52 protein-coding genes (1 of these 52 cut by a window edge) are annotated in these 57,175 nt (G+C 71.1%); 36 read left to right on the top strand and 16 right to left on the bottom strand.

Annotated features, from left to right (window positions below; translation table 11 throughout):
- The 24 genes from QSK45_RS36820 to QSK45_RS36935 all read left to right on the top strand — a co-directional run.
- On the top strand, window positions 1-313 hold a 313-nt coding region (locus QSK45_RS36820), incomplete at its 5' end, for a DALR anticodon-binding domain-containing protein (RefSeq protein WP_285563314.1).
- 56 nt (window positions 314-369) lie between these two features.
- Complete coding sequence (gene lysA / locus QSK45_RS36825) at window positions 370-1,761, top strand: diaminopimelate decarboxylase (RefSeq protein ID WP_285563315.1); 1,392 nt, start codon at window positions 370-372, stop codon at window positions 1,759-1,761.
- A gap of 149 nt (window positions 1,762-1,910) precedes the next feature.
- Window positions 1,911-3,200, top strand: coding sequence for a homoserine dehydrogenase (locus QSK45_RS36830; RefSeq protein WP_285563390.1), 1,290 nt, complete (start codon window positions 1,911-1,913; stop codon window positions 3,198-3,200).
- Between the two features lie 6 nt (window positions 3,201-3,206).
- Window positions 3,207-4,265 carry a threonine synthase gene (gene thrC / locus QSK45_RS36835; protein ID WP_285563316.1) on the top strand — a complete coding sequence of 353 codons (1,059 nt, stop codon included), beginning with the start codon at window positions 3,207-3,209 and terminating at the stop codon, window positions 4,263-4,265.
- A gap of 262 nt (window positions 4,266-4,527) precedes the next feature.
- Window positions 4,528-5,445, top strand: a complete 918-nt coding sequence (gene thrB / locus QSK45_RS36840; protein ID WP_285563317.1) for a homoserine kinase — start codon at window positions 4,528-4,530, stop codon at window positions 5,443-5,445.
- A 405-nt stretch (window positions 5,446-5,850) separates the two neighbouring features.
- Window positions 5,851-7,881 (top strand): transcription termination factor Rho, encoded by a 2,031-nt coding sequence (gene rho / locus QSK45_RS36845; protein ID WP_285563318.1) that lies wholly within the window; start codon window positions 5,851-5,853, stop codon window positions 7,879-7,881.
- Window positions 7,882-8,200: 319 nt separating this feature from the next.
- Window positions 8,201-9,334 carry an LCP family protein gene (locus QSK45_RS36850; RefSeq protein ID WP_285563319.1) on the top strand — a complete coding sequence of 378 codons (1,134 nt, stop codon included), beginning with the start codon at window positions 8,201-8,203 and terminating at the stop codon, window positions 9,332-9,334.
- Between the two features lie 185 nt (window positions 9,335-9,519).
- Window positions 9,520-9,744 (top strand): 50S ribosomal protein L31, encoded by a 225-nt coding sequence (rpmE, locus tag QSK45_RS36855; protein ID WP_019326867.1) that lies wholly within the window; start codon window positions 9,520-9,522, stop codon window positions 9,742-9,744.
- Between the two features lie 109 nt (window positions 9,745-9,853).
- Window positions 9,854-10,921, top strand: coding sequence for a peptide chain release factor 1 (gene prfA / locus QSK45_RS36860; RefSeq protein WP_285563320.1), 1,068 nt, complete (start codon window positions 9,854-9,856; stop codon window positions 10,919-10,921).
- A 54-nt stretch (window positions 10,922-10,975) separates the two neighbouring features.
- Entirely contained in the window at window positions 10,976-11,821 is an 846-nt protein-coding gene (gene prmC / locus QSK45_RS36865; RefSeq protein ID WP_182776718.1) for a peptide chain release factor N(5)-glutamine methyltransferase, read from the top strand.
- A gap of 50 nt (window positions 11,822-11,871) precedes the next feature.
- Window positions 11,872-12,519 (top strand): L-threonylcarbamoyladenylate synthase, encoded by a 648-nt coding sequence (locus QSK45_RS36870; protein ID WP_285563321.1) that lies wholly within the window; start codon window positions 11,872-11,874, stop codon window positions 12,517-12,519.
- Entirely contained in the window at window positions 12,516-13,193 is a 678-nt protein-coding gene (locus tag QSK45_RS36875) for an arsenate reductase/protein-tyrosine-phosphatase family protein (RefSeq protein ID WP_285563322.1), read from the top strand. The genes QSK45_RS36870 and QSK45_RS36875 overlap by 4 nt, the downstream gene beginning before the upstream one ends.
- 90 nt (window positions 13,194-13,283) lie before the next feature.
- On the top strand, window positions 13,284-14,522 hold the full coding sequence (gene glyA, locus QSK45_RS36880) for a serine hydroxymethyltransferase (protein WP_285563323.1): 1,239 nt from the start codon (window positions 13,284-13,286) through the stop codon (window positions 14,520-14,522).
- A gap of 131 nt (window positions 14,523-14,653) precedes the next feature.
- The gene (locus QSK45_RS36885) at window positions 14,654-15,988 is read left to right on the top strand and encodes an MraY family glycosyltransferase (protein ID WP_285563324.1); all 1,335 of its coding nucleotides are present in this window, start codon (window positions 14,654-14,656) and stop codon (window positions 15,986-15,988) included.
- 301 nt (window positions 15,989-16,289) lie between these two features.
- Entirely contained in the window at window positions 16,290-16,730 is a 441-nt protein-coding gene (locus QSK45_RS36890; protein ID WP_285563325.1) for a Cg1360 family ATP-synthase-associated protein, read from the top strand.
- 210 nt (window positions 16,731-16,940) lie between these two features.
- A complete protein-coding gene (gene atpB / locus QSK45_RS36895; protein WP_285563326.1) occupies window positions 16,941-17,780 on the top strand; it encodes a F0F1 ATP synthase subunit A in 840 nt (279 codons plus the stop codon).
- Window positions 17,781-17,854: 74 nt separating this feature from the next.
- Window positions 17,855-18,082, top strand: a complete 228-nt coding sequence (gene atpE / locus QSK45_RS36900; RefSeq protein ID WP_285563327.1) for an ATP synthase F0 subunit C — start codon at window positions 17,855-17,857, stop codon at window positions 18,080-18,082.
- A 42-nt stretch (window positions 18,083-18,124) separates the two neighbouring features.
- Window positions 18,125-18,670 carry a F0F1 ATP synthase subunit B gene (locus QSK45_RS36905; RefSeq protein ID WP_285563328.1) on the top strand — a complete coding sequence of 182 codons (546 nt, stop codon included), beginning with the start codon at window positions 18,125-18,127 and terminating at the stop codon, window positions 18,668-18,670.
- On the top strand, window positions 18,667-19,482 hold the full coding sequence (locus QSK45_RS36910) for a F0F1 ATP synthase subunit delta (RefSeq protein WP_285563329.1): 816 nt from the start codon (window positions 18,667-18,669) through the stop codon (window positions 19,480-19,482). Before QSK45_RS36905 ends, QSK45_RS36910 begins: the two co-directional genes overlap by 4 nt.
- Window positions 19,483-19,642: 160 nt before the next feature.
- Window positions 19,643-21,235 carry a F0F1 ATP synthase subunit alpha gene (atpA, locus tag QSK45_RS36915; protein WP_285563330.1) on the top strand — a complete coding sequence of 531 codons (1,593 nt, stop codon included), beginning with the start codon at window positions 19,643-19,645 and terminating at the stop codon, window positions 21,233-21,235.
- Between the two features lie 21 nt (window positions 21,236-21,256).
- Complete coding sequence (locus QSK45_RS36920; protein ID WP_285563331.1) at window positions 21,257-22,174, top strand: F0F1 ATP synthase subunit gamma; 918 nt, start codon at window positions 21,257-21,259, stop codon at window positions 22,172-22,174.
- Window positions 22,174-23,610 carry a F0F1 ATP synthase subunit beta gene (gene atpD, locus QSK45_RS36925; RefSeq protein WP_285563332.1) on the top strand — a complete coding sequence of 479 codons (1,437 nt, stop codon included), beginning with the start codon at window positions 22,174-22,176 and terminating at the stop codon, window positions 23,608-23,610. The genes QSK45_RS36920 and atpD overlap by 1 nt, the downstream gene beginning before the upstream one ends.
- Before the next feature lie 110 nt (window positions 23,611-23,720).
- Window positions 23,721-24,095 (top strand): F0F1 ATP synthase subunit epsilon, encoded by a 375-nt coding sequence (locus QSK45_RS36930; protein ID WP_046421578.1) that lies wholly within the window; start codon window positions 23,721-23,723, stop codon window positions 24,093-24,095.
- Window positions 24,096-24,247: 152 nt separating this feature from the next.
- Window positions 24,248-24,694, top strand: a complete 447-nt coding sequence (locus QSK45_RS36935; protein ID WP_285563333.1) for a DUF2550 domain-containing protein — start codon at window positions 24,248-24,250, stop codon at window positions 24,692-24,694.
- A gap of 63 nt (window positions 24,695-24,757) precedes the next feature.
- Here the strand turns inward: QSK45_RS36935 and QSK45_RS36940 are convergent, their stop codons facing one another.
- Entirely contained in the window at window positions 24,758-26,593 is a 1,836-nt protein-coding gene (locus QSK45_RS36940) for a glycoside hydrolase family 18 chitinase (protein ID WP_285563334.1), read from the bottom strand.
- A 258-nt stretch (window positions 26,594-26,851) separates the two neighbouring features.
- On the opposite strand from QSK45_RS36940, the gene QSK45_RS36945 reads away from it, so the two are divergent.
- Window positions 26,852-27,556 (top strand): DUF4097 family beta strand repeat-containing protein, encoded by a 705-nt coding sequence (locus tag QSK45_RS36945; protein ID WP_285563335.1) that lies wholly within the window; start codon window positions 26,852-26,854, stop codon window positions 27,554-27,556.
- 128 nt (window positions 27,557-27,684) lie between these two features.
- Window positions 27,685-28,149: a GNAT family N-acetyltransferase gene (locus tag QSK45_RS36950; RefSeq protein WP_285563336.1), complete on the top strand. Its 465-nt coding sequence runs from the start codon at window positions 27,685-27,687 to the stop codon at window positions 28,147-28,149.
- On the opposite strand, the gene QSK45_RS38695 is transcribed toward QSK45_RS36950, so the two are convergent.
- From QSK45_RS38695 to QSK45_RS36965, 4 genes are read right to left on the bottom strand one after another with little or no spacing between them, the layout of a single operon-like run.
- Window positions 28,104-28,835 (bottom strand): MFS transporter, encoded by a 732-nt coding sequence (locus QSK45_RS38695; RefSeq protein WP_490993669.1) that lies wholly within the window; start codon window positions 28,833-28,835, stop codon window positions 28,104-28,106. The genes QSK45_RS36950 and QSK45_RS38695 overlap by 46 nt on opposite strands.
- A gap of 15 nt (window positions 28,836-28,850) precedes the next feature.
- Complete coding sequence (locus QSK45_RS36955) at window positions 28,851-29,423, bottom strand: cob(I)yrinic acid a,c-diamide adenosyltransferase (protein ID WP_285563337.1); 573 nt, start codon at window positions 29,421-29,423, stop codon at window positions 28,851-28,853.
- 13 nt (window positions 29,424-29,436) lie between these two features.
- On the bottom strand, window positions 29,437-30,186 hold the full coding sequence (locus tag QSK45_RS36960; protein WP_285563338.1) for an ABC transporter permease: 750 nt from the start codon (window positions 30,184-30,186) through the stop codon (window positions 29,437-29,439).
- A gap of 18 nt (window positions 30,187-30,204) precedes the next feature.
- Complete coding sequence (locus tag QSK45_RS36965) at window positions 30,205-30,990, bottom strand: ABC transporter ATP-binding protein (RefSeq protein WP_285563339.1); 786 nt, start codon at window positions 30,988-30,990, stop codon at window positions 30,205-30,207.
- A 79-nt stretch (window positions 30,991-31,069) separates the two neighbouring features.
- Between QSK45_RS36965 and QSK45_RS36970 the strand changes: the two genes are divergently transcribed.
- Window positions 31,070-31,711 (top strand): TetR/AcrR family transcriptional regulator, encoded by a 642-nt coding sequence (locus tag QSK45_RS36970; RefSeq protein WP_285563340.1) that lies wholly within the window; start codon window positions 31,070-31,072, stop codon window positions 31,709-31,711.
- Between the two features lie 80 nt (window positions 31,712-31,791).
- On the opposite strand, the gene QSK45_RS36975 is transcribed toward QSK45_RS36970, so the two are convergent.
- Window positions 31,792-32,004 (bottom strand): DUF397 domain-containing protein, encoded by a 213-nt coding sequence (locus tag QSK45_RS36975; protein ID WP_285563341.1) that lies wholly within the window; start codon window positions 32,002-32,004, stop codon window positions 31,792-31,794.
- Window positions 31,980-32,828 carry a helix-turn-helix domain-containing protein gene (locus tag QSK45_RS36980; RefSeq protein WP_285563391.1) on the bottom strand — a complete coding sequence of 283 codons (849 nt, stop codon included), beginning with the start codon at window positions 32,826-32,828 and terminating at the stop codon, window positions 31,980-31,982. Before QSK45_RS36980 ends, QSK45_RS36975 begins: the two co-directional genes overlap by 25 nt.
- A 219-nt stretch (window positions 32,829-33,047) precedes the next feature.
- Between QSK45_RS36980 and QSK45_RS36985 the strand changes: the two genes are divergently transcribed.
- The 3 genes from QSK45_RS36985 to QSK45_RS36995 all read left to right on the top strand — a co-directional run bounded on the left by QSK45_RS36985 (window position 33,048) and on the right by QSK45_RS36995 (window position 37,026).
- Window positions 33,048-33,896 (top strand): 3-hydroxyacyl-CoA dehydrogenase family protein, encoded by an 849-nt coding sequence (locus QSK45_RS36985; protein WP_285563342.1) that lies wholly within the window; start codon window positions 33,048-33,050, stop codon window positions 33,894-33,896.
- 171 nt (window positions 33,897-34,067) lie between these two features.
- Window positions 34,068-34,391 carry an STAS domain-containing protein gene (locus QSK45_RS36990; protein WP_285563343.1) on the top strand — a complete coding sequence of 108 codons (324 nt, stop codon included), beginning with the start codon at window positions 34,068-34,070 and terminating at the stop codon, window positions 34,389-34,391.
- Between the two features lie 244 nt (window positions 34,392-34,635).
- The gene (locus QSK45_RS36995) at window positions 34,636-37,026 is read left to right on the top strand and encodes an ATP-binding protein (RefSeq protein ID WP_285563344.1); all 2,391 of its coding nucleotides are present in this window, start codon (window positions 34,636-34,638) and stop codon (window positions 37,024-37,026) included.
- A gap of 61 nt (window positions 37,027-37,087) precedes the next feature.
- Here the strand turns inward: QSK45_RS36995 and nucS are convergent, their stop codons facing one another.
- A complete protein-coding gene (gene nucS, locus QSK45_RS37000; RefSeq protein WP_285563345.1) occupies window positions 37,088-37,759 on the bottom strand; it encodes an endonuclease NucS in 672 nt (223 codons plus the stop codon).
- Window positions 37,760-38,048: 289 nt separating this feature from the next.
- Between nucS and QSK45_RS37005 the strand changes: the two genes are divergently transcribed.
- Complete coding sequence (locus QSK45_RS37005; RefSeq protein WP_285563346.1) at window positions 38,049-38,441, top strand: SCO5389 family protein; 393 nt, start codon at window positions 38,049-38,051, stop codon at window positions 38,439-38,441.
- 128 nt (window positions 38,442-38,569) lie between these two features.
- On the opposite strand, the gene QSK45_RS37010 is transcribed toward QSK45_RS37005, so the two are convergent.
- Window positions 38,570-39,598, bottom strand: a complete 1,029-nt coding sequence (locus QSK45_RS37010; protein WP_285563347.1) for an LLM class flavin-dependent oxidoreductase — start codon at window positions 39,596-39,598, stop codon at window positions 38,570-38,572.
- Between the two features lie 223 nt (window positions 39,599-39,821).
- Between QSK45_RS37010 and QSK45_RS37015 the strand changes: the two genes are divergently transcribed.
- A complete protein-coding gene (locus QSK45_RS37015; protein WP_285563348.1) occupies window positions 39,822-40,154 on the top strand; it encodes an Rv1322 family protein in 333 nt (110 codons plus the stop codon).
- 16 nt (window positions 40,155-40,170) lie between these two features.
- Here QSK45_RS37015 and QSK45_RS37020 read toward each other — a convergent pair whose 3' ends face one another.
- The 7 genes from QSK45_RS37020 to mce all read right to left on the bottom strand — a co-directional run bounded on the left by QSK45_RS37020 (window position 40,171) and on the right by mce (window position 50,048).
- Window positions 40,171-41,055, bottom strand: a complete 885-nt coding sequence (locus QSK45_RS37020; RefSeq protein ID WP_285563349.1) for an ABC transporter permease — start codon at window positions 41,053-41,055, stop codon at window positions 40,171-40,173.
- A complete protein-coding gene (locus QSK45_RS37025; RefSeq protein WP_285563350.1) occupies window positions 41,052-42,335 on the bottom strand; it encodes an ABC transporter ATP-binding protein in 1,284 nt (427 codons plus the stop codon). Before QSK45_RS37025 ends, QSK45_RS37020 begins: the two co-directional genes overlap by 4 nt.
- A gap of 130 nt (window positions 42,336-42,465) precedes the next feature.
- The gene (locus tag QSK45_RS37030) at window positions 42,466-43,281 is read right to left on the bottom strand and encodes an ABC-2 transporter permease (RefSeq protein WP_285563352.1); all 816 of its coding nucleotides are present in this window, start codon (window positions 43,279-43,281) and stop codon (window positions 42,466-42,468) included.
- Window positions 43,278-44,231: an ABC transporter ATP-binding protein gene (locus tag QSK45_RS37035; RefSeq protein WP_285563353.1), complete on the bottom strand. Its 954-nt coding sequence runs from the start codon at window positions 44,229-44,231 to the stop codon at window positions 43,278-43,280. Before QSK45_RS37035 ends, QSK45_RS37030 begins: the two co-directional genes overlap by 4 nt.
- Window positions 44,232-44,298: 67 nt before the next feature.
- Window positions 44,299-45,234, bottom strand: coding sequence for a coiled-coil domain-containing protein (locus QSK45_RS37040; RefSeq protein ID WP_046424324.1), 936 nt, complete (start codon window positions 45,232-45,234; stop codon window positions 44,299-44,301).
- A 183-nt stretch (window positions 45,235-45,417) separates the two neighbouring features.
- Window positions 45,418-49,398 carry a polarized growth protein Scy gene (gene scy / locus QSK45_RS37045; RefSeq protein ID WP_285563354.1) on the bottom strand — a complete coding sequence of 1,327 codons (3,981 nt, stop codon included), beginning with the start codon at window positions 49,396-49,398 and terminating at the stop codon, window positions 45,418-45,420.
- Window positions 49,399-49,607: 209 nt separating this feature from the next.
- Window positions 49,608-50,048 carry a methylmalonyl-CoA epimerase gene (gene mce / locus QSK45_RS37050; protein WP_285563355.1) on the bottom strand — a complete coding sequence of 147 codons (441 nt, stop codon included), beginning with the start codon at window positions 50,046-50,048 and terminating at the stop codon, window positions 49,608-49,610.
- 149 nt (window positions 50,049-50,197) lie between these two features.
- On the opposite strand from mce, the gene QSK45_RS37055 reads away from it, so the two are divergent.
- The 4 genes from QSK45_RS37055 to QSK45_RS37070 form a co-directional block, all read left to right on the top strand.
- Window positions 50,198-51,397: an acetyl-CoA C-acetyltransferase gene (locus QSK45_RS37055; RefSeq protein WP_285563356.1), complete on the top strand. Its 1,200-nt coding sequence runs from the start codon at window positions 50,198-50,200 to the stop codon at window positions 51,395-51,397.
- A 39-nt stretch (window positions 51,398-51,436) separates the two neighbouring features.
- Complete coding sequence (gene meaB, locus QSK45_RS37060) at window positions 51,437-52,393, top strand: methylmalonyl Co-A mutase-associated GTPase MeaB (RefSeq protein WP_285563357.1); 957 nt, start codon at window positions 51,437-51,439, stop codon at window positions 52,391-52,393.
- Window positions 52,394-53,720: 1,327 nt separating this feature from the next.
- Entirely contained in the window at window positions 53,721-54,920 is a 1,200-nt protein-coding gene (locus QSK45_RS37065; protein WP_285563358.1) for an MFS transporter, read from the top strand.
- 308 nt (window positions 54,921-55,228) lie between these two features.
- Window positions 55,229-57,175: the 5' portion of a YncE family protein gene (locus tag QSK45_RS37070; RefSeq protein ID WP_285563359.1), read on the top strand. Its footprint extends 18 nt past the window's final position; only the first 1,947 of its 1,965 coding nucleotides appear in the window; it begins with the start codon at window positions 55,229-55,231; the stop codon falls past the right edge of the window.

Consider the following 57,175-nt stretch of genomic DNA (forward strand, 5'->3'; position numbering starts at 1 on the left):
TCCGCCCTGTGCTTCTCCTCCCCACACCCCCCAAGACCGGCCCGGAGCCCACGCCCACCCCCTCCAAGCCCCCCTGGCCGACTACCCCCGCATCCTCGCCGCGGCCGCCACCCATCGCGCCCCGGACCGGCTTGCCCGGCATCTCGTCACCGTCGCGGATGCCGTGCTGCCCTTTCTGACCTGTGTGCTTCCGATCGGCGAGGAGAAACCCTCGGCCGCCCACCGGGCCCGGCTCGCGCTTGCCGAAGCGGCCGGGACGGTGCTGGCCGGCGGCCTGTCCCTGCTCGGCATCGACGCACCCGAACATCTCTGAGGGACCCGAGAGCAGATGTCCCCCGGAGAGAGACAGAGAGTCTGAGAGCCACCGTCATGAGCCGTTCCGCCCATCCCGCCGGGCCCCGTCACGCCGACGTCCTGCCCGAGGGGCACTACTCCGCGCCGCCCACCGACCTCAACGTGCTCGACCACAAGGTCTGGGCGCAGACCGTCGGCCGCGGTGAGGACGGGGTCGTCACCGTCGGCGGGGTCCCCGTGACCCGGCTCGCCGAGGAGTTCGGCACGCCCGCGTACGTCATGGACGAGGCCGACTTCCGGGCGCGGGCGCGCGCCTGGCGCACCGCCTTCGGTCCGGACGCCGACGTGTTCTACGCCGGGAAGGCCTTCCTCTCGCGTGCCGTCGTGCGGTGGCTGGAGGAAGAGGGTCTGAATCTCGACGTCTGCTCCGGCGGCGAGCTGGCCACCGCGCTTTCCGCCGGGATGGACCCCGCGCGCATCGCCTTCCACGGGAACAACAAGTCCGTCGCGGAGATCACCCGCGCCGTGGAGGCCGGCGTCGGGCGGATCGTGCTCGACTCCTTCCAGGAGATCGTGCGGGTCGCCCACATCGCGCAGTCGCTGGGCAAGCGGCAGAAGGCGCAGATCCGCATCACCGTGGGGGTCGAGGCCCACACGCACGAGTTCATCGCGACCGCCCACGAGGACCAGAAGTTCGGCATCCCGCTCGCCGGCGGGCAGGCCGCCGAGGCCGTGCGGCGTGCGCTCCAGCTGGACGGACTCGAACTGATCGGCATCCACTCCCACATCGGTTCGCAGATCTTCGACATGTCCGGCTTCGAGGTCGCCGCCCACCGCGTCGTCGGACTGCTCAGGGACATCAGGGACGAGCACGGCGTCGAACTGCCCGAGATCGACCTCGGCGGCGGCCTCGGCATCGCGTACACCAGCGACGACGACCCGCGCGAGCCGCACGAGATCGCCAAGGCGCTGACCGAGATCGTCACCCGGGAGTGCGAGGCCGCCCGGCTGCGCACGCCCCGCATCTCGGTGGAGCCGGGCCGCGCGATCGTGGGCCCGACCGCCTTCACGCTCTACGAGGTCGGCACCGTCAAGCCGCTGGAGGCGCTGCGCACGTACGTGTCCGTCGACGGCGGCATGTCCGACAACATCCGGACCGCGCTGTACGACGCCGAGTACAGCGTCGCCCTCGTCTCGCGGGCCAGCGACGCAGAGCCGATGCTCGTCCGGGTCGTCGGCAAGCACTGCGAGAGCGGGGACATCGTGGTCAAGGACGCGTTCCTGCCCGCCGATCTCGCGCCGGGCGACCTGATCGCCGTACCGGCCACGGGGGCGTACTGCCGGTCGATGGCCAGCAACTACAACCATGTGCTCCGGCCGCCCGTCGTCGCGGTGAGGGACGGCGAGGCCCGGGTGATCGTCCGGCGCGAGACGGAGGAGGATCTCCTGCGTCTCGACGTCGGGTGAGGTGAACCACCGCGGGGCGGAAGATCTGCGGTCTTCCGGCCCCGCGAAAATGAAATAAACGTCTCAGGATCCGGACGAAGGGTAGAAACTCCCGTCCGGTGAGTGAGACTGGTCCAACCGTAGACGGTAAGAGGAAACGAGGTCGGATGATGCGTACGCGTCCGCTGAAGGTGGCGCTGCTGGGCTGTGGGGTTGTTGGCTCAGAGGTGGCGCGCATCATGACGACGCACGCCGACGACCTCGCCGCCCGGATCGGAGCGCCCGTCGAACTCGCGGGCGTCGCCGTCCGGCGGCCCGCCAAGGTGCGCGAGGGCATCGACCCGGCCCTCGTCACCACCGACGCCACCGCGCTCGTCAAACGCGGCGACATCGACGTCGTCGTCGAGGTGATCGGCGGGATCGAGCCCGCCCGCTCGCTCATCACCACCGCGTTCGAGCACGGCGCCTCCGTCGTCTCCGCGAACAAGGCCCTGCTCGCCCAGGACGGGGCCGCCCTGCACGCCGCCGCCGAGGAGCACGGCCGGGACCTCTACTACGAGGCCGCCGTCGCCGGTGCCATCCCGCTGATCCGCCCGCTGCGCGAGTCCCTGGCCGGCGACAAGGTCAACCGGGTGCTCGGCATCGTCAACGGCACCACCAACTTCATCCTCGACAAGATGGACTCCACGGGTGCCGGCTACCAGGAGGCCCTGGACGAGGCCACCGCGCTCGGGTACGCCGAGGCCGACCCGACCGCCGACGTCGAGGGCTTCGACGCCGCCGCCAAGGCCGCCATCCTCGCCGGGATCGCCTTCCACACGCGCGTGCGCCTGGACGACGTCCACCGCGAGGGCATGAGCGAGGTCACCGCCGCCGACTTCCGCTCGGCCAAGGAGATGGGCTGCACCATCAAACTGCTCGCCATCTGCGAGCGGGCGCAGGACGGGGCGTCCGTCACCGCGCGCGTGCACCCCGCCATGATTCCGCTGAGCCACCCCCTCGCCTCCGTGCGCGGTGCGTACAACGCCGTCTTCGTGGAGAGCGACGCCGCCGGGCAGCTGATGTTCTACGGCCCCGGCGCGGGCGGGTCCCCGACCGCTTCCGCCGTCCTCGGCGACCTCGTCGCCGTCTGCCGCAACAAGCTCAACGGCACCACCGGGCCCGGCGAGTCGGCGTACGCCGCGCTGCCCGTCTCCCCGATGGGCGACGTCGTCACGCGGTACCACATCAGCCTGGACGTGGCCGACAAACCGGGTGTCCTCGCCCAGGTCGCCACCGTCTTCGCCGAGCACGGGGTGTCCATCGACACCGTTCGGCAGCAGGGCAAGGATGGCGAGGCCTCCCTCGTCGTCGTCACCCACCGGGCCCTCGACGCCGCCCTTTCCGGCACCGTCGAGGCGCTGCGCAAGCTCGACACCGTGCGGGGTGTCGCCAGCATCATGCGGGTTGAAGGAGAGTAACCAGCAATGACCCACCAGTGGCGCGGAATCATCGAGGAGTACCGGGACCGGCTGCCGGTTTCCGACACCACGCCGGTCGTGACGCTCCGCGAGGGCGGCACGCCCCTCGTGCCCGCGCAGGTGCTCTCCGAGCGCACCGGCTGCGAGGTCCACCTCAAGGTGGAGGGCGCGAACCCGACCGGGTCCTTCAAGGACCGCGGCATGACGATGGCCATCTCCAAGGCGAAGGAGGAGGGGGCCAAGGCCGTCATCTGCGCGTCCACCGGCAACACCTCCGCCTCCGCCGCGGCGTACGCCGTGCGGGCCGGCATGGTCTCGGCCGTGCTGGTGCCGCAAGGCAAGATCGCGCTCGGCAAGATGGGCCAGGCCCTGGTGCACGGCGCGAAGATCCTCCAGGTCGACGGCAACTTCGACGACTGCCTCACCCTCGCCCGCTCGCTGAGCGACAACTACCCGGTGGCGCTGGTCAATTCGGTCAACCCGGTGCGCATCGAGGGCCAGAAGACGGCCGCCTTCGAGATCGTGGACATGCTCGGCGACGCGCCGGACATCCATGTCCTGCCGGTCGGCAACGCGGGCAACATCACCGCGTACTGGAAGGGCTACAAGGAGTACGCCGCGGACAAGATCGCCCTCCGGACGCCCCGGATGTGGGGGTTCCAGGCCGCCGGCAGTGCCCCGATCGTGCGCGGCGAGGTCGTGAAGGACCCGTCGACCATCGCCACCGCCATCCGGATCGGCAACCCGGCCTCCTGGCGGCAGGCGCTCGCGGCCCGGGACGAGTCCGGCGGCGCCATCGACGAGGTGACGGACCGTGAGATCCTGCGCGCCTACCGGCTGTTGGCCGCACAGGAGGGCGTCTTCGTGGAGCCCGCCTCCGCCGCCTCCGTCGCCGGTCTGCTCAAGGCCGCCGAGCAGGGCAAGGTCGACCCGGGCCAGCGCATCGTGTGCACCGTCACCGGCAACGGCCTGAAGGACCCCGACTGGGCCGTCGCCGGCGCTCCCCAGCCGGTCACCATCCCGGTCGACCCGGCCACCGCGGCCGAGCGCCTCGGCCTCGCCTGAGGTACCCGGCGCACCGGGGTTCTCCCCCGACGACGCCGGGGTTTTCCCTGACAGGATGCACAGGGGGCTTACGACACGCATCGTGCGCCTCCTGTGCGCCCTATGTCGCTACTGAACCTTCCTTCGATACGCTGTACCGAACCCGCTTGTTGCATATGCACTGCGCATAGGGGCAACGCCGCGCCGTCTGCGCGGCCGAGGGTCTCCACGTACGTATCGAATGTCTTTGACAGTCACGCAGCTCAAGGAGAGTCATCGAGCGATGGCCGGTCCAGCCTTCCGTGCCGCCGCCGTCCGGGTGCGCACCCCCGCCACCAGCGCCAATCTCGGTCCGGGCTTCGACGCCCTGGGCCTCGCGCTGGGGCTCTACGACGACGTCGTCGTCCGGGTGGCCGACTCCGGGCTGCACATCGACATCGCGGGTGAGGGCAGCGAGACCCTGCCGCGTGACGAGCGTCACCTCCTCGTCCGTTCCCTGCGCACCGCCTTCGACCTGCTGGGCGGCCAGCCCCGCGGCCTGGAGATCGTCTGCGCCAACCGCATCCCGCACGGCCGGGGCCTCGGCTCCTCCTCCGCCGCCATCTGCGCCGGCATCGTGGCCGCCCGCGCCGTGACCATAGGCGGCGAGGCCCGGCTGGACGACGCGGCCCTGCTGGCGCTGGCCACCGAGATCGAGGGCCATCCCGACAATGTGGCCGCCTGTCTGCTCGGCGGATTCACCATTTCCTGGATGGAGTCCGGCGCGGCCCGCGCGATCAGAATGGATCCCGACGATTCCATCGTTCCGGTGGTTTTCGTGCCCGGAAAGCCGGTACTGACGGAAACCGCCCGCGGACTGCTGCCGCGCACCGTTCCGCACGTCGACGCCGCCGCCAACGCGGGCCGTGCCGCGCTGCTCGTCGAGGCCCTCACCCGGCGCCCCGAACTGCTGCTGCCCGCCACCGAGGACCGTCTGCACCAGGAGTACCGCGCCCCGGCCATGCCGGAGAGCGCCGCGCTGGTGGAGCGGCTGCGGGCGGACGGGATCCCGGCCGTCATCTCCGGCGCCGGACCCACCGTCATGGCCCTGACCGACGCCGGCACCGCCGACAAGGTCTCCCACCTCGCGGGTGAGGGATGGGCCGCCAACCGGCTGGACCTGGATATGCGGGGAGCGAGCGTGCTTCCGCTTGCGCCCTGAAACACGGTTGCCGGATTTGGAGAGGGGGAATGTTTGATGGATCCGGTAGTGTTAATCTCAAGTCTGCACCCGACCCCACCATGGCGAGGTGCCGCGTGTCCCCGTCCGGGACAGACATTCTTCCGGGAGCCCCCCACGCCACTCCGTGTTCCGCGCGTCGTACCTGGGCAGTACGTCGTATGCGGGCACTGAGCCGGCCGCAGGGCATGCTCCGGAACAGGTGCTACCACGCCACGTGACACCGGGTGCCACGGCTCGCGGAAGCGCCATCACCGCACATTTCTCTTCCGCCGCGTTGGCGGACCACCGCCCCGGCACGGTTCACCGAAGACAGAACCGTAGCCGGACAGCACAACCGGTCGCCGAGCCAGACAGGCCGACGTCCGCTCCAGGGAAGGACCCTTCGTGAGCGACACCACCGATCTGATGGGCGCACGTGTCGAGGAGACCGCTGCCGCGCCCGCCACGGACGCCTCCGCGCCTGCCACCGGTGCCGGCTCCCGGCGGCGCCGGGGTACCGGCCTTGAGGGCATGGTGCTGGCCGAGCTGCAGCAGGTCGCCTCGGGCCTCGGCATCAGGGGCACCGCGCGGATGCGCAAGAGCCAGCTGATCGAGGTCATCAAGGAGGCGCAGGCCCAGGGCGGCGCCCCCAAGGCCGAGGCCGCAACCGAGACCAAGCCGAAGCGCCGGGCCACCTCCAAGGCCCGCACCGGCGAGAGCGCGGACGGCGAGCAGAAGGCGGCCAAGGCCGAGGCGCCGGCCGAGAAGGCACAGCAGCAGATCGAGATCCCGGGTCAGCCGGCCGGGGGCACCCGCGCGGGCGAGGCCGAGCGCGGGGGAGACGAGGCGCCGACCGAGCGCCGCCGTCGTCGCGCCACCGCGGAGGCCGGCAGCCCGGCCGCGAGCGGTGCCGAGCAGGCCGCCACCGAGACGAAGACCGAGGCCCGCGGCGACGCGAAGGGCGAGGCCAAGGCCGACGCCCAGCAGTCGCAGCAGGGCGAGTCCGCGAAGAACGACGCCGGTGACGGCGAGGGCCGTGGCCGCCGCGACCGCCGTGAGCGCGGCCGTGACCGTGACCGCGGTGACCGCGGCGACCGCGGCGACCGCCGCGGCAAGGGCGACGACCAGCAGGGCGGCCAGCAGCGTCAGCAGCAGGGCCAGCAGGGCGGCCGCCAGGACCGGCAGCAGGACGACGACGACTTCGAGGGCGGCCGCCGTGGCCGGCGCGGCCGCTACCGCGACCGCCGTGGCCGTCGTGGCCGTGACGAGATCGCCGAGCCGCAGGTCGCCGAGGACGACGTCCTGATCCCCGTCGCGGGCATCCTGGACATCCTCGACAACTACGCCTTCATCCGGACCTCCGGCTACCTGCCGGGCCCGAACGACGTGTACGTCTCCCTCGCCCAGGTCCGCAAGAACGGTCTGCGCAAGGGTGACCACCTCACCGGCGCGGTCCGCCAGCCGAAGGAGGGCGAGCGCCGCGAGAAGTTCAACGCGCTGGTCCGCCTCGACTCCGTCAACGGCATGGCGCCCGAACACGGCCGTGGCCGCCCGGAGTTCAACAAGCTGACGCCGCTCTACCCGCAGGACCGCCTCCGCCTGGAGACGGACCCGGGCGTGCTGACGACCCGCATCATCGACCTCGTCTCGCCCATCGGCAAGGGCCAGCGCGGTCTGATCGTGGCCCCGCCGAAGACCGGCAAGACCATGATCATGCAGGCCATCGCCAACGCGATCACGCACAACAACCCCGAGTGCCACCTGATGGTCGTCCTCGTCGACGAGCGTCCGGAAGAGGTCACCGACATGCAGCGGTCGGTCAAGGGCGAGGTCATCTCCTCGACCTTCGACCGCCCGGCCGAGGACCACACCACGGTCGCCGAGCTGGCCATCGAGCGCGCCAAGCGCCTCGTGGAGCTGGGCCACGACGTGGTCGTGCTGCTGGACTCCATCACGCGTCTGGGCCGCGCCTACAACCTCGCGGCGCCGGCTTCCGGCCGCATCCTGTCCGGTGGTGTCGACTCGACCGCGCTGTACCCGCCGAAGCGCTTCTTCGGTGCCGCGCGCAACATCGAGGACGGCGGCTCGCTGACCATCCTCGCGACGGCGCTCGTGGACACCGGGTCGCGCATGGACGAGGTGATCTTCGAGGAGTTCAAGGGCACCGGCAACATGGAGCTCAAGCTCGACCGGAAGCTCGCCGACAAGCGCATCTTCCCGGCGGTGGACGTGGACGCGTCCGGCACCCGCAAGGAGGAGATCCTGCTGGGCGCCGAGGAACTGGGCATCGTCTGGAAGCTGCGCCGAGTGCTGCACGCCCTCGACCAGCAGCAGGCGATCGAGCTGCTGCTGGACAAGATGAAGCAGACCAAGTCGAACGTCGAGTTCCTGATGCAGATCCAGAAGACGACGCCGACCCCCGGCAACGGCGACTGACCTTCGGGTACCCGCCGAGAGAGGCCGTTCCTTCGGGGGCGGCCTCTTCCGCGTGTGCAGCGAGACCTTTGCCACAAGGACTACGCACCGTGCCGGTTCGGAGACATACGACAACCGGGCACGAAACCCCAGGTGAGAGCCGTGCCTCCGACGCGGTCGACTACGGACGGTGCCCATCGCCGCACGCGGTGGGCACTCTGCGTCGTGCAACGCTGTCCCGAGTTTCTCCGTCCTCCCGCACGGAGGGACGATGGAGCGGTGACGACCGCGCCTGACCCTGACCGCAGGGGGTAACCGATCGACGAGACCTAGGAGTGCCGTGTCCGCCGACAGCATGCCGGAACCCGCCATACCCCAGCCCGGCGCCCAGGAGCCCGGCCGACGGGGCCGCGACCGGCGCCGCAAGCCCCGCGGCACCGGCCGCAAGGCCCTGCTGGCGACGGCCTGGACGGCCGCCGGTGTGCTGGTGCTGGGCGGCGCGGGCGCGGGTTACGTCTACTTCAAGCTCAACGGCAACCTGCACAGCGTCGACATCAACCAGGTCCTCGGCAGGGACCGCCCCACGAAGATCGACAACGGCTCCGAGAACATCCTGGTCCTCGGCTCGGACAGCCGAGCCGGCTCCAACAGGAAGCTCGGCGGCGGCACGGACGACGGCAGCGCCCGCTCCGACACCGCGATGATCGTGCACGTCTACGAGGGCCACAAGAAGGCCGCCGTGGTCTCCATACCCCGCGACACGCTCGTGGACCGGCCCGCGTGCACGGACGCCAAGGGCACCACGCACCCGGCCGCGACCGGCGTGATGTTCAACGAGGCGTACTCCACCGGCGGCGCGGCCTGCGCGGTGAAGTCCGTCGAGTCCCTCACCGGCATCCGCATGGACCACTACCTGGAGGTCGACTTCGCGGGCTTCCAGCGGCTCGTCGACGATCTCGGCGGCGTCCCGGTCACCACGACACGGGCCATCGACGACCCGCAGTCCCACCTGAGGCTCCAGGCCGGCACGCACACCCTCGACGGGCAGCAGGCCCTCGGCCTCGTCCGCACCCGGCACGGCGTCGGCGACGGCTCCGACCTGGGCCGCATCCAGCTCCAGCAGGCCTTCGTCAAGGCGCTGCTCGGCCGGGTCGAGAACGTCGGCGTCCTCAGCGACCCCAAGAGGCTGTACGACCTCGCCGACACCGCCACCAAGGCCGTCACCACCGACTCCGACCTCGGCTCGGTCAACTCCCTCATGGACTTCGCCGACGGTCTCAAGGGCATCAGCGCCCAGCACATGACGATGGTCACCGTGCCCGTCCGGTACGACCCGGCGAACCCCAACCGGGTCCTGCTGGAGAAGTCGAAGGCCCAGCTGGTGTGGAACGCGCTGAAGCACGACCGCCCGATCCCGGGGGCGGCCACGAAGGGGGCGGCGACGGGCGAGGCCAACGGCGTGGTGAGCGGCTGAGCCAACGGCGTGGTGAGCGGCTGAGGGGCGGCCGGGAGCCCGCCTCACGCCGGGGGGAATAGAACAACCGCACCCCCGGTTTTGGGGGATGGCCCCAGTCCTGGCAGACTGGTACGTCGGCCCCGGTTCACGCTCCCGCATCCCGCGGCGGCGACCCGGCGCCCTCCCGGAAACTAGGAGAAACCTTGAAGCGCGACATCCACCCCGAGTACGTCGAGACGCAGGTCAGCTGCACCTGTGGCGCGTCGTTCACCACCCGTAGCACCATCGAGTCCGGCACCATCCGGGCCGAGGTCTGCTCCGAGTGCCACCCGTTCTACACGGGCAAGCAGAAGATCCTCGACACCGGTGGCCGTGTGGCCCGCTTCGAGGCCCGCTTCGGCAAGGCTGCCGCCGGCTCCAAGAAGTAGCGAGCCCCCATTCGCCGGTCCACGGCCGTACGTCCGCGAGGGCGTGCGTCCGGGACCGGCGTTTTTGGTCGCCCGCCCCTTCCCTTCACCGCAGTACAGGAGCCGAAAGATGTTCGAGGCAGTCGAGGAACTCGTCACCGAGCACGCCGACCTCGAGAAGAAGCTCGCCGACCCGTCGGTCCACGCCGACCAGGCGAACGCGCGCAAGCTGAACAAGCGCTATGCCGAGCTGACCCCGATCGTCGGCACGTTCCGCTCCTGGAAGCAGGCAGGCGACGACATCGAGACGGCGCGCGAACTGTCCGCCGACGACCCCGAGTTCGCCGCCGAGGTCAAGGAGCTGGAGCAGCAGCGCGAGGAGCTGACCGAGAAGCTGCGCCTGCTGCTGGTCCCGCGCGACCCGAGTGACGACAAGGACGTCATTCTGGAGATCAAGGCGGGCGCGGGCGGCGACGAGTCGGCGCTGTTCGCCGGCGACCTGCTGCGCATGTACCTGCGCTACGCGGAGCGCGTCGGCTGGAAGACCGAGATCATCGACGCCACCGAGTCCGAGCTGGGCGGCTACAAGGACGTCCAGGTCGCGGTGAAGACCCGCGGGCAGACCGAACCCGGCCAGGGCGTGTGGGCGCGGCTGAAGTACGAGGGCGGCGTGCACCGCGTGCAGCGCGTGCCGGCCACCGAGTCCCAGGGCCGTATCCACACCTCCGCCGCCGGTGTCCTCGTCACCCCCGAGGCCGAGGAGGTGGACGTGGAGATCAACCCGAACGACCTCCGCATCGACGTCTACCGGTCCTCCGGCCCCGGCGGCCAGTCCGTCAACACCACGGACTCCGCGGTGCGCATCACCCACCTGCCCACCGGCGTCGTCGCCTCCTGCCAGAACGAGAAGAGCCAGCTCCAGAACAAGGAGCAGGCCCTGCGCATCCTGCGCTCCCGGCTGCTCGCCGCGGCCCAGGAGGAGGCGGAGCGGGAGGCCGCGGACGCCCGCCGCAGCCAGGTGCGCACCGTCGACCGCTCCGAGAAGATCCGTACGTACAACTTCCCGGAGAACCGCATCTCCGACCATCGTGTCGGCTTCAAGGCGTACAACCTGGACCAGGTCCTGGACGGCGACCTCGACGCGGTCATCCAGGCCTGCGTCGACGCGGACTCCGCGGCGAAGCTCGCGGCAGCGTAAGGCGACGCCGCCTTAAAGCAAATACGAGTGCTTGCAGACTTCCGGAGGACTTGCGTGAACCTGCTGCTCGCGGAGGTGGCCCAGGCCACCCAGCGGCTGGCCGACGCCGGCGTGCCCTCGCCGCGCACCGACGCGGAGGAGCTCGCCGCGTTCGTGCACGGCGTCAAGCGCGGCGAACTGCACTCCGTGAAGGACGCGGACTTCGACGCCCGGTACTGGGAGGTCATCGCCCGGCGTGAGCAGCGCGAGCCGCTCCAGCACATCACCGGGCGGGCCTACTTCCGCTACCTGGAACTCCAGGTCGGGCCCGGAGTCTTCGTGCCCCGGCCGGAGACCGAGTCGGTGGTCGGCTGGGCCATAGACGCGGTGCGCGCCATGGACGTGGTCGAGCCGTGCATCGTCGACCTGTGCACCGGCTCCGGGGCCATCGCGCTCGCCCTCGCCCAGGAGGTGCCGCGCTCCCGGGTGCACGCCGTGGAGCTGTCGGAGGACGCGCTGCGCTGGACCCGCAAGAACGTGGAGGGGTCCAGGGTCGACCTGCGCCAGGGCGACGCCCTGACCGCGTTCCCCGACCTGGACGGCCAGGTCGACCTGGTCATCTCCAACCCGCCGTACATCCCGCTCACCGAATGGGAGTACGTGGCACCCGAGGCCCGCGACTACGACCCCGAACTCGCGTTGTTCTCGGGGGAGGACGGCCTCGACCTGATCCGCGGCATCGAGCGCACCGCGCACCGGCTGCTGCGGCCCGGCGGGGTCGTCGTCATCGAACACGCCGACACCCAGGGCGGACAGGTGCCGTGGATCTTCACCGAGGAACGGGGCTGGGCCGACGCGGCCGATCACCCCGACCTCAACAACCGGCCGCGGTTCGCCACCGCCCGCAAGGCGCTGCCGTGATCAGCGCCGAGATTTCAACCCCGCAGTTTGTGTACGAGGAGGCCCGTTAAATGGCACGGCGATACGACACCAACGACGCGACCGACCGCGCGACGGGTCTGCGCGAGGCCGCGTCCGCCGTCCGCCGGGGCGAGCTGGTGGTGCTGCCGACCGACACGGTCTACGGCATCGGCGCCGACGCGTTCTCCTCCGAGGCCGTGGCCGATCTGCTCGCCGCCAAGGGCCGGGGCCGCAACATGCCCACCCCCGTGCTCATCGGCTCCCCGAACACCCTGCACGGCCTGGTCACGAACTTCTCCGAGCTGGCCTGGGAACTGGTGGACGCGTTCTGGCCGGGCGCCCTGACGCTGGTCGCCAAGCACCAGCCGTCCCTCCAGTGGGACCTGGGCGACACCCGCGGCACGGTCGCCGTGCGCATGCCACTGCACCCGGTCGCCATCGAGCTGCTCACCGAGGTCGGCCCGATGGCGGTCTCCTCCGCCAACCTCACCGGGCACCCGGCGCCGGAGAACTGCGACGCCGCGCAGGACATGCTCGGCGACTCCGTCTCCGTCTACCTCGACGGCGGCCCGACCCCGGGCAACGTGCCCTCGTCCATCGTGGACGTCTCCCGCGACGTGCCGGTGCTGCTGCGCGCGGGCGCGATCTCCGCGGACGAGCTGCGCAAGGTCGTACCCGACCTCGAGGTGGCGAATTGACGGCCCCTGAAGCGGGGCGTGGCATAGGCATCGGGGAGCGCCCCGCGGAGGAGACGACGACCTTCGGGTTTCCGCGTGACACCTTCCGCATCCTCCACGTCAGTACCGGCAACGTGTGCCGCTCGCCCATCACCGAGCGGCTGACCCGGCATTTCGTCGCCGAGCGGCTCGGTGTGCTCGGCGGCGGGCTGATCGTGGAGAGCGCGGGCACCTGGGGTCACGAGGGCGCTCCGATGGAGGCCAACGCGGAGACCGTGCTGGCCGAGTTCGGCGCGGACGCCTCCGGCTTCATGGGCAGGGAGTTGCTGGACGAGCACGTCATCCGGGCCGACCTGGTCCTGACCGCGACCCGCGACCACCGCGCCCAGGTCATCTCCATGGGCCATTCGGCGGGCCTGCGCACGTTCACCCTCAAGGAGTTCACGCGCCTGGTCCGGGCGATCGACCCCGCGACGCTGCCGCCGCTGGAGGACGGCCTCGTCATGCGGGCACGTGCCCTGGTCCGCGCGGCCGCCGCCCTGCGCGGCTGGCTGCTGGCCCCCACGGCGGAAGCGGACGAGGTCTACGACCCCTACGGGGCACCCCTGACGTTCTTCCGTTCCATCGGCGACGAGATAAGGGACGCGCTGGACCCGGTGGTGACGGCGCTGACGGGCGTGCCCGCACGCATGTAGCGGCGGTGGCGGGGCCCCGCGACGCCGCGCCGCCCGGCCGTGCCGGGCCTACATTGGGGATACGTCACCGTCGACCGCCCGGAGTCCGTTATGTCGGTCATCACCCCCTACGAGGCCGATGTTCTGCGGGAGCAGGACCCTGAGCTGGACGAGATCCTGTGGGGAGAGCTGCGGCGGCAGTCGACGTCGCTGCAACTGATCGCGGCGGAGAACTTCACCTCCCGCGCCGTCCTCGCCGCCCTCGGCTCGTCGCTGGCGAACAAGTACGCCGAGGGCTACCCCGGCGCCCGCCACCACGGCGGCTGCGAGATCGTGGACATGGCCGAGCGGCTGGCCGTGGAACGCGCGAGCACGCTCTTCGGGGCCCAGCACGCGAACGTACAGGCGCACTCGGGCTCCTCCGCCGTCCTCGCGGCGTACGCGGCGCTGCTGCGCCCGGGGGACACCGTCCTCGCCCTCGGCCTGCCGTACGGCGGCCACCTCACCCACGGCTCCCCGGCCAACTTCTCCGGCCGCTGGTTCGACTTCGTCGGCTACGGCGTCGACGCGGAGACCGGGCTGATCGACCACGACCAGGTGCGTCACCTGGCACGGAACCACCGCCCGAAGGCGATCGTCTGCGGGTCGATCGCCTATCCCCGGCACATCGACTACGCGTTCTTCCGCGAGGTCGCCGACGAGGTCGGCGCCTACCTGATCGCGGACGCCGCCCACCCCATCGGCCTCGTGGCCGGCGGCGCCGCCCCGAACCCGGTGCCGTACGCCGACATCGTGTGCGCGACCACGCACAAGGTGCTGCGCGGGCCCCGCGGCGGCATGATCCTGTGCGGGAGCGAGCTGGCCGAGCGCGTGGACCGGGCCGTGTTCCCGTTCACCCAGGGCGGCGCGCAGATGCACACCATCGCCGCCAAGGCCGTCGCGTTCGGCGAGGCCGCGACCCCGGCGTTCGCGGACTACGCCCACCAGGTGGTCGCCAACGCCCGCACCCTGGCCGGCCACCTCGCCGAAGAGGGGCTCGCCGTCACCACCGGCGGCACGGACACCCACCTGATCACCGCCGACGTGGCGCCGCTCGGCGTGGACGGCCGTACCGCCCGCGGCCGGCTCGCCGCCGCCGGGATCGTCCTGGACTGCTGCGCGCTGCCGCACGGCGACGGCCGGGGCCTGCGCCTGGGAACCGCCGCGGTGACCACCCAGGGCATGGGCGAACAGGAGATGGCGCGGATCGCGAAGCTGCTCGCCGCGGTGGCCCGCGGGCAGACGGAACCGGCCGGGGCTCGGGCGGAGGTACGGGAGCTGACCGGCGCGTTCCCGCCGTATCCGGAGTGACCGGAGGGGGGTGCGTGGCGCCGCTCACAGCATGGTGTGCAACCATCCTGGCTACCCGTAAGTCCCCATCCATATACGCCCGCCGCTAGGCTGTGACGCTGTGATGGCCAGCGAGACCTGTGGGGAAGCCCGTGCGTGAATACCTGCTGACGCTCTGCATCACGGCCGCGGTGACGTACCTGCTGACAGGGCCGGTGCGGAAGTTCGCGATCGTGGCGGGGGCGATGCCGGAGATCCGGGCCCGGGACGTGCACCGGGAACCCACTCCGCGCCTCGGCGGGATCGCGATGTTCTTCGGACTGTGCGCGGGCCTGCTGGTCGCCGACCACCTGACCAGCCTCAACTGGGTCTTCGAGAAGTCCAACGAGCCGCGGGCCCTGCTCTCCGGCGCCGCCCTGATCTGGCTGATCGGCGTCCTGGACGACAAGTTCGAGATCGACGCCCTGATCAAGCTCGGCGGCCAGATGATCGCCGCCGGCGTCATGGTCATGCAGGGTCTGACGATCCTGTGGCTGCCCATCCCCGGCGTCGGCAACGTGGCGCTGACCCAGTGGCAGGGCACGCTGCTGACCGTGGCGCTCGTCGTCATCACGATCAACGCGGTGAACTTCGTGGACGGCCTGGACGGCCTCGCGGCGGGCATGGTCTGCATCGCCACGGTCGCGTTCTTCCTGTACGCCTACCGCGTCTGGGTCTCGTACGGCATCGAGGCCGCCGCCCCCGCCACGCTGTTCGCGTCGATCCTGATGGGCATGTGCCTCGGCTTCCTGCCGCACAACATGCACCCGGCGCGCATCTTCATGGGCGACTCCGGCTCCATGCTGATCGGCCTGGTGCTGGCCGCGGGCGCCATCTCGATCACGGGCCAGGTGGACCCGGACGTGATGAACCTGTTCTCCGGTTCCGAGCGCGCCACCGTCCACCAGATGGTGCCGGTCTACATCCCGCTGCTGATGCCGCTGACGATCATCGCCGTACCCGCCGCCGACCTGGTCCTGGCGATCGTGCGCCGCACCTGGCGGGGCCAGTCGCCGTTCGCCGCGGACCGCGGGCACCTGCACCACCGGCTGCTGGAGATCGGCCACTCGCACAGCCGCGCGGTGCTGATCATGTACTTCTGGTCGGCGCTGATCGCCTTCGGCGCGCTGGCCTACTCGGTCAACTCGGCGTCCATGTGGATCGTGCTCGGCGTCGTCTTCCTCAGCGCGGTGGGCCTCGTCCTGCTGCTGCTCCCGCGCTTCACGCCGCGGGTGCCCGTGTGGGCCCAGCGCTTCGTGCCACCGCGGTACCGGCGCCGGCGTGCGGCCGCGGAAGCGGAAGCCGGCCTGGCGGCCGCGGAGGCCGCCGAGGAGGGCGGCTGCGACGAGCCCGGCACCGATGAGCGCGACCCCGTCCCGGCCGGTGTGTCCGGCGTCAACGGGGCGACCGCAATCGGCACTCGCGGGCGTTTTCTCGATCGTTCCTGAGACGGTCAAGGTAAGAATCTGACTAGAGCATTGCCAACTCGTGGGGGAGCGAAGTCCCCCAATACCAGACAAAGCGGCCCGGTTTTTGATCAGACGTGCAGAGCTACTCTCATGTGTGACAGCAAGCACACCTACCAGGTAAAGACCTCATCAAATAGTTTGTGATACGGTTCACGAGAACCCCGGATAGAACCGAAGGACCGTAGTGCGACGGTCCATTGGTGTGAGGTTTCGATCACTCAGCCCGGGACTACGCTCGTCCATGACGACACCTGCCCCCTGTGAAAGCGGAGTTGCCGCCATGCCGTCTTCTGACGCCCGGATCCTGGCCCAGGCCGCCGTACCCACGGCTGTCGTCGGCGCGCTTGCCGCCGTCGTCAGTGGTGTGGTCGCGGGCGGCAAGGGAGCGATCGGTGCTGTCGTCGCGACGGTGGTCGTGGTCCTCTTCATGGGGCTCGGTTTCTACGTGCTCCAGCGCACCGCCAAGTCATTTCCGCAGCTGTTCCAGATGATGGGCCTGATGCTCTACGCGGCTCAGCTGCTGCTGATGGTCATCTTCGTCGCGTTGTTCAAGAACACCACGCTCTTCAACCCGCGTGCCTTCGCCATCACGCTTGTGGTCGCCACCCTCGTGTGGATCGGCGCACAGACGCGGTCGCACATGAAGGCCAAGACCCTCTACGTCGATCCCGACGCCTCGTCCCCGGGCGACAAGCCCGAAAAGACAGGGCGTTCGTCGTGAGAGGTAGGGCCGGGATAAAGGCGCAGAACGCATGCTGCTATCGTCCGGTGCCAACTGCGGCATCGCGGGCGCGGGCATCCGAGCTGACGCCTGACCGATCGCGAGGCGAGATGCCCCCCAGCCGCCCCCACATCCGTAACACCAGTCCCGTGCCGACCCGCGGCCGCACGCCGCGCCGACACAACGAGGTTGCCGTACCTATGCGCCACGATGAAGGAGCCCGCGGTGAGTGCTGATCCGACGCAGACGCTCGCTTTCGACACGAGCTGCCACCTGTTCAGCGGGTGCGGCTTCAACACCGTCGCTCCCGGCCTGCACTCGTTCCTCTTCGAGCCGATCTGGGGGAACACGAACGGCCTCTACTTCAACAAGCCGATGCTGCTGGCCCTGCTCGGCTCCATCATCGTCGTTGGCTTCTTCTGGGCCGCGTTCGGCAAGCCCAAGGTCGTCCCGGGCAAGCTCCAGATGGTCGCCGAGGCCGGCTACGACTTCGTGCGCCGCGGTGTCGTCTACGAGACCATCGGCAAGAAGGAAGGCGAGAAGTACGTCCCGCTGGTCGTCTCGCTCTTCTTCTTCGTCTGGATGATGAACCTCTGGTCGGTCATCCCGGTCGCCCAGTTCCCGGTCACGTCGATCATCGCGTACCCGATCGTCCTGGCCGCGATCGTCTACATCGTCTGGGTCTCCCTCACTTTCAAGCGGCACGGATTCGTCGGGGCCTTCAAGAACTTCACGGGCTATGACAAGTCGCTCGGCCCGGTGCTGCCGCTGGCCATGACGATCGAGTTCTTCTCGAACCTGCTGGTCCGTCCCTTCACGCACGCCGTACGACTGTTCGCGAACATGTTCGCCGGCCACACGCTGATCGTGCTCTTCACGATCGCCAGCTGGTACATGCTGAACGGCATCGGCATCGCCTACTCCGGCGTGTCGTTCGTGATGACGATCGTCATGACCGCCTTCGAGCTCTTCATCCAGGCCGTCCAGGCGTACGTCTTCGTCCTGCTGACCTGCTCCTACATTCAGGGCGCGCTCGCCGAGCACCACTGAGTCAGTCCGCCCCGAAACCCCCGGTCGTCCGGTGGCCAACCCCCACCGGTCCGTAAAGAAAAGGAAGAACTGGCATGTCCCAGACCCTTGCCGCTGTCACTGGTTCGCTCAGCTCCGTCGGTTACGGCCTTGCGGCCATCGGCCCCGGCGTCGGCGTCGGCATCATCTTCGGTAACGGCACGCAGGCCCTCGCGCGTCAGCCCGAGGCTGCGGGCCTGATCCGCGCCAACCAGATCCTCGGCTTCGCGTTCTGTGAGGCGCTGGCCCTGATCGGCCTCGTCATGCCGTTCGTCTACAAGTAAGACGAACGTCAGCGACAGCCCTAATCGACGAAAGGCACTGAGATGACCCACTCATGGGTTCAGTTTGCGGCGGAGCAGGAGAATCCCCTCGTTCCGCCGTGGCCGGAGCTCGTCATCGGCCTGATCGCCTTCGTCATCGTCTTCGGCTTCCTCGCCAAGAAGCTCCTCCCGAACATCAACAAGGTTCTGGAAGAGCGCCGCGAGGCCATCGAGGGCGGTATCGAAAAGGCCGAGGCCGCGCAGACCGAGGCCCAGAGCGTCCTTGAGCAGTACAAGGCCCAGCTCGCCGAGGCACGGCACGAGGCCGCGCGACTGCGCCAGGAGGCGCAGGAGCAGGGTGCCGCGCTCATCGCCGAGATGCGGGCCGAGGGCCAGCGGCAGCGCGAGGAGATCGTCGCCGCCGGTCACGCGCAGATCGAGGCCGACCGCAAGGCCGCCGCGTCCGCGCTGCGCCAGGACGTCGGCAAGCTCGCCACCGACCTGGCCGGCAAGCTCGTCGGTGAGTCCCTGGAGGACCACGCCCGACAGAGCCGTGTGATCGACCGCTTCCTCGACGAGCTCGAGGAGAAGGCCGAGGCCGCGCGATGAACGGAGCGAGCCGCGAGGCCCTGGCAGCCGCACGGGAGCGTCTCGACGCGCTGACGGACTCCACGTCCGTGGACGCGGGCACGCTCGCCGACGAGCTGGCGGCCGTCACCGCGCTGCTCGACCGCGAGGCCGGCCTGCGCCGGGTTCTCACCGACCCGGCGCAGTCCGGAGAGGCCAAGGCGGAGCTGGTCCAGCGCCTGCTCGGCGCCCAGGTCAGCGGCGCTACCGCCGACCTGGTGGCCGGCATGGCCCGCGCCCGCTGGTCGCAGCCCCGCGACCTGGTGGACGCGCTGGAGGAGCTGGCGGACGTCGCCGACCTCACCGCCGCGGAGAAGCGTGGCAACCTCGACGAGGTCGAGGACGAGCTGTTCCGGTTCGGCCGGATCGTCTCTTCCAGCACCGAGCTGCGCGCCGCCCTGACCGACCGCGCCGCGGACGCCGGGGCCAAGACCGAGCTGCTGCACCGGCTGCTCGGCGGACGGGCCAAGCCCGCCACCGAGCGTCTGGTCGCGCGCCTCGTGACCGCGCCGCGTGGTCGTAGCCTGGAAGCGGGACTGGAGTCCCTGTCCAAGCTGGCCGCGGAGCGCCGGGACCGTCTGGTCGCCGTCGTCACCTCGGCGGTGCCGCTGAGCGACGCCCAGAAGCAGCGCCTCGGCGCCGCCCTCGGCAAGCTCTACGGCCGCCGGATGCACCTCAACCTGGACGTGGACCCCGACGTCGTCGGTGGCATGCGCGTGCAGGTCGGTGACGAGGTCATCAACGGTTCGCTCGCGGACCGTCTGGACGAGGCCGCCCGCCGCCTGGCGAGCTAGCCGCGACGCGACAGCGCCGCAGCACCTCGACATACCGAGAAATAGCAGTACGTACTTACGGCCCTGGTTGGGCCGTGCAGAGGATTCACCTCCTGTTGGGGGGAGTCCCCATCCCCCCAAAGTGAAACTTCGGGCCCAACAAGGAGAGCAGGGAACCCAGATGGCGGAGCTCACGATCCGGCCGGAGGAGATCCGGGACGCGCTGGAGAACTTCGTCCAGTCGTACAAGCCGGACGCGGCCTCGCGCGAGGAGGTCGGTACGGTCACCGTCGCCGGCGACGGCATCGCGAAGATCGAGGGTCTTCCCTCGGCCATGGCCAACGAACTGCTGAAGTTCGAGGACGGTACCCTCGGCCTCGCCCTCAACCTCGAGGAGCGCGAGATCGGTGCCGTCGTCCTCGGTGAGTTCAGCGGTGTCGAGGAGGGCCAGCCGGTCACGCGCACCGGCGAGGTGCTCTCCGTCGCGGTCGGCGAGGGCTACCTCGGCCGTGTCGTCGACCCGCTCGGCAACCCGATCGACGGCCTCGGCGAGATCGAGACGTCCGGCCGCCGCGCCCTCGAACTGCAGGCCCCCACGGTCATGCAGCGCAAGTCGGTGCACGAGCCGATGGAGACCGGCTACAAGGCCGTCGACGCGATGACCCCGATCGGCCGTGGTCAGCGTCAGCTGATCATCGGTGACCGCCAGACCGGCAAGACCGCCCTGGCCGTCGACACCATCATCAACCAGCGCGACAACTGGCGCACCGGCGACCCGAAGAAGCAGGTCCGCTGCATCTACGTCGCCATCGGCCAGAAGGGCTCCACCATCGCGGGCGTGCGCCGCTCGCTGGAGGAGAACGGCGCCCTGGAGTACACGACCATCGTCGCCGCCCCGGCGTCCGACCCGGCCGGCTTCAAGTACCTCGCGCCGTACACCGGTTCGGCCATCGGCCAGCAGTGGATGTACGAGGGCAAGCACGTCCTCATCATCTTCGACGACCTCTCGAAGCAGGCCGACGCCTACCGCGCCGTGTCCCTGCTGCTGCGCCGCCCGCCGGGCCGTGAGGCCTACCCGGGTGACGTCTTCTACCTGCACTCGCGTCTGCTGGAGCGCTGCGCCAAGCTCTCCGACGAGATGGGTGCCGGTTCGATGACCGGTCTGCCGATCGTCGAGACCAAGGCCAACGACGTCTCGGCGTTCATCCCGACCAACGTCATCTCCATCACCGACGGCCAGTGCTTCCTGGAGTCGGACCTGTTCAACGCCGGTCAGCGTCCCGCGCTGAACGTCGGTATCTCGGTCTCCCGAGTCGGTGGCTCCGCCCAGCACAAGGCGATGCGCCAGGTCTCCGGCCGTCTGCGCGTGGACCTCGCCCAGTTCCGCGAGCTGGAGGCGTTCGCCGCCTTCGGTTCCGACCTGGACGCGGCCTCGAAGTCGCAGCTGGAGCGCGGTCAGCGCATGGTCGAGCTGCTGAAGCAGGACCAGTACCAGCCGATGGCCACCGAGGACCAGGTCGTCTCCGTGTGGGCCGGCACCAACGGCCGTATGGACGACGTCCCGGTCGCCGACATCCGCCGCTTCGAGCGGGAGCTGCTGGACTTCCTGCACCGCAAGCACCAGGGCCTGATGACCTCCATCAAGGAGGGCGCCAAGATGTCGAACGACACGATCCAGGCGATCGACGACGCGGTGGCCGAGTTCAAGAAGCAGTTCGAGACCTCGGACGGCAAGCTGCTCGGCGAGGACACTCCTGCCGCTGCCGCCAAGTGACGTAAGGAAGGGACCTGACTCATGGGAGCCCAGCTCCGGGTCTACAAGCGTCGCATCCGATCCGTCAGCGCGACCAAGAAGATCACCAAGGCGATGGAGATGATCGCCGCCTCGCGCGTCGTCAAGGCGCAGCGCAAGGTGGCGGCCTCCACGCCGTACGCGACCGAGCTGACGCGCGCGGTCACGGCGGTCGGTACGGGTTCGAACACCAAGCACCCGCTCACCACGGAGGCGGAGACCCCGACCCGTGCCGCGGTCCTGCTCCTCACGAGCGACCGCGGTCTGGCCGGCGCCTTCAACTCCAACGCCATCAAGGCGGCGGAGCAGCTGACCGAGCGCCTGGAGCGCGAGGGCAAGCAGGTCGACTCGTACATCGTCGGCCGGCGCGGTGTCGCCCACTACAACTTCCGCGATCGCAAGGTCGCGGAGTCGTGGACGGGCTTCACCGACGAGCCGACGTACGCCGACGCCAAGAAGGTGGCGGCACCCCTGATCGAGGCCATCGAGAAGGACACGGCCGTGGGCGGCGTGGATGAGCTCCACATCGTCTACACCGAGTTCGTCTCGATGATGACGCAGACCGCGCTCGACGCCCGGCTGCTTCCGCTGCGCCTCGACGAGGTCGCCGAGGAGACGAGGTCCGAGGGCGAGATCCTCCCGCTCTACGACTTCGAGCCCTCGGCGGAGGACGTCCTCGACGCCCTGCTGCCGCGCTACGTCGAAAGCCGCATCTACAACGCGCTGCTCCAGTCGGCCGCCTCCAAGCACGCCGCCACGCGGCGCGCGATGAAGTCGGCCACCGACAACGCGGGCGAGCTGATCAACACGCTGTCCCGCCTTGCCAACGCGGCCCGCCAGGCCGAAATCACCCAGGAAATCAGCGAGATCGTCGGTGGCGCGAGCGCCCTGGCCGACGCGACCGCGGGGAGTGACCGATAATGACCACCACTGTTGAGACCGCGACGGCTACGGGCCGCGTCGCCCGGGTCATCGGCCCGGTCGTCGACGTGGAGTTCCCCGTCGACGCGATGCCGGACATCTACCAGGCGCTGCACGTCGAGGTGGCCGACCCGGCCAACGCCGGCGAGAAGAAGACGCTGACCCTGGAGGTCGCCCAGCACCTGGGTGACGGCCTGGTCCGCACCATCTCCATGCAGCCGACCGACGGCCTGGTCCGCCAGGCCCCGGTCCTCGACACCGGCGCGCCGATCTCGGTGCCGGTCGGCGACTTCACCAAGGGCAAGGTGTTCAACACCCTCGGTGAGGTGCTGAACGTCGACGAGCAGTACGAGGGCGAGCGCTGGCCGATCCACCGCAAGGCGCCGAACTTCGACGAGCTCGAGTCCAAGACCGAGATGTTCGAGACGGGCGTCAAGGTCATCGACCTGCTCACCCCGTACGTCAAGGGCGGCAAGATCGGCCTGTTCGGCGGCGCCGGCGTCGGCAAGACGGTGCTCATCCAGGAGATGATCTACCGTGTCGCCAACAACCACGACGGTGTCTCCGTGTTCGCCGGTGTCGGTGAGCGCACCCGTGAGGGCAACGACCTCATCGAGGAGATGACCGACTCGGGCGTCATCGACAAGACCGCCCTCGTCTTCGGTCAGATGGACGAGCCCCCGGGCACCCGTCTGCGCGTCGCGCTGGCCGGCCTCACCATGGCCGAGTACTTCCGTGACGTCCAGAAGCAGGACGTGCTGTTCTTCATCGACAACATCTTCCGCTTCACGCAGGCCGGTTCCGAGGTCTCCACGCTGCTCGGCCGTATGCCGTCCGCGGTGGGTTACCAGCCGAACCTGGCCGACGAGATGGGTCTCCTCCAGGAGCGCATCACGTCGACCCGCGGTCACTCGATCACCTCGATGCAGGCGATCTACGTCCCCGCGGACGACCTGACCGACCCGGCCCCGGCCACCACCTTCGCCCACCTCGACGCGACGACGGTTCTCTCCCGTCCGATCTCCGAGAAGGGCATCTACCCGGCCGTGGACCCGCTGGACTCGACGTCCCGGATCCTGGACCCGCGCTACATCGCCGCGGACCACTACAACGCGGCCATGCGCGTGAAGAACATCCTGCAGAAGTACAAGGACCTGCAGGACATCATCGCGATCCTCGGTATCGACGAGCTGGGCGAGGAGGACAAGCTCGTCGTCCACCGTGCCCGTCGCGTGGAGCGCTTCCTGTCCCAGAACACCCACGTCGCCAAGCAGTTCACCGGCGTGGACGGTTCGGACGTGCCGCTGGACGAGTCGATCGCCGCGTTCAACGCGATCTGCGACGGCGAGTACGACCACTTCCCGGAGCAGGCGTTCTTCATGTGCGGTGGTCTTGACGACCTCAAGGCCAACGCTAAGGAGCTGGGCGTCTCCTGAGCCTCGTGCTCGTCCGAGGGGGCGGGCGCGTCCCGCCCCCTCTTCCACGCCCACTAGAATTGACCCCAACACCCGGCACCCCTGCCGGGTGGTGACCCGAGGAGCCACCCTTGGCTGCTGAGCTGCACGTCGAGCTGGTCGCCGCGGACCGCCAGGTCTGGTCCGGCGAGGCCACCCTGGTCGTCGCGCGCACCACCTCCGGCGACATCGGCGTCATGCCCGGTCACCAGCCGCTGCTCGGTGTGCTGGAGTCGGGCCCGGTGACCATCCGTACGAGTGATGGCGGAACGGTCGTCGCCGCGGTGCACGGCGGTTTCGTCTCGTTCGCGGACAACAAGCTGTCCCTGCTGGCCGAGATCGCCGAGCTGTCGGACGAGATCGATGTCCAGCGCACGGAGCGGGAACTCGAGCGCGCGAAGGCGGAGGGCGACGCCGCCGCCGAGCGCCGCGCGGACGTCCGACTTCGTGCGGCGGCCGCGCGCTGACCCAGCCGCGCGGTACGTTGACATCACTCAGCCGCGGCCGGCCCGGAGCAATCCGGTGCCGGTCGCGGCTGAGGCAGATGTAGGTGTTTTTTCCGTTTCATTACTCAGTAGTAGAAGCAGTTCCTACCTAGGAGACGAGGAGGTCGGTGCCGATGGTCCTCGCTCTGACTGTGTGCGGGATCGTGGTCGCGCTCGTGGTGGTCGGGCTGTTTCTGTTCGGGCTGCGCCGCCGGCTCATCCAGCGCTCGGGCGGGACCTTCGACTGCTCCCTGCGCTGGGACGTGGCCGAGAAACCGGACACGGGCGGCAAGGGCTGGAGCTACGGCGTCGCGCGGTACAACGGCGACCGCATCGAGTGGTACCGGGTCTTCTCCTACGCCTTCCGCCCCCGCCGCGTCCTGGAGCGCTCCCAGATCGAGGTGGCCGGACGCCGGCTGCCCGAGGGCGAGGAGGAACTGGCGCTGCTGTCCGACGCGGTGGTCCTCGCCTGTGTCCACAGGGGCACGCGCCTCGAACTCGCCATGAGCGAGGACGCGCTGACCGGTTTCCTCGCGTGGCTGGAGGCGGCCCCGCCCGGTCAGCGGGTGAACGTGGCGTAGCCGTGTTCACCCTCCCCCGGGTGAACACGGGAGAGGGTGAACGGGCGTCGGCGCTGTTCGCTCTTACAGGTTGCTGCTGATGGCGTTCACCAGCTCGCCGTCGCTGGTGTCGCCGCTGAACTCCCAGAAGAACGCGCCGCCCAAGCCCTGGGACTTGGCCCAGCTCATCTTCCCGGCGATGGTCGACGGAGTGTCGTAGGACCACCAGTTGCCGCCGCAGTGGGCGTAGGCCGTGCCCGCGACGGTGCCGGTGACCGGGCAGGACGACTTGAGCACCTTGTAGTCCTCGATGCCCTGCTCGTAGGTGCCGGCCGCCGGGCCGGTGGCGGTGCCGCCGGGGGCGTCCTGGGTGACGCCGGTCCAGCCGCGGCCGTAGAAGCCGATGCCGATGAGCAGCTTGGACGCGGGGACCCCGGCCGCCTTGTACTTGGCCATCGCGTCGGCGGTGGTGAAGCCGGCCTTCGGGATGCCGCTGTACGAGGTGAGCGGGGAGTGCGGGGCGGTGGGGCCCTGCGCGTCCCAGGCGCCGAAGAAGTCGTACGTCATCACGTTGTACCAGTCGACGTACTGGGCGGCGCCGGCGTAGTCGGCGGAGTCGATCTTGCCGCCGTTCGAGCCGTCGGCGGAGACCGCGGCGGTGACGAGCCTGCCGGAGCCGAACTTGGCGCGGAGCGCGGCCATCACGTTCTTGAAGGCCTCGGGGCCGCTGGTGTCACAGGTCAGACCGCAGTCGTTGGGGTACTCCCAGTCGATGTCGATGCCGTCGAAGACATCGGCCCAGCGCGGGTCGTTGACGAGGTCGTAGCAGGACTGGGCGAAGCCGGCCGGGTCCTTGGCCGCGTCGGCGAAGCCACCGGACCAGGTCCAGCCGCCGAACGACCAGATGACCTTGAGGTTCGGGTACTTGGCCTTCAGTTCGCGCAGCTGGTTGAAGTTGCCGCGCAGCGGCTGGTCCCAGGTGTCCGCGACGCCGTTCACGGCCTGGTCGGCGGTGAACGCCTTGTCGTAGTCGGCGTAGGAGTCGCCGATGGCGCACTTGCCGCCGGTGATGTTGCCGAAGGCGTAGTTGATGTGGGTGATCTTGGCGGCGGAGCCGGAGGTCACCAGGTTCTTCACGTTGTAGTTGCGGGCGTAGATGCCCCAGTCGGTGAAGTAGCCGAGCTTGACCTTGCCGCCGGCCGGCGGGGGAGTGGTGGAGCCGCCGGTGGTGTGCACGGCGACGGCGGCGCTGACCGGACCGGTCTGGTCGGCGGTGTCGCGGGCCTGCACGGAGTAGGAGTAGTCGCTGCCGGCGGTGAGCCCGGTGTCGGTGTACGACGTCCCGGTCACGGTGGCCACGGCCTTGCCGTCGCGCAGCACGTCGTAGTTCTTGACGCCCTTGTCGTCGGTGGCCGCGCTCCAGGAGATCTTGACCGAGGTGTCGGTGACGCCGGAGGCGGTCGGGGTGCCGGGGGCGCTCGGGGCGGCGTCGCCGGGGACCGTCGTGCCGTCGCAGCTGCCGCCGTTGAGCGTGCAGTTGCTCGGGTTGCCCGATCCGGCGCCGTTGAAGCCGAAGCTGACGGAGGCGCCCGGGGCGAGGGTGCCGTTGTAGGACTTGTTCTTGGCGGTCCAGTGGTTGCCGGAGCTGGTGACGTCGGCGTCCCACGCGGAGGTGACGGACGTGCCGGAGGGGAAGTCCCACTCGACGGTCCAGGAGCTGATGGCGGTCGTACCGGAGTTCTTGATGGTCCACTGGCCACCGAACCCGGTGCCCCAGTCGCTGGACTTGGTGAAGCCGGCGGTGACGCCGGCGGCCTGGGCGCTGTCCGCGGCCGGCGCGGGACTCGCGAGCCCGACCAGCCCGGCCAGGGGGAGTACCAGGGTCGCGAGCCCTGCCGCGACCTTGTGTCTGAAGCGCATCGAGCGCCTCCCTCGGTAGTGGGGGTGACGGGGGGCATGACTGAGCCTTCATGCCCACGGTGCTGCGAGGGTAGAAAGGTCTGGACCATGGGTCAATAGGTCTGGACCAATCCAACTCCCGTTTACCCCCGTGTGATTGGGGGGTTTTCCCCATCGGGAGAGGGTCTTGGCGCTGCGTACGATCGCTGTGACTGATCGACGATCTGATTCACCGTGTACGGGGGACCTCTCATGCGACGCGCGCGTTTTCTTCCTGCTGTGGCCCTGGCCGCACTCACCGTCGGCGGGCTGTCCGCGTGCTCGGTCCTCGACCACAAGACCTTCGAGGACGACGCCAAGGTGTCCCAGAAGGTGACATCGATCCATCTGGACAGCGGGAACGGCGGGGTGAAGGTGGAGACCTCGGCCGACGCGTCCACGATCTCCGTGCACCGCAAGGTGGACTACCACGGCGACAAGCCGACCGGCACGTCCTTCCACGTGGAGAACGGCGTCCTGACGCTCGCCGGCTGCGGCCACGACTGCGGCGTCGACTACGAGGTCGAGGCCCCCGCCGGCCTCCCGGTCACGGGCGGCACCTCCAACGGCGACCTCAAGCTCAACGGCGTCGGCAGGGTCGACGTGCACACCAGCAACGGCGAGATCGCGGTGAACGGCGCGACGGGCCCGGTGAAGCTGCGCACGTCCAACGGCGACGTCCACGTCCGGAACGTCAAGGGCGGCGACATCGACACCCGCACCTCGAACGGCGAGGTGACCATCCGGTCCGCCACCCCGCAGAACATCAAGGCCCACACCAGCAGCGGCAGCCTCACCATCACGGTGCCGCCCGCCAAGTACCGGATATCGGCGGACACCACCAACGGCGACAAGAAGCTGGCCTTCAAGGACGATCCGTCGGGCCGCTACCTCCTCGACCTGTCGACGACGAACGGCGACCTGACGGTGGAGTCGGCGGGTTAGCCGTGCTGTCCGGAGAGGCCGGTGACGCGCTTGGCCGTCGAGGCGGTGAGGGGGCGCTGGTCGGCTTCCGCCGGGGGCGGCCTAGAGTGACGCGACACAGGGGGACGCGGCGTCGGTCGGAGGGAAGAATGAGCGAGACGAGAATCGTCGTGGACGACCTGTCCGGCCCGCAGATCGCCCGGTTCCTCGCCGAGCACGTCCGGCAGATGCGATCCTTGACGCCCCCGGAAAGCACGCACGCTCTCGACCTCGACGCGCTCCGCCGCCCCGACGTCACCTTCTGGTCGGCGCGGGAGGGCGACGCCGTCGTAGGCTGCGGCGCGATCAAGAGACTGGACGCTCACCACGCCGAGCTGAAGTCGATGCGCACCGCGCCGACGCGCACCCGCAGCGGGATCGCCTCCCGGTTGCTGGGGCACATCCTCACCGAGACCGAGCGTCTCGGGTTCACCCGGCTGAGCCTGGAGACCGGCGCGGCCGACTTCTTCCGGCCCGCCAGAAAGCTCTACGAGAAGTTCGGGTTCGACTACTGCGATCCCTTCGCCGACTACCGGCCCGATCCCAACAGCGTGTTCATGACCAAGGCGCTCTGACCCGGGGAGGCACACGACGACGGGTCCGATGCGGGGGCTGCTCCGGCCGTCGCCCTAACCCGGGGCCATCTCCTTGTCCTGGTTCGCCAGATGCCGCAGACCCGGTACCGGCAGTACGACGAGCACGGAAAGCGACAACGCGCCGGCAGCGAACCAGGCAAGGTACGTCGGCTTCCCCACCGCGGCCAGCAGCCAACCGGAGTTGCCAGCCGGGTCGACACGGTACGCAGCGCGTTGGCGTGGGACAGCACCTCACGCGGGACGGTGGACCGCAGAACGGCGCCGTAAGCGGGCCTGTGGAGCCCACTGCCGGCGCCCTGCACGACGGCGAGGGCGCCGAGGAACCACAGGGGCGCGTGCGGGCCACCGATCACCAGGCCCGCCACGGCGGCGGCACGCATCAGGTCCGAGGCGACGATGACCCGGCTGCGGCGGTAGCGGTCGGCCAGGGCTCCCCCGAGCAGCAGCGTCACCACCCCTCCGAGGGCGGTCGCGCCGAGAGTCAGACCGATCGCATGAGGGGCGTCCCGGCGCGGCAGCAGGTACAGGGACAATGCCACCGCGTAGGCCGCGTCGCCCGAGTAGTTCACGGTCTGCCCGAGCCAGAGGCGCCGGAACAACGGAGCGGCCAGGGGCCTGGCGATGTCTCTCACGGTCGTTCTCCCGGCGGGCGCCGCGGGAGGCACCGGGGGGCGTGCGTGCTAACGCTCGCCGCCCGGCACCCACAGCACGTCGCCGGTGGCCTTGTTGGCGATGCGGGCCAGGATGAAGAGGAGGTCGGAGAGGCGGTTGAGGTAGGTGGCGGTGAGGGGGTTCATGAGATCGCCGTGGACCTCCAGCGCCGCCCAGGTGGAGCGCTCGGCGCGGCGGACGACCGTGCAGGCCTGGTGGAGCAGCGCCGCGCCCGGGGTGCCGCCCGGGAGGATGAAGGAGCGCAGCTTCTCCAACCGGTCGTTGAAGCGGTCGCAGTCCGCCTCCAGGCGGTCGATGTAGAACTGCTCGACCCGCAGCGGGGGGTACTCGGGGTTCTCCGCCACCGGGGTCGACAGGTCCGCGCCCACGTCGAACAGGTCGTTCTGGACGCGGGTGAGGACCTGGACGACCTCCTCGTCCAGGCCGCCCAGGGCGATCGCGGTGCCGATCACCGCGTTGGCCTCGTTGGAGTCCGCGTAGGCGGAGATCCGGAGGTCCGTCTTGGGCACCCGGCTCATGTCGCCGAGGCTGGTGGTGCCCTTGTCGCCGGTCCGGGTGTAGATGCGCGTCAGATTGACCATGCGCCCAGCGTAGTTACGCTCCGGCGGTCCGGAACACCCGTGTGCCCGTCGTCACGGCCAGCGCGGCGAAGCCGACGGCGACGAGGACGCCGTAGAGCATGTGCGCCGTGGCGTAGTGGCCCACGTAGGCGTCGCGCATCGCGTCCACCAGATAGCGGAACGGGACGAAGTGCGACAGCACGTCGAGCCACCCGGGCGCGAGGCTCATCGGGAGCATCAGGCCGGACAGCAGCATGGAGGGCATCGACACCGCGTTGATCAGCGGGCCGAACTCCTGCGGGGTGCGGACCTTCATCGCCGTCGCGTACGACAGCGAGGCCAGGGAGAGGGTGAGCAGCGCGACGAACCCGAAGCCGATGAGGATGCCCGGCAGGGGTGCGCGCAGGCCCATCGCCAGCGCGGCCAGGACCAGCAGGACGGCCTGGAACACGAACACCGTGGCGTCGCGCAGCACGCGGCCGAGCAGCAGGGCGAGCCGGCTGACCGGGGTGACCCGCATCCGCTCCAGCACCCCCTGGGTGTTCTCCATGATGATCGTGAATCCTGCGAACAGGGCGCCGAACAGGCCGAGTTGGAGCAGCAGGCCCGGCACCAGGACCTGCCAAGAGCTGCCCGCCGCGCCCAGCGGGAGGCCGGTGAGCAGTGGCCCGAAGAAGAGCAGATAGAGCAGGGGGGTGAGGACGCCGAAGAGGAGGGCGAAGCGGGAGCGGAGGGACTGGCGGAGGTAGCGGCCGTAGACGAGGGCCGTGTCGTGCAGCAGCATGCGCGAAGGCTCCTGGGGCTATACGGCGACGGGGGCGTCGTCGGTCGGGACGGGGGCACGGCCGGTGACGGCCAGGAAGGTGCCCTGGAGCGTGGCGTCCAGGGAGCCCCCGTACCGCAGCTTGAGCGCGCCGGTCGTGCCCTCGGCCGCGACCACGCCGCCGTCGACGATCACCAGCCGGTCGGCGAGGGCGTCGGCCTCGTCCAGATAGTGGGTGGTCAGGAAGACGGTCGTGCCGTGCTCGTCGCGCAGCCGGCGGACGAGGTCCCACAGGCCGGCGCGGCTGCCGGGATCGAGTCCGGTGGTCGGCTCGTCCAGGAACAGCACCCGGGGGCGGTGGGTCAGTGCCATGGCGATGTCGAGGCGGCGTCGCTGACCGCCGGAGAGGGCGGCCGTCCTGCGGTCGAGGAGTCCCGTGAGGTCGAGGTCGCGGGCGAGTTCGGCCGCGCGGGCGACGGCGTCGGCCTTGGACAGCCGGTAGAACCGCGCCTGCGTGACCAGTTCCTCCCGCACCGTGATCTGCGGGTCGACGCCGCCGGACTGGGCGACGTAGCCGGAGACCCGGCGCACTCCGGCCGGGTCGGTCGCCAGGTCGTGCCCGGCGACGGTGGCCGCGCCGCCGGTCGGCTTCAGGAGGGTGGCGAGCATGCGCAGGGTGGTGGTCTTGCCGGCCCCGTTCGGGCCCAGGAAGCCGAGGATCTCGCCCTCGTGGACGGTCAGATCGATGCCGCGCACGGCTTCGACGGGGCCGGTTTTCGTGGGGAAGGTGCGGGCGAGGCGCGCCGCGCTGATGACTGCTGCCATGCCGCCCAGAAAAACAGAGTCTCTGAAAATTTGCAATGACACCAAGTTTTTAGGAGGTGCAGCGAAGTTAGGATGTGGCATGGCTGAGGGGCTCAGGGAACGGAAGAAGCGGCAGACCCGGCAGTACATCTCGGATGTCGCCACGGGGCTGTTCGTCGAGCGCGGCTTCGACGCGGTGACGGTCGCGGAGATCGCCGACGCGGCGAACGTCTCCGTCAACACCGTCTACAACTACTTTCCGGCCAAGGAGGATCTCTTCCTCGACCGTTCCTCGGGTGTGGTCGACCGGATGGCGCGCTGGGTCCGGGGCCGTCGCGAAGGCGAGTCGGCCGCGGCGGCGGTGCTGCGCGAGCTGCGTGAGGAGATCGAGGCGGTGTCCCCGCGCGTCGGCCTGTTCCCGGGCTACGCGGATTTCATGCGGGTCATCGAGGACGCCCCGGCCCTGCGCTCACGCCTGTGGGCCCTCGCCCAGGAGGTGCAGGCCAACCTGGAACAGGTCCTGCGCGAGGAGACCGGCGCGGCCGACGACGACGAGCTGCCCCATCTGATGGCCGGTCAGATCGGCTGGCTCCACGGCACGGTCATCGGTGTCATCGGCCGGGAGATGCTCAAGCGCCGGGAGCCGGCGGAGGTCTCGCGGGAGGCACTGGCGCTGCTGGACGAGATGGAGGGGCTGCTCGGCGAGCGGGTGCTCGGGTACGCGGTGAGCGGGCAAGATTAGGCGGCACGCCGGTCGCTGACATCCGGTGGCCAGGCCGACCCCGGCGCCGTCCGAACAGGGCGGCGCCGGGGATTCTCTCGTCAGTCGAGCACCCCGTTGCCGACAGCCCCGACGAACGCCGCCCACGCGCCGTCCGCGAAGAGGAGGGCGGGGCCGTGGGGGGTCTTGCTGTCACGGACGGGGACGGAAGCGGGGATGTCGTCGGAGACTTCGAGGCAGGCGCCGCCGTCGGGGTTGCTGTAGCTGCTCTTGCGCCACGTCACGCTGCTCAGGTCGATGACTCGGGGTCGCATGGCACTTCCTCCAACATCCGCAGGATGGACTTCCGCGACTCGGCAGGGGACAGTGCCTGGTCGCGCATGGCATCGTACGCACGTTGCAACTGCTCAACTGCTGCGCTTCCTTCCACCAGTTCACCGCGATGGGCATTCTCGGTGTACGCCACCGTGCTGCCGTCCAGCAGGCGCAGGAACATCACGTCCGTACTCACGAGGCCGTGGAGGCGGGCGGTCTGCGGGAGTACCTGAAGTGTGATGTTGGGGCGCTCGGAGACCTCCAGCAGGTACTCCAACTGTTCGCGCCATGCGTTCATGTCAGGCAGCCGTGCGCACAGTGCCGCCTCGGCGATAATGCTGCGGAACGGGGGTGCCCCCTCTCCCTCCAGCAACTTTCGCCGACTCGTGCGCGCCTCGACCTGCTGCTCCAGCTTCTCGCGCTCGACGCCGCCGAGCTTGAGCAGCTCACGGGCGTACCTTTCGGTCTGAAGCAGTCCATGCACCGTGCTCACGCCGAAGTGCCAGAAGTTGACCGCCTCCGCCTCCAGCGCGATGTACCGGCGGTACTTCTCTTTGAACGCGGTCGGATCCCCTATGGCCATCTCCCACATCGCCAGCAGCAACCCCGGCGTCCCGTAGAACTGGTCCAGCGCCTCCGCCACGTCCGGGCTCCCCAGCGTGCTCCCCGTCTCCAGCTTGCCGAAGAGGGACGCGTCCCAGCCGATCGCGTCGGCCAGTTGGCGAAGGCTCAGCCCTCTCGCGTGGCGCAGGCGGCGGAGTTCCTCCGCGTAGCGGCGTCTGGGCTCCTGGCTGCGTCCGGTGATCACCCCGCGCGGCGGCATGGCACACCCCCTCGGCTGATATGTAGCGCTGTGAACACGCAGCGTATCGGCCGGGGTTCGCACGCCGCTCGGTTTCCTTCGGAACTCGCCCCGATGTGACGTCCGTCAAATGAGACGTGACGCGCGTTACTTCATGGTCACACGGCCGCTTCGGAGCGCTATCGTCCGCCGAAGACACACATGTCTATAGCGGGTAACAGCGGGAAGAGGGAGTCGGACGTGGCAGGGAAGCTCGCCGTCATCGGGGCCGGTCTCATGGGGTCCGGTATCGCTCAGGTCGCCGCACAGGCGGGCTGGGAGGTCGTCCTTCGCGATGTCACCGACGAGGCGCTCAGGCGCGGTACCGACGGAATCAAGGCGTCGTACGACAAGTTCGTGAGCAAGGGCAAACTGGACGCGGCCGACGCCGAGGCCGCGCTGGGCCGTATCGCCGCGACCACCGACCTCGACGCCGCCGCCGACGCGGACATCGTCGTGGAGGCCGTGTTCGAGAAGCTGGAGGTCAAGCACGAGATCTTCCGCGCGCTCGACAAGATCGTGCGCCCCGAGACCGTGCTCGCCTCCAACACCTCCGCCATCCCGATCACCAAGATCGCGGCGGCCACCGAGCACCCCGAGCGGGTCGTCGGCGTCCACTTCTTCTCGCCGGTGCCGATGATGAAGCTGGTCGAGCTGGTCCGCGGTTACAAGACGAGCGACGAAGCCCTCGCCACCGCCCGGGAGTTCGCCGAGTCCGTCGGCAAGACCTGCATCGTCGTCAACCGCGACGTCGCCGGGTTCGTCACCACCCGCCTCATCTCCGCGCTCGTCGTGGAGGCCGTCAAGCTCTACGAGTCGGGCGTGGCGACCGCCGAGGACATCGACCTCGCCTGCAAGCTGGGCTTCGGGCACGCCATGGGCCCGCTCGCCACCACCGACCTGACCGGCGTGGACATCCTGCTGCACGCCACCGGGAACATCTACACCGAGTCCCAGGACGAGAAGTTCGCCCCGCCGGAGCTGATGCGCCGGATGGTGGATGCCGGTGACATCGGCCGCAAGAGCGGGCAGGGCTTCTACACGTACTGATCCGCTGTACGGACGCGTCCCGTCACCGAATTCATCCCGAAAGCATCACTCGCAGGGGTGAATTCGGTCTCGGTTCGCTTACAAGCAGCAACCGCACCGCCACGCATTCAGTCAGATGGTGCACAGCATCGACACGGAGAACGCCACAACCGCACTCAACGGGGAGCGTATATGCACATCAGGGGCGACCACGCCGAGCTGGTCGTCGGGGGGCGCCTCGACGTCCGCAGCGCGGCGGACGCCCGTACGGCCCTGCACTCGGCCGTCGACCGCGGCGCCGGCGACCTGGTGCTCGACCTGTCCGAACTGGACTCCTGGGACGCCACCGGGCTCGGGGTGATCATGGGTGCCCACCGGCGGGCCGGCCGCTGCGGTCGCCGTCTGGTGCTGCGCGGTGTGCCGCCGCAGATGCAGCGCCTGTTGGTGGCCACCCGGCTGCACCGCATCCTCGCCATCGAGGGCGGCATCGGGGTGGAGTCGCTGCCCCGGGTGTGAACACCCGCGGGAGGACCCGAAGGACGATCCGCGGGGCCCGCGGGCAATCCGCGCCGGACCGTGACGTCTCGGACCACGGGGTACCCCGCCCTGTCGTGGATACTGGGCGAAGGTTTAGGGTTCGGTCGCCCGCCGACTCGTATCCCTCGACCGAGCGGGTCCGGACCGGAGCGACAGTGCGGTGTGCGGCAGGCCGGGAGGGGCCGGAATGCGAGCACACGACGCTTATGGGGGGCTTGAACCCATGGACCCGATCAGCCCGGGACCCGAGGAGTACGGACACGCGGGCGGCCGACGCCCGCACCGGGACCCCCTCGCCGCCGACTTCGGCCCGAGCACGCCGGCGCCCGCGCGCACGGCGCACCTCGTCTCCGGCGATCTGCTGCTGACCGTCAACCCCGTGGACGGCAGCGAGATCGAGCCCTGCCCGCCGGCCGAGCGCCCGGGTCGCCCCCGCAAGCGCGACGAGGCCGAGCGGGCCGAGGTCGAACACCTCTCCCGCCCCCCGGTGCCGCCGGGCCCCGCCCAGCACCCGCTGCCGCTGCTGGAGCGCCAGGAGGTACGGGAGCAGCTGGTACGGCTGCTCGCGCGCGGCCGCACCGTGCGGCTCACCGGGCCCGGCGGGTCCGGTCGTACCGCCCTGCTCGACCTGGTCGCCGACGACTGCGACGACCTCGCGCCCGACGGCGTGGTGCGCCTCAGCGGCGTCCACCGCACCGCCGAGGACCTCCTCCACGAGCTCTTCCACACCGTCTACGACGCCCCCGGCCACCGCCCCGAGCGCCTCGAACTGCGGGCGCCGCTCGCGGAGATCGGCGCGGTCGTCGTCCTCGACGACCTCGAGTTCGGCGGCGCCGAGCTGGACGAGCTGCTCGACGCGACGCCCGAGTGCGCCTTCCTGGTCGCCGCCACCCCGGACGTGCCCGCGCCCTCCGCCGACGCCGACGTCGAGGAGGTCCTCCTCGGCGGGCTCGACCGGGCCGGCGGGGTGGAGATCCTGGAGCGCACGGCCGGGCGCGTGCTCACCGAGGAGGAGGCCAACTGGGCCGGCGACCTGTGGTTCGAGTCCGAGGGGCTGCCCCTGCGGTTCGTCCAGGCGGGCGCGTTGCTGCGGCAGCGGGACCAACTGCGGGCCGAGACCGGGGCGGTGGACGAGTTCGGCGTCTTCGAGGACGTACGGCCCGTCGTGAACGCGGTGGCGGAGTTCGCGGACGAGAGCGGTCCGCTGCCCTCGCTCGGCGAGGCCGCCGCGCCCGCGCCGCTGCTCGCCTCCCGGCTCAGCGCCTCCGCCCGCGCCACGCTGCGGTTCGCGGTCGCCCTCGGCGGCGAGGTACCGCACCAGGCGCATCTGCCCGCGCTGGTCGGCGACACCCATGCCGACGCGGCGCTCGGCGAGCTGGCGAGCTGCGGCCTGGTCTCCCCGGCGGGCCCGCGCTACCGGCTCGCGGCCGGGGTGCAGGCGCAGCTGGAGGCGGCGGGGTACGGCGACGATGCCGCCGAGCGGGCCCGCACGGCGGCCCGGCACTACGCCTGGTGGGCGGGGCATCCCTCCGTCACGCCGGAGCGGGTGAGCGCGGAGGCCGACGCGGTGCTCGCGGCGCTGACGGCCGTGGTGCCGCCGGTCGAGGGCGATGACGGCGAGGCGGTGCGGCTCGCGCGGACGGCCGCGCCCGCGTTCGCCGCCGCGCTGCGGTGGAGCGCCTGGGAGCGGGCCCTGCGATGCGGTGCCGAGGCATCTTTGCAGTCCGGTGACGTGCCCGAACAAGCCTATTTCCACCACGAGTTGGGGATTCTCGCGCTGTGCGGTGGGCGGCTGGACCGGGCCCGTGCGGAGCTGGAGGCGTCGATCGGGCTGCGCGGCGCGCTCGCCGACAAGCGGGGCACCGTCGCCGGACGCCGGGCGCTGGCGCTCGTCGCGGACCGGGCGGGGGAGCTGCCGGGGATTCCGGTGGTCCCGGGGGAGCCCGAGGGAGCGCCGGCGCCGCCGGTGCCGGACACCCTGGTCACGCCCCGGATCGTGCCCGCGCCCGCGAAGGGGCTGGGGATACGGCGTCTCGCGCGCCGCAATCTGGTGGCGGCGGGCTCCGGCGCGCTGCTCGCGGCGGTGCTGGGCACGGTGGTGACGCTCGGCATGACGTCCCACGACGGCGACGACAAGAACCCCGCGGGGCGGGCCGACGTGAACCCCTCCACGAGCCAGGACGCGGGCGACCCGGCCGCCGACCCGGGCCCGGCCCAGGACCCGGGCACCACCTCCCAGGTGCCGGCGGCCCACTCCGCGACCCCGGCCCCGGCGGGCACGTACGCGGGGACGGCCGAGCCGATGCCGTCGGCGAGCCCGTCGGCCGGTGCGAGCGGCACCGCGGGCACGGGCACGGGCACCGGGGGCACGTCCCCGGCGCCGACCTCGCCCAAGCCGACCTCCCCGAAGCCGACCAAGCCGACCTTCCCGACCCCTTCCTCGTCCTCCCCCTCCCCGACGGGGCCGGGCTCCGGCTCGCCGAGCCCCACGGGGTCGGACACCCCGACCGGCTCGCCCCAGTCCTCTTCCCTGGCGGTGACCCCGCAGAACAGGGAGACGACGCAGACGGCGACCGCGATCGACCCGGGCTGGGCGGTACCGAGCCCCATGTGACGAACGGCGGTGCGGGACCGGCCCCAGGCCGGTCCCGCACCGCCGTCGGTCGCCGCGTCCCTCAGAACAGCCGCAGCTTGTCGTCCTCGATGCCGCGCAGGGCGTCGTAGTCGAGGATGTGGCACGCGATGTCGCGGTCCGTGGCGAGGACGCGGGCCTGGGGCTTGATCTCCTGGGCGGCGAAGATGCCGCGGACCGGGGCGAGGTGGGGGTCGCGGTTGAGGAGGTCGAGGTAGCGGGTCAGCTGCTCGACGCCGTCGATCTCACCGCGGCGCTTGATCTCGATCGCGACCGTCCGGCCCTCGGCGTCCCGGCACAGGATGTCCACCGGCCCGATGGCCGTCATGTACTCGCGCCGGATGAGCGTGTACCCGTCGCCGAGGGTCTCGATGCGGTCGGCGAGCAGTTCCTGGAGGTGTGCCTCCACGCCGTCCTTGATCAGACCGGGGTCGACACCGAGTTCGTGCGAGGAGTCGTGGAGGATCTCCTCCATCGTGATGATCAGTTTCTCGCCCGCCTTGTTGACGACGGTCCACACGCCCTCGTCCTCGCCGGCGCCCTCCTTCAGCGTGCAGGGCGGCGACATCCAGTTGAGGGGCTTGTAGGCCCGGTCATCGGCGTGGATGGAGACGCTGCCGTCCGCCTTGACCAGGATCAGGCGCGGCGCCGAGGGCAGGTGGGCGGTGAGCCGGCCGGCGTAGTCGACCGAGCACCGGGCAATGACGAGACGCATGGTCGGCAACGCTACTCGACACCCGCCGCCGGGCGCGATTCGCCCGACCCGCTCCCTGTGGATCGCCCCACTTGTCACTGCTTTGTCCCTGGAAACTCTTGTTCATCCTTGGCCGATTGTGGGTGCAACCCGACCATTCCATATACGCATTCTGGTGGTGTGGTCACCGACCGTTGCCTACCGTAGAGAACGGGAGGTCGCGGTCCATGTACGCAGCGTGTTTGACGGCGCGAACTCCCTTTGTCCGTCCGGCAACCCCCTGTTCCCCGGGGGTGCGAGAGGAGTACCCATGTCGCTCGACGTCTCACCGGCCCTACTCGAAGCGGCCGAGCGAGGCGAGGTCGACGAAGCAGACTTCGTCGACTGCGTCCGGACCTCCCTGCCCTACGCATGGGAGATGATCAGCTCCCTGGTGGCCCAGCTGAAGGTGGACGGCGGCCCCTTCGCCGACAACCAGACGCCCCCGCCGGACGAGCAGGCACGCGGCCAGTTGCTGCGCGCCCTCGCGAGTGACGCCATCCGCGGCGCGCTGCAACGGCACTTCGGCGTGCGGCTGGCCTTCCAGAACTGCCACCGGGTCGCGGTGTTCCCGCTGGACGCCTCGGTGGACGAGACCCTGACCCGCTTCACCTCGGTGCGGGCCCAACTGCTGAACCAGTCGCCGGAACTTCGGGACTGCTGACCCGCGGCCCCGGCGCGTCCGGGGCGGTGCGTCGCCTGCTTGCCGCTCCGCCCGCGGGAGGTGCATTCGGTGCTGGGGCGGCAAGCCCCCCAGGTGGCTTGCCCGTTGTTCCTGTACGGCAGTGTGCGTCAGCGCAGCTGCGGAAGAACCTCGGCGCCCAGGCGCCGCAGGGTGTCCTCCGTCGCCGCGAGATCGCCCGAGCCCTCGACCAGCAGGGCGAAGCGGGAAATGCCCGTGCGCTCAGCGGTGGCCGCGAGCCGGTCACCGGCGAGCCGCGGGGTGCCCACCGGGTGCAACCCGCAGAGCAGCTCGGTGTAGGCGTGCGGATCACGCATCGCGCGCTTGCGCCCGTCGACCGTGACATGCGCGTCGAGTCCCTGTTCCAGCCAACCCGGCATCGCCTTGAGCAGGGTCTCCGCCGCGTCCTGCCTGCGGTCGGCGAGCTGGCAGACACCGGCCGCGACGTGCGCCGCCTCCGCGATCTCCTCGGGTGGCCGGCCCGCCGCGCGGGCGCAGCGCCGCCACAGGGCGACCATCTCCGCCTTCTCCTCGTCGCCCGCGTGCATCCCGAGCAGCATCGGCAGCCCGCGCTCCGCGGCCAGCCGTACGCTCTTCGGCGAGGTGCACGCGACGACGACCTCGGGGCCCGGGGTGTCCGTCAGGGCCTCCGAGGGGCGGGGTACGACGGGTACCTCGCGGAACGCGAACCGCTCGCCGGACGCGCCCACGGCCGGCTCGCGCAGCCAGCGCAGCAGCAGGTCGAGCGACTCGGGGAACCCGTTCTCGTACGCGTCGAGGCCCATGCCGAAGACCTCCAGGTCCACCCAGGGACCGCCGCGGCCCACCCCGAGGGTGAACCGCCCGCCGCTCGTCACGTGCAGCAGCGCGGCCTGCTCGCCGAGGGCCACCGGGTGCGCGGTGGGCAGTACGCTGACCGCGGTGCCGACCCGGATACGGTGGGTGCGGCCGAGCAGCAGGGCGGCCAGGGTGACGGCCGAGGGACAGGTGCCGTACGGCACGAAATGGTGCTCGGCCAGCCACACCGAGTCGAGGCCGGCCTCCTCGGCGACCTCCGCCGAGCGCACCGCCCGGTGCAGGGCCTCCCCCTGGCCCTGGCCCGGGAACTGGGCACCCAGCACAAAGCTTCCTACGTACATCGCGTTTCCCGCTTCCTCGGCTCCGACCCGGAGCTCCCCCACACCGGCATAACCGTCTGACACGTGCCCAGGACACGGCCTGGCGGGGTAATTTGCCGATTGTCTGCGTAATCGGCCGTTCCGAGGGGGGACTTGCGCCGGTTGGCGGCCTTCGCGTGCCCCGCCCGGCGGCGCGTAGGCTGGACGCCGTCCGCCCCTGCCGCCGAGCCCCGAGAGGTGTCCCGTGTCCCCGCGCCGCAACCGACCGAAGGCCGCCGGCTCGTCCGGCCGCAGCGCCGAGGACGACCGCGCCGAGCGGTACGGCGGTTTCCAGTCCACGGAGGACTGGGCGGGCGAGGAGTGGAGCGTGCGGCATGTCGCGGGCGCGAGCGCCGAGGGCAAGACCTACCGCTGCCCCGGCTGCGACCAGATGATCCCCTCCGCGGTCCCGCACGTGGTGGCCTGGCCCCAGTACGCGGGCGTCGACGACCGCCGCCACTGGCACAAGGCCTGCTGGAACGCGCGAGACCGCCGCACCTCACGGGTGCAGCGGTCTCGTAACGCGCCGAGGTTCTGAGGCCCGGGGGCCGGTCTCACACGTCCCGGTTGCGCAGCAGCACGTACGCTCCCGCGCCGGCCGCCGCGGTCAGGCCCATCATGATCCACAGCGGGTCCCAGCCCGTGGGTCCGGAGCCGCTGAGCGTGTTGTCGTAGAAGACGCTGAGCTGGCTCGGGAAGCTGTACTCGAACAGGAAGTCGCGCACCGAGCGCAGCGATTCCGTGGCCATGAACAGCGCGAGCACCAGCGGGGCGAGCACCAGGCCGATCATGATGGTGATGCCGCCCGCCGAGTGCCGGATCATCGAGCCGACGAGCAGCGCGAGCAGGCCGAGCAGCGCGATGTAGAGGCTCACGCCGACGGTGGCCTTGAACCAGTCCCCGCCGGAGGGCGACGCGGCACCGGAGCCGGACAGCATCGACGACTGCACCATCGCCACGAAGGACACCGACACCAGGGTCACCACGAAGGCGACCGCGAAGAACACGATCGCCTTGGCGGCCAGCACCCGCCCGCGGCTCGGGCACGCCGTCATCGTCGTGCGGATCATGCCGGTGCCGTACTCCGAGGCCGTGGTCAGCACGCCGAGCGTGATGATGCACATGTTGCCGACGAGCACTCCGAAGAAGCCGAAGGACAGCGGGTTCGAACCGCTCATCGAGGCGTCGCTCGCGTGGGCCGACACCAGCCCTCCGACCAGCAGACCGATGCCCACGACGAGGAACACGAAGACGCTGAGCGTCCAGATCGTCGAGCGGACCGACCTGATCTTCGTCCACTCCGAGGCCACCGCGTGCCCGAGGTGGGTGCGCACCACCGGGATCGGCGAGGTGTAGCCGGGGTACGAGCCGCCGGGCGCCGCCTGCCAGTGGGGCGCGGCGGCCGGGGCCTGCGGCATCGGGGGCTGGTGGGTGCTCATCGGGCGTCCTCGGGCTGGGTCGTGTCGGCGGCGGGGGCGGCGGGGGCCGGGGGAGCGGCCGGGGCAGCGGGGGCCGGGGTCGCGGGGGCCGGGGCCTGGACGGCCTGGGGCGCCGGCTGGGCGTACGGGTTCGCGACCGCGGCGCCATGGCCCGCCGGGGCGCCCGGAGCGCCGTACGCGCCCGCCGGGGCGCCGCCGTAGGGGCCCGCCGGGGCGCCGGGGCCGCCCGCCGGCATCACGAAGGGCTGCCCGCCCTGCTGGGGGGACGGCGGGGCGTACCAGCCGGGCTGGCCCTGGCCGGGCACCGGCATGGGCGGCTCGGCGCCGGGCGGCAGCGGCTGCTGCAGACCCGCCTTCTGGTCGGTGGTGGAGCGGTAGTCCACCGCGCCCTGGGTCATCCGCATGTACGCCTCCTCCAGCGAGGCCTGGTGCGGCGACAGCTCCCACAGCCGCACGCCCGCCTCGTGCGCGAGGTCGCTGATGCGGGGCAGCGGCAGCCCGGTCACGCGCAGCGCGCCGTCCTGCTCCGGCAGGACGTGGCCGCCGGCCTCGGTGAGCGCGGCGCCGAGTTTCTCGCGCAGCTGCGGCTCGGTGTCGGGGGTGCGCACCCGCGCGAAGTCGGCGGAGTTGGCGGAGATGAAGTCCCTCACGCTCATGTCGGCGAGCAGCTGGCCGCGCCCGATCACGATGAGGTGGTCGGCGGTCAGCGCCATCTCGCTCATCAGGTGCGAGGAGACGAAGACGGTACGGCCCTCCGCCGCCAGCGCCTTCATCAGGTTGCGCACCCAGAGGATGCCCTCGGGGTCGAGGCCGTTGACCGGCTCGTCGAAGAGCAGCACCTGGGGGTCGCCGAGCAGCGCGGCGGCGATGCCGAGGCGCTGGCCCATGCCGAGCGAGAAGCCCTTGGAGCGCTTCTTGGCGACGTCCTGGAGGCCGACGACGCCGAGCACCTCGTCCACGCGGCGGGCCGGGATGCCCGACAGCTGGGCGAGGCTCAGCAGGTGGTTGCGGGCGGAGCGGCCGCCGTGCACGGCCTTGGCGTCGAGCAGCGCGCCCACCTGGCGGGGCGCGTTGGGCAGCCTGCGGTAGGGATGGCCGCCGATGGTCACCTGGCCGGACGTCGGGTTGTCCAGTCCGAGGATCATCCTCATCGTCGTGGACTTGCCCGAGCCGTTGGGCCCGAGGAAGCCGGTCACGGCTCCGGGTCGCACCTGGAAGGAAAGGTTGTACACGGCGGTCTTGTCGCCGTACCGCTTCGTCAGGCCTACAGCCTCGATCATGCTCCGCACCCATCGGAAGGTTCAGGACAGCGGGGAACCGCCCCCGTAAGGGTTAGGAGGATATCGGGGCGCTGACGGTTCCGCCCAAAGAAAAGTAAAGCTGAAGTAATACGGTGCGTGAACGAGACCTTTACTGCGCGTCTCGGCGCCTGAGCAGCGCGTACCCGCCGGCGAGCGCGGCGATCACCCACAGCGCCATGATGCCGAGCCCGCCCCAGGGTCCGTAGGGCGCCTCGTCGGCGCGCGGCACCGCCTGCATGATCCGGCTGCCGGCCTGGTCCGGCAGGAACCGGCCGGCCTTCTTGGTGGAGTCGACGGCAGCGAGGATGTTGGAGATCAGGAAGAAGAACGGCATCAGGATGCCGAGCGACAGCAGCGGCGAGCGCAGCATGGCGGCGACGCCCATGGAGAACACCGCGATCAGGGTGAGGTAGAGCCCGCCGCCCACCACCGCGCGCAGCACGCCAGGATCGCCGAGCCCGGCCCGGTAGGGACCGAGCATGGCCTGGCCGAGGAAGAACGTGGCGAAGCTCGTGATCATCCCGACGACCAGGGCGAGCGCGCCCGCGACCGCGATCTTGCCGAACAGGAAGGCGCCGCGGCGCGGCACGGCGGCCAGCGAGACCCGGATCATGCCGGTGCTGTACTCGTTGGTGACGACCAGCACCCCGAACACGATCATGGCGAGCTGGCCGAGGGTCATGCCGGCGAAACTGACGAAGGTCGGATCGAGGGTCAGCCGCTCCCGGACCGGCATCGTGTCGTACTCGTTCCGGGTCAGCGCGGAGATGAGCATGCCGATGCCGATGGTGACCACGACGGCGACCGAGAGGGTCCAGCCCGTGGACGACACCGACCGGATCTTCGTCCACTCGGAGCGCAGGACCTGGGCGACGCCGGCGGTGGGGGAGGTCTGCCGGGGCCGGCCGGTCCGGACGCTCGTCATGCCGTACCTCCCTGGCGACCGGAACCCCAGCTCCTCGGGCCGGCCTCCGTCCGCGCGTGGTACTCCACCGATCCGGCCGTCAGCCGCATGAACGCCTCCTCCAGCGAGGCCTGCCGGGGACTCAGCTCGTGCAGCACGATCCCGTGCCGCGCGGCCAGCTCCCCGATCCGCTCGGCCTTGTCGCCCTCCGCCTCCAGCGCGCCGTCCGCCGCCGGGACCACGGTGATCCCGGCCTCGTGCAGCGCGTCGAGGAGCCGCTCGGGCTGGGGCGAGCGGACGCGGGCGTAGCTGCGCGCGTGCCGCCGGACGAACTCCGCCATGGAGGTGTCCGCGAGCAGCCGGCCCTGCCCGATGACCACCAGATGGTCGGCGGTCTGCGCCATCTCGCTCATCAGATGGGAGGAGACGAACACCGTCCGGCCCTGCGCGGCCAGCGATTTCATCAGGTTCCGGATCCAGTGGATGCCCTCGGGGTCGAGCCCGTTCACCGGCTCGTCGAACATCAGGACGCGGGGGTCCCCGAGCAGCGCGGCCGCGATCCCGAGCCGCTGGGCCATGCCGTACGAGAACCCCTTGGCCTTCTGTCGCGCGACGGCCACGAGTCCCACCGTCTCCAGCACCTCGCCCACCCGGCCGCGTGGGATGCCGTTGCTCTGCGCGAGGCACAGCAGGTGGTTGTAGGCGCTGCGCCCGCCGTGCACGGCCTTGGCGTCCAGCAGCGCGCCGATGCACGTCAGCGGGTCGGTCAGCTGCTCGTAGTGCCTGCCGTCGATCCGCACGTCACCGGCGGTGGGATGGTCGAGCCCGAGGATCATCCGCATCGTGGTGGACTTCCCGGCCCCGTTCGGCCCCAGGAACCCGGTCACGATGCCCGGCCGCACGGTACACGTCAGACCATCGACGGCCACCTTCTCGCCGTACCGCTTGGTCAGCCCGTCCAGCTCGATCATGCCGCCACGCTAGAACGTGACAAAGCCCCCTGCCACTTGGGGCAGGGGGCTTTCGAAGCCTCGGTGCCTACCGGGACTGCTGCGCCGGAACCCCACGGGAAACCGGCTCGTCCTCACCCGTCGAGCCCGCGGCGGCGACGGCGGCGCCGGTGAGCGTCGCCAGCATCTCGCGCACGTTCGTCAGCTGGGCGTTGATGCTGTCGCGGCGGTTGGTGAGGGCCGCCAGCTCACGCTCGGACTCGGAACGGATGCGGTCCGCCTTGGCATTGGCGTCGGCCACGATGTCCTCGGCCTGGCGCTGGGCGGTCTCCACCGTCTGGCGGGCGCGGCGCTCGGCGTCGGTGCGCAGCTTCTCCGCCTCCAGGCGCAGCTGCTCGGCACGGTGCTCGATCTCCGCCAGCCGCTTCTCCGCCTTCTGCTGGCGCGAGGCCAGGTCGCGCTCGGACTGCTCGCGGCGCTTGGCCAGGTTCGTCTCGAAGTCGGCGGCGGCCTGAGCGGCCTTGGCGCGGGTCTCCTCGAAGAGGGCGTCCGCCTCCTCCCGCTTGGACTGCGCGTCCTTCTGCGCGTCGGCACGCAGCTGAGAGGCCTCGCCCTTGGCCTTCTCCACGATGCGGGCGCCCTCGTCCTCCGCCTTGGCCTTGCGCTCGGTGGCGTAGGACTCGGCGTCGTTACGAACCTGCTGGGCGGCCGACTCGGCCAGCTCGCGGTGCTGTTCGGCAGCGCGGCGGGCCTCCTCACGCAGCTCCTTGGCCTCTTCCTCGGCCAGGCGCAGGATCTTCTCGACCCGGGCGCCGAGACCGGCGTACGACGGCTCGGCGTCGCTCACCTGGGTCTGGGCGTTCTGCGTCTCGAGGTGCAGCTCCTCGATGCGCTTCTCCAGGGCGGTGATACGGGCGTTGGCCTGGTCACGTTGGGAGACGAGGTTGGAGATACGTTCGTCCACCTGAGCGCGGTCGTACCCACGCCGCACAAGCTCGAAGCCGTAGGGGGAAGTGTCGCTCATGGGGTTCCTGTCAAATGAGACCGGTGAGGTGATAGGGGGAATCCTAGGCGCCGAAGCGGTGTGTCATCGAGCGGATACGTGTTTGATCTGGAGAATGACACCTCTTTTGAGTGGCTGACCGCCGGAGGGCTTGCCAACAAGCAGGGCAAAGCCCTCAGTCGACACCGAAACACCCCTTGGATGCTAGCCGTCTGACGACTTGCCACCCGAACGGGGGGCGCCGACCGTCGCGCCCGCCTTGACCGAGCCGTCCTTGCCGGCACCCGGCGCCTCGAAGGACTCCAACGCGTCCAGCACGTCCTGGACGCGGGAGATCTCGGCGTTGATGTCCTCGCGCCTGCGCACCAGGACCTCCAGCTCCCGCTTGCCCTCCTCGACCGAGCGCCGTGCCTCCTGGATCGCCTCCGCCTTCAGCTCCTCGGCCTCCTTGACCAGCCGGGCCTTCTTCTGCTCGGCCTCCTTCAGCAGACCCTCCGCCTTCTTGACGGCCGCGATGCGCACCTTGCCCGCCTCGGAGTCGGCGTCCGAGAGGATCTCCTTCGCCTTCGCCTGGGCCTTCTCCAACTGCTCCTCGGCGGCCTTGATGAGCGCGTCGCAGCGGTCGCCGGTGGACTTCATCGTCTCGGCGGCCTCGCGGCGGGCCCGCGCGTGCAGGTCCTCGATCTCCGCGGTGACCCGCTCGCGCAGCTCCTCGGCCCGCTCCCGGATCGCGGTCGCGTCCCGGCGGGCGCCGACCAGCAGCTCGTCCGCGTCCGTGCGGGCCTTCTCGACCAGCGAGTTGCCCTCGATGGTCGACTCGGAGACGATCCGCTCCGCCTCGGCGCGGGCCGCGCCCACCATGGTGTCGGCCTGCGCCTCGGCGTCCGCCGTGGTCTTCAGCGCCTGCTGCTGCGCCTCGGTGAGCAGCTTGTCCGCCTCGGCCGTGGTCTCGCCGATGAGCTTGTCGACCTGCTCCGCCGCCTCCGAACGCCGCTTGTTCGCGTCCTTGCGGGCCTCGTCCAGGGTCCGCTCGGCCTCCTTGCGCGCCGTACCGACGAGCCGCTCGGCCGCCGCCTCCGCGTCCGCCCTGACCCGCTCGGCCTCGGCCCGCATCTGCTCGGCGTGCGCCTGCGCGGAACCCACGGTCTCGGCGGCCTCGGCCCGCAGCCGCTCCGCCTCCGTGGTGGCCTCGCCGACCAGCTGATCGGCGGCGGCCCGCGCCTTCGCCCGCACGCGTTCGGCCTCGGCCACGGACTCGGAGCGCACGCGCTCGGCCTCGGCCACGGACTCGGAGCGCACGCGCTCGGCCTCGGCCACGGACTCGGAGCGCACGCGCTCGGCCTCCGCCGCGGTCTCCGTCTGGAGCCGCTCCGCCTCCGCGACCGTCTCCGTCTGGAGAAGCTCGGCCTCCTTGCGCGCCTCCGTGATGAGGGTGTCCGCCTGCGTCGCCGCGTCCGAACGGATGCGGTTGGCGTCCTCGCGGGCGTCCGCCCGGGTCCGGGCCGCCGCCTGGTCCGCCTCGGCCAGCGCGTCCGACGCCTCGGTACGCACCCGCTGCGCGTACTCGCCCGCGTCCGCACGCAGCCGCTCGGCCTCCGCCGTCGCCTCCGCGAGGGCGCGCTCGGCCAGCGCACGCGCCGCCTCGGCCTCCTCGCGCGCCTCCTGCCGCAGCCGCCCGGCGTCCTCGCCGGCCCGCTCCCGCTCGGCGTGCGCGTCGGCCCGCAGCCGGTCGGCCTCCTCCTCGGCCTCCCGCTTCGTACGCTCCGCCGCGTGCTCGGCGGCCGAACGCAGGCCCGCGATCTCCTCCTGCGCCTGCTCGTGCAGCCCCGCCACGGAGTCCCGCACCTGCTGCGCGTGCTGGTCGGCCGCGGAGACCATCTCACCGGCCCGCCGCTCGGCCTCCTCGACCAGACGGACCGCCTCGGCCTGCGCGTCCTCGACCCGCTTGCGCGCCGAGGCCAGCAGCTCCTCGCTCTGCTCCCGCGCCCGTCGGCGCTCCTCGTCGGCCTCCTCGCGGGCCGCGCCGAGCAGCTCCTCGGCCTCGCGCCGGCGCCGGGCGGCCTCCTCCTGCGCGGCGGTCAGCGTCTCGGACGCCTCGGCGGCGAGCCGCTCGGCGGCGGCCTGCGCCTCCGCGCGCACCCGGTCGGCGCTCTCCTGCGCCTCCGTCTTCAGCCGCTCCGCCTCGGCCGCGGCCTCCGTGCGCAGCCGTACGGCGACGGCCTCGCCCTCGGCGCGGGACGCGGCCGCGTCGGCCGCGGCCTCGTTGCGCAGCCGGTCCGCCTCGGTCTCGGCCTGCTCCTGGAGCGTCCGGATGCGCTCGGCGGCCTCGGCGCGCAGCCGCTCGGCCTCCTCCGCGGCCTCCTTGCGGATCCGCGCGGCCTGCGCGCGGGCGTCCGTGAGCGCCTGCTCGGCCGACGTCAGCCGCTCCTGCGCCTCGTCACCCAGTCGGGTCAGTTCCTCGGCGGCCTCCGCGCGCCGCGCCTCGACCGCCTTGTCGGTCTCCTCGCGCAGCTCCTGGGCCGCCTTCTCGGCCTCCGCCCTGACGGACCCGGCCCGCTCGTCGGCCTCGGTGCGCAGCCGCTCGGCCTCCGCGCGGGCGCGCTCCAGCGTCTCCTCGGCCTGCCGGCGCAGCGCCGTGGCGCGCTCGATGGCCTCGGTGCGCACCTTCTCGCTGTCGGCGGTCGCCTTCTGCCGCAGCTCGTCGGCGTCCGCCTTGGCCTTGGCCAGCAGCTCCTCGGCGGACTTGGCCGCCTCCTCGATCTTGGTGACCGACTCCCGGCGGGCCTCCGCCCGGATCGACTCGCCCTCGGCCACCGCGTCGGACCGCAGCTGCTCGGCCTCGTCGCGCAGCCGGCGCGCCTCCTCCTGCAGCTCGACCGTCTTGGCGCGGTACTCCTCGGTGTCGTCCTTCGCCGCGCCCTTGAGCTGCTCGGCGATGTCGTGCGCCTCGGCCCGCAGCCGGTCCGCCTCGGCCTCGGCCTCCTTGCGGATCCGGTCGGCCTTCTCGGCGGCGGCCCTGGTGGTCTTCTGGGCGTCCTCCGACGCCTTGTTGAGGACCTCCTCGGCGGTCCTGGCCGCCTTGGACAGCTGCGAGGCCGTCTCCTCGGCGGTGACCGTCCGGGCCTTCTCCACGGCCTCGGCGACGATCTTCTCCGCCTCGGCGCGGGCGTCCGCCACCAGCTGCTCGGCCTCCGAGCGGGTGGTCTCGGCCTCCTTGGTGGCCTCCGCGACCAGCCGCGCGACCTGCTCCTTGGCGGTGCGGGTGCGCGTCTCGTTGGCCGCCTCGGCGCCCGCCAACCTCTTGGCGGCGGCCTCCTCGGCCTCGGTGACCAGCTTCTCGGCCTCGGACTGCGCCTTGCGCAGCGCCTCCTCCGCCTCGGCCATCCGCTTCTCGGCGGCCCGGCTCAGCTCCGTCGCCTGCCGGCGGGCGGCGTCCGACTCGGTGGCCGTGGTGGTGCGCAGCCGCTCGGCGTGCTCGGTGGCCTCCTGGGCCTGCGTGGACGCCGCGTTCAGCAGCCGCTCGGCGTCGGTGCGGGCCCGGCGCAGGATCTGCTCGGCCTCGGCGCGGGCCTCCTCGGCCTCGCCGCGCAGCCGGTCCCGGGCCTCCCGGGTCAGCCGCTCGGCCTCCGCGCGGGCGGCGGCCATCGCCTGCTCGGCCTCCGCGCGGGACTCGTCGAGCAGCCGGCGGGCCTGCTGCTCCGTACGGGCGCGCAGCTGCTCCGCCCATGCCACGTTCTCGTTGACGTGCGACTCGACGGTCGCCCTGCGCTCGGCCAGCTCCTGGTCCAGCTGCTGGCGCCGGGTCACCGCCTCCTGGTGCAGCTCGGCCTGGAGCCGGGCGGCCTGCTCGGCGTGCTCCTGGAGGATCCGCTGGGTCTGCGCGCGGACCTGGCTCAGCTCGCGCTCGGCGTCCTGCCGCAGCTGCTCCGCCTGCATCTGGGCATTGCGGAGCAACTGTTCGGCCTGATAGCCGATGTCGCCGCCGTCGAAGGCGGGACGGGTCATCAGGGTGCGGCGCGCCTCGTGCAGCTTGGCGCGCAGCACCTCGACCTGGTAGCCGAGGTCCTCGGCGTGCTGGATCGCCTTCTCCCGCTCGGTCCTCAGCCGCTTCATATCGGCCTCGAACCGAGAGAGGTGGTCGACGTCAGCCGCCGGCTCTCGCTCCTGGCTCTCGTAGCCCCGCACTGCGCGGTCCCATCCGTCCCCTGGTCAGCTTCTCGAACGAGCCACGTCCAACCGCCGAACGGGGCCCCCGGGGAAATGGTGTCAGATCAACGGTGGAGCACCGGCTGCTGCCCCGACGCACGTCCCCCGAAACCCGGACCCCGGCATGCGGCCGCCCCAGAGGTTCGGGGACGACCGCCCCCAACCCTACCGGCCCTTATGTACGGTGGTCAGTGCTCGGCGGACTCAACCGGGGCCGAAGTCACCAGTTCCGTGAGGACTCCATGGCAGTCCTTGGGGTGCAGGAAGGTGATCCGGGACCCCATGGAGCCGCGCCGCGGCTCGTCGTAGAGCACCCGCACGCCCTTGCCGCGGATGTCCTCGGAGTCGGCGTCGACGTCCGCCGTGCCGAAGGCGATGTGGTGCACGCCCTCGCCGTTCTTGGCCAGCCACTTGCCGACCGCGGAGTCCTCGCGGGTCGGTTCCAGCAGCTGGAGGTAGGAGGCACCGCCGTCGGAGGTCTCGTTGATCTTGAGCATGGCCTCGCGCACGCCCTGTTCCTCGTTGACTTCGGTGTGGAACACCTCGAAGCCGTACGTGGCCCGGTAGAACTCGACAGTGGCGTCGAGGTCGTGGCAGGCGATCCCGATGTGGTCGATTCGCGTCAGCATGGTTTCAGTGCAGCGCTAAGGCGGTGGTTACGCAACGTGCGCGCGATCACACCGACAGAGCGATGACGGCACTGAGTGACTCTCAGTACATTCGATGTAAACCCTCGTTCACTCCTCGGCTCTGCGTAGCTGGAAGGGGATCGCACCTCATGTCTTCTGGAACGAACAGCTCGGTGATCGTCGCGGGCGCCCGTACGCCCATGGGACGACTGCTCGGCTCCCTGAAGTCCTTCTCCGCGGCCGACCTGGGCGGTTTCGCCATCAAGGCCGCCCTGGACCGCGCCGGCATCGGCGGTGACCAGGTGCAGTACGTGATCATGGGCCAGGTGCTGCAGGCCGGCGCCGGCCAGATCCCGGCCCGCCAGGCCGCCGTCAAGGGCGGCATCCCGATGAGCGTCCCGGCCCTCACCGTCAACAAGGTGTGCCTCTCCGGACTGGACGCCATCGCCCTGGCCGACCAGCTGATCCGCGCCGGCGAGTTCGACATCGTCGTGGCGGGCGGCATGGAGTCCATGACCAACGCGCCGCACCTGCTGCCCAAGTCCCGTGAGGGCTACAAGTACGGCTCGATCGAGATGCTCGACTCGATGGCCCACGACGGTCTGACCGACTCCTTCGAGAACATCGCCATGGGCGAGTCGACCGAGCACCACAACACCCGCCTCGGCATCGGCCGCCTCGCACAGGACGAGATCGGCGCCCTCTCCCACCAGCGGGCCGCCGCCGCGCAGAAGAACGGCGTGTTCGAGGCCGAGATCACCCCCGTGGAGATCCCGCAGCGCAAGGGTGACCCGATCCTGTTCAGCAAGGACGAGGGCATCCGCGCCGACACCACCGTGGAGACGCTGGGCAAGCTGCGCCCGTCCTTCACCAAGGACGGCACCATCACCGCCGGCACCTCCTCGCAGATCTCCGACGGTGCCGCCGCCGTGGTCGTGATGAGCAAGGCCAAGGCCGAGGAGCTGGGCCTGGAGTGGCTCGCCGAGATCGGCGCGCACGGCAACGTGGCGGGCCCGGACAACTCGCTGCACTCCCAGCCGTCCAACGCCATCCTCAACGCCCTCAAGAAGGAGGGCCGCGAGGTCGCCGACCTCGACCTGATCGAGATCAACGAGGCGTTCGCCTCCGTCACCGTGCAGTCAATGAAGGACCTCGGTGTTTCCACGGAAAAGGTGAACGTCAACGGCGGCGCGATCGCGCTCGGCCACCCGATCGGCATGTCCGGCGCCCGCCTCGTGCTCCACTTGGCGCTGGAGCTCAAGCGCCGGGGCGGCGGCATCGGCGCGGCCGCGCTGTGCGGTGGCGGCGGCCAGGGTGACGCCCTGATCGTGCGGGTACCGAAGGCCTGAGCCCTTCCGTCAGGTCGGTGAAGTGAACGGAGCTGTGTGATGCAGGACGTCTCCTCTCTGGTGGCCCAGGCGAGGGAAGGCCGGCCGCGGGCCGTGGCCCGGCTGATCTCCCTGGTGGAGGGGGCGTCCCCGCAGCTCAGGGAGGTCATGGCGGCGCTGGCCCCGCTGACCGGCAACGCCTATGTGGTGGGCCTGACCGGCTCGCCGGGCGTCGGCAAGTCGACCTCCACGTCCGCGCTCGTCGCGGCCTACCGCAAGCAGGGCAAGCGGGTCGGCGTCCTGGCCGTCGACCCGTCCTCGCCCTTCTCCGGCGGCGCCCTGCTGGGCGACCGCGTGCGCATGGCGGAGCACGCCTCGGACCCCGGCGTCTACATCCGCTCCATGGCCACCCGGGGCCACCTCGGCGGCCTCGCCTGGTCCGCCCCGCAGGCGATCCGCGTCCTGGACGCGGCCGGCTGCGACGTGGTCCTGGTCGAGACGGTCGGCGTGGGCCAGTCGGAGGTGGAGATCGCCGCCCAGGCGGACACCTCCGTGGTGCTGCTGGCGCCGGGCATGGGCGACGGCATCCAGGCCGCCAAGGCGGGCATCCTGGAGATCGGCGACGTCTACGTCGTCAACAAGGCGGACCGGGACGGCGCCGACGCCACCGCCCGCGAGCTGAACCACATGCTGGGCCTCGGCGAGGCCCGCAGGCCGGGTGACTGGCGGCCGCCGATCGTGAAGACGGTCGCGTCCCGCGCCGAGGGCGTGGACGAACTGGTCGAGGCCCTGGAGAAGCACCGCGCCTGGATGGAGGAGCACGGCGTCCTCACCGAACGCCGGCGCGCCCGCGCGTCCCGCGAGGTGGAGACCATCGCGGTCACGGCCCTGCGCCGACGCATCGGCGACCTCCACGGCGACCGCCGCCTCAGCGCCCTCGCGGAACGGATCGTCGCCGGCGAACTCGACCCCTACCGCGCGGCGGACGACCTGGTGGCAGGCCTTACGGAGCACTGAACCGCCTCCGCGGGAAGACGCCGGCGGGGGCGCCTGGCCGGCCGGACCGGGCCGGGTCGGGTGGCGTGAATCCGCTCGGGCGGGCCGGCTCTGGTCCGGGCGGAGCTTGGCGAGGCTGGTCCGGGGCGAGTCTGCCTGGTGGGCCGCGTCTGCTTGGGTGGGTCGAGTCTGCTCTCGTGGGCCGGGTCTGCTCGGGTGGCGTTTGGCCGGGAGGCCGAGGCTGGTCCGGGTCGGGCTCGGCGGGGAGGCCGGGCCCGGTCCGGGGGCGTGCGAGTGCGGTCGGTGGGTCGGGCTGGCCGGGCGGGTGAGTCTGGTGGGGAGGCCAGGGTTCGCCGAGGTGTGCCGGGTCTGGTTCGGGTCGGCTTGCGGGGGGCTTGGGGTGCGGGGTGTGCGCGTGCGGTCGGTGGGGCGGGGTCGGCCGGGCGGGTGAGTCTGGTGGGGAGGCGACGGTTCGCCGAGGTGTGCCGGGTCTGGTCCGGGTCGGCTTGACGGGAGGCTCGGGGCGGCGGGGAGCGCGGGTCCGGGGATGTCCGAGTGCGGTCGGGTGGATGAGCCGGGGAAGTCGGGGTCTGCTGGGCGGGCCGGGTGCGGTGTGGGGCCGAGGCTGGTCGGGTGGGTGAGCCGGTTCGGCCGGCTGGGGCCGGCTGGGGACCGGGTGGTCGGCTGGGGGTGCCAGGTCGGGGGCCGGGTCTGGCCCGGTTTGACCTTGGTCGGCAAGCCGCGGTCGGGGTCGAGCGAGTCGTAGGTCGAGTTCGGCGGCGAGGCCGGGCCGGTCGGGGTCGGGCGAGTGCGGTTGGTGGGCCGGGTGAGTCTGGTGGGGAGGCGACGGTTCGCCGACGCGCGCCGGGTCTGGTCCGGGTCGGCTTGCCGGGAGGCTGGGGGAGCCCGAGTTCGCTGGGGCTGGTCGAGGAGGCCGGGTCCGGCTCGCGAGGACCAACCCGGTCGAAAGGGGGGCGGGGCAGGCCCGGGCGCTCGGGGGGTCTGGAACCGGTCGGGCGGGAGCCTCGGTCTGGTCGAGGGGGGTAGGTGGCGAAGGTCCGGGTCCGCCGGGGTGGGGGTAGGTGGCGAAGGTCCGGGTCCGCCGGGGTGGGGGTAGGTGGCGAAGGCCGAGGTCTGCCGGGGTGGGGGCAGGTGGGGAAGGTCCGGGTCCGCCTGAGGCGGCCGGGGCCGGTCGGGCCGGGTGGGCTGGTCAACGTCCGTCGTGGGCGGTTAAGTTGGGTCCATGTTCCTCCTCCTGGCATAGAGCACGCCCGCGCGCGACGCCGTGACACTTCCGGCGCCGCGTGCCTCGGTGTGCCCTTTTCCGCCTCCACCAGAGGAACCTCGCATGTCCACGCATGCTCCCGCGCGGCCCTCGTACGCCGCGGTCCTGCGCCTTCCGCACGCCCGCCGCACCTTCACGGCCGCCTTGACCGCCCGTCTCTCCTACGGCACCGTGTCGATCGCGGTGATGCTGTCCGTCGCGCGCGCCACCGGCTCCTACGCCGCGTCCGGCGCGCTGATGTCCCTTTTCGGGGCCACGTCGGTCTTCCTGATGCCGGTGCGCGGCGCGCTGATCGACCGGTACGGGCCCCGCCGGGCCCTCGGCCCCATGGCGCTCGTGTACGGCGCCCTGCTGACCCTGCTCGCCGTCCTGACCTGGCGTCCCGGCGCACCGGTGGCCCTGCTCGCCGCGGTGGTGGCGCTCGCGGGCGCGTGTACGCCGCCGCTCGGGCCGACGATGCGCGCGCTGTGGGCCGAACTCGCCCCCGACCGGCACGTGTTGCAGCGCGCCTACAGCCTCGACGGCGTCGCCGAGGAACTGCTCTTCGTCTCCGGCCCCGTCCTGGTCGGCGTCCTGACCGGGTTCGCCCCGCCGGCCGCCGGGATCGTGCTCAGCGCGGTGCTGATCGTGGGCGGCACGGGCGTCTTCGTCGCCTCACCGGTGATGCCGGGCCCGAGGCCCGCCGCCCGGGGCAAGCGGCTCGGGACCGTCTCCGGCCTGCTCGCCCCCGCCGCCGTCGCCCTCGGCGTCGGGCTGACCCTCAGCGGGGTGGACCTGCTGACCATGGCCTACGCCGCCGCGCACGCGTACGACACCGACCTCGTCCCGTGGGTCCTGGGCGCCCTCTCCGCGGGCAGCGCGCTGGGGGGCCTCGCGAACGGAGCGGTACGGTGGCTGGCGCCGGCCCGCACCAGGCTGCTCCGCTTCGCCGTGGCGCTGGGCGTGGTGATCGCGGTGGCCGGCCTGGCGCCCAACCTCTGGGTGCTCACCGCCGCGCTGGCCCTCGCCGGGGCGTTCATCGCGCCGACCCTCACGACGGCCCACCTGGCGGCGGACGAGTCCGTGTCCGCCGAGTCCCGTACGCAGGCCGGGGCGTGGGTGAACATGGGGGTGAACGCCGGGAGTTCGACCGGCGCCCTCACCACGGGCCTGCTGATCGGCCGGCTTCCCCTGGGCGTCTGCTTCCTGGTGGCCGGCAGCACGGCTCTGTTGTCCGCCGTCGCGGCCGGGGCCGGTCGCCTTCCGCGACCGCGTCGCGGCTGAACGCGCGGTTCCCGCGCCCCGCACCGGGCGCGGGAACCGCGCGACACCCACCCCCGCCGGCCACAGCACCCCAGCCGCTCCGCCGACCCCGGCAGATCCGGAAGAGGCCGGCCGCGCGCGGGGATGTACAGGAGATCTCCGCATACGCGAAAACCTCTCCGCACTCGTCACAGGAATGCCATACGCTGCCTCCAGCAGCCGCGCCCCGCGCATCACCGCAGCCCCGCGGTCCTGTCCGGGCGCTGCGCGGCGCCTCATCTCCCCGGTCGCGCACCGGGTTTCCTTGTGGGGGTACCAGCACTGTGCGCATGCGCAGCATCTCGACCGCGACGGCTCTCGCGGTCCTCCTCGGCTCGGCGGCGCTGAGCCTCGGTGCCGCCGGCACCGCCTCGGCCGCTCCGACCGCCCATGTCACCTCGCCCGCCGGCCTCGCCGTGGACGGCGTCGCGAAGCGGGTGTTCGTCGGCGACAACGCGAACGGCACCGTCACGGCCACCGACTACTCCGGTGCCGTCCTCGGATCGGTCAACGGAGTCACCGGCGTCAGCGACCTCGCGGTCTCGGACGACGGGTCGACCGTGTACGCGGCCGCGCCCGCGATCCACCAGATCTGGGCCATCGACGCGAACACACTCGCCGTCAAGGCCCACTACACCGTCTCCACCGACACCGGCCCCCGCCATGTCGCGTTCAGCGGCGGCAAGGTCTGGTTCTCCTACGGCGACCAGTGGGACGGCGACCTCGGTTCCGTCGACCCGTCGGTGGACCCGGCGAGCGGCACCGACCCGGTGTCGCTGGGGCAGTTCCCGACCGAGGGCACCTCGGTCGGCATCTGGGGCCAGGCGCTGCTGGACACCGACCCGACCCAGCCGGGCATCCTCGCCGTTGCCGAGACCGGACTGTCCACGGACTCGATGGCCGTGCTCGACGTCTCCAGCGGCAAGCCCGCCCTGATCGCCTGGCACAACGGCGACTACTCGCTGAACGACGGCATCGGGGACATCGACCTGGTACCCGGCGGCAAGCAGGTCCTGGTCAACGGCCGGGACCGGGACGCCTACGCGGACGGCGCGTTCAAGGCCGCCGGCTCCTACCCCGGCGGCCTGTTCGCCGACATCGCCTCCAACGGACTCGTCGCCCAGGCCAACGGCGGCAAGATCCTGACGTACCGGCCCGACGCCACCGTGCCGCTGCGCACCTACGACGAGGGCACCTCCCGCACGGCCGATCTCGCCTGGGCGCCGGACGACTCCCGGATCTTCGCACTGGTCGGTACGGACGCCCAGAACGTCGGCTACACCCTCAAGGTGCTCACCGGCCCGGCGCTGAACAACCCGACCCTGACGGTCAACGCCCCGGCGAGCGCGACCCGCGCCAAGCAGCTCACCGTCACCGGCAGGCTGACCGCGGCTGTTCCGCTGCCGGCCGGGGTGAAGCTCCAGGTCACCCGGATCGACCTGGACTCCCCGAGCGGCAAGGCGCTGCCCGCCGTCGCGGTACGGACGGACGGCACCTACTCCTTCTCCGACACCCCGCCCGCCGGCGGCACGGTCACCTACAAGGTGACGTACGCGGGCGACGCCGCGCACTCCGCGGTCACCGCGACCGACAAGGTCGACGTCTCCCGCGCCTCGACCTCGCTGAGCCTGAACAACAACGGCAAGGTGTACTCCTACGGCGCCGACGTGAGGTTCACGGCGCACCTCGGTACGACGTACAGGAACCGCACGGTCGAGCTGTGGGCCAACCCCTACGGCGGCGACCGGCCCGACAAGCTGCTCAAGTCAGGGAACGTCGACTCCCACGGCAACATCTCCGTGACCGTCGACATGACCCGCGACACCGACGTCACCGCGGTCTTCAAGGGCGACGCCCGCTACAAGCCGAAGACGGTCAGGTCCACGGGCTACGCCAAGGTGAAGACCTCGACCGCGGTGACGAGGTACTACAAGAAGGCGAAGATCGGCTCGACGACGTACTACTGGTTCCACAAGAACACCGACCCGCTGCTCACCACGACCATGACGTACTACCCGGGCCGCGAGCAGCGCATGGACCTCCAGGTCTACTACGACGGCAAGTGGTACACCGTCGACGGCAGCCCGGAGTACTTCAAGCTCGGCTCGAACGGCAAGTCGGCCGTGACCCTGGGCGCTCCCGGCACCGCCGGTATCAAGGCCCGCACGCGCTCGTCGTACATCAACAACTCCTCGGGCGACAACGTCAACACGACGACGTACGGCTCGTGGAAGTAC

The sequence above is a fragment of the Streptomyces hygroscopicus subsp. hygroscopicus genome, assembly GCF_030269125.1.
Taxonomy (GTDB): Bacteria; Actinomycetota; Actinomycetes; order Streptomycetales; family Streptomycetaceae; genus Streptomyces; species Streptomyces hygroscopicus_C.

Coding starts and splice junctions, on each gene's coding strand:
- atpA (WP_285563330.1), top strand. CDS start 19,643: ATGGCGGAGCTCACGATCCGGCCGGAGGAGATCCGGGACGCGCTGGAG.
- prfA (WP_285563320.1), top strand. CDS start 9,854: ATGTTCGAGGCAGTCGAGGAACTCGTCACCGAGCACGCCGACCTCGAG.
- meaB (WP_285563357.1), top strand. CDS start 51,437: ATGCAGGACGTCTCCTCTCTGGTGGCCCAGGCGAGGGAAGGCCGGCCG.
- QSK45_RS37030 (WP_285563352.1), bottom strand. CDS start 43,281: ATGACGAGCGTCCGGACCGGCCGGCCCCGGCAGACCTCCCCCACCGCC.
- QSK45_RS36870 (WP_285563321.1), top strand. CDS start 11,872: ATGGCACGGCGATACGACACCAACGACGCGACCGACCGCGCGACGGGT.
- QSK45_RS36975 (WP_285563341.1), bottom strand. CDS start 32,004: ATGCGACCCCGAGTCATCGACCTGAGCAGCGTGACGTGGCGCAAGAGC.
- QSK45_RS36890 (WP_285563325.1), top strand. CDS start 16,290: ATGCCGTCTTCTGACGCCCGGATCCTGGCCCAGGCCGCCGTACCCACG.
- QSK45_RS37020 (WP_285563349.1), bottom strand. CDS start 41,055: ATGAGCACCCACCAGCCCCCGATGCCGCAGGCCCCGGCCGCCGCGCCC.
- QSK45_RS37025 (WP_285563350.1), bottom strand. CDS start 42,335: ATGATCGAGGCTGTAGGCCTGACGAAGCGGTACGGCGACAAGACCGCC.
- nucS (WP_285563345.1), bottom strand. CDS start 37,759: ATGCGTCTCGTCATTGCCCGGTGCTCGGTCGACTACGCCGGCCGGCTC.
- QSK45_RS37065 (WP_285563358.1), top strand. CDS start 53,721: ATGTCCACGCATGCTCCCGCGCGGCCCTCGTACGCCGCGGTCCTGCGC.
- QSK45_RS36920 (WP_285563331.1), top strand. CDS start 21,257: ATGGGAGCCCAGCTCCGGGTCTACAAGCGTCGCATCCGATCCGTCAGC.
- lysA (WP_285563315.1), top strand. CDS start 370: ATGAGCCGTTCCGCCCATCCCGCCGGGCCCCGTCACGCCGACGTCCTG.
- mce (WP_285563355.1), bottom strand. CDS start 50,048: ATGCTGACGCGAATCGACCACATCGGGATCGCCTGCCACGACCTCGAC.
- QSK45_RS37040 (WP_046424324.1), bottom strand. CDS start 45,234: ATGAGCGACACTTCCCCCTACGGCTTCGAGCTTGTGCGGCGTGGGTAC.
- QSK45_RS36980 (WP_285563391.1), bottom strand. CDS start 32,828: ATGCCGCCGCGCGGGGTGATCACCGGACGCAGCCAGGAGCCCAGACGC.
- atpB (WP_285563326.1), top strand. CDS start 16,941: ATGAAGGAGCCCGCGGTGAGTGCTGATCCGACGCAGACGCTCGCTTTC.
- QSK45_RS37055 (WP_285563356.1), top strand. CDS start 50,198: ATGTCTTCTGGAACGAACAGCTCGGTGATCGTCGCGGGCGCCCGTACG.
- QSK45_RS36960 (WP_285563338.1), bottom strand. CDS start 30,186: ATGCTGCTGCACGACACGGCCCTCGTCTACGGCCGCTACCTCCGCCAG.
- QSK45_RS36995 (WP_285563344.1), top strand. CDS start 34,636: ATGGACCCGATCAGCCCGGGACCCGAGGAGTACGGACACGCGGGCGGC.
- QSK45_RS36940 (WP_285563334.1), bottom strand. CDS start 26,593: ATGCGCTTCAGACACAAGGTCGCGGCAGGGCTCGCGACCCTGGTACTC.
- QSK45_RS36970 (WP_285563340.1), top strand. CDS start 31,070: ATGGCTGAGGGGCTCAGGGAACGGAAGAAGCGGCAGACCCGGCAGTAC.
- QSK45_RS37035 (WP_285563353.1), bottom strand. CDS start 44,231: ATGATCGAGCTGGACGGGCTGACCAAGCGGTACGGCGAGAAGGTGGCC.
- QSK45_RS36910 (WP_285563329.1), top strand. CDS start 18,667: ATGAACGGAGCGAGCCGCGAGGCCCTGGCAGCCGCACGGGAGCGTCTC.
- QSK45_RS36965 (WP_285563339.1), bottom strand. CDS start 30,990: ATGGCAGCAGTCATCAGCGCGGCGCGCCTCGCCCGCACCTTCCCCACG.
- atpE (WP_285563327.1), top strand. CDS start 17,855: ATGTCCCAGACCCTTGCCGCTGTCACTGGTTCGCTCAGCTCCGTCGGT.
- atpD (WP_285563332.1), top strand. CDS start 22,174: ATGACCACCACTGTTGAGACCGCGACGGCTACGGGCCGCGTCGCCCGG.
- QSK45_RS36935 (WP_285563333.1), top strand. CDS start 24,248: ATGGTCCTCGCTCTGACTGTGTGCGGGATCGTGGTCGCGCTCGTGGTG.
- QSK45_RS37010 (WP_285563347.1), bottom strand. CDS start 39,598: ATGTACGTAGGAAGCTTTGTGCTGGGTGCCCAGTTCCCGGGCCAGGGC.
- QSK45_RS36955 (WP_285563337.1), bottom strand. CDS start 29,423: ATGGTCAATCTGACGCGCATCTACACCCGGACCGGCGACAAGGGCACC.
- QSK45_RS36905 (WP_285563328.1), top strand. CDS start 18,125: ATGACCCACTCATGGGTTCAGTTTGCGGCGGAGCAGGAGAATCCCCTC.
- QSK45_RS36950 (WP_285563336.1), top strand. CDS start 27,685: ATGAGCGAGACGAGAATCGTCGTGGACGACCTGTCCGGCCCGCAGATC.
- QSK45_RS36990 (WP_285563343.1), top strand. CDS start 34,068: ATGCACATCAGGGGCGACCACGCCGAGCTGGTCGTCGGGGGGCGCCTC.
- thrC (WP_285563316.1), top strand. CDS start 3,207: ATGACCCACCAGTGGCGCGGAATCATCGAGGAGTACCGGGACCGGCTG.
- glyA (WP_285563323.1), top strand. CDS start 13,284: ATGTCGGTCATCACCCCCTACGAGGCCGATGTTCTGCGGGAGCAGGAC.
- QSK45_RS37005 (WP_285563346.1), top strand. CDS start 38,049: ATGTCGCTCGACGTCTCACCGGCCCTACTCGAAGCGGCCGAGCGAGGC.
- thrB (WP_285563317.1), top strand. CDS start 4,528: ATGGCCGGTCCAGCCTTCCGTGCCGCCGCCGTCCGGGTGCGCACCCCC.
- QSK45_RS36830 (WP_285563390.1), top strand. CDS start 1,911: ATGCGTACGCGTCCGCTGAAGGTGGCGCTGCTGGGCTGTGGGGTTGTT.